Genomic DNA, 57,671 nt, shown 5'->3' with positions numbered 1-57,671 from the left:
ACGACGGACCGCGCCGGGCGAAGCTCTGTGAGGACCTTTCCGCCGTGCGCCGTACGATGGGGGAATCAGGAGCTGTGATGCGTACAGCCCAGGCTGTCTTAACTTTTGCAAGAGAAAGAGGTATTCATGAAGCAGTACAATAGTTGGCAAGGTTATAAACGATTATTAACTTTCATCAAACCCTATAAGACACGGCTCGTTTTCGCCGTCATCTGTATGGCTCTGTCCGGGGCGAGCAACGTCGTCGTTCCCTGGCTGATCAAGGACGTCATCGACAAGGTATTGGCCAATAAAGACATTTATACCTTGAACCTTATCGTCATCGGCATCTTGGTCCTGTTTTTACTGCGCGGCGTCTTTTACTTTGGCGAACGCTATCTCATGAGCTTCGTCGGTCAGAAAATCGTCAATGATATCCGCGAAAAACTGTACCGCCATTTGCAGACCCTGTCTCTGTCTTATTTTGATAAGCATAAGACGGGCAATATCATGAGCAACCTGACCAATGACGTCACGGCCCTTCAGACGGCCATTGCCGGCAACCTCATTTCTTTCGTTCAGGAAGCTGTCATCCTCGTCGGTTCTTTGGCATCGATGATTTTCCTCTATTGGAAGCTGACCCTCCTGACCCTGGTCATCGTGCCTCTCGTCGTCTTTACGATTAACTTCTTCGGCTCCCGCCTGCGCCGTGCCGGCCACGACGTACAGGGCAAGATGGCAGATATTACGTCTCTGCTTGAAGAAGCCATTTCCGGCATTCGCATCATTCGCTCCTTTAACCGCGAAGACTTTGAAATCCGGCGTTTCATGCTGCAAAACGACCGCAACTTCTGGGCCCTTATGAATACGACCCGGCTGACGTCTTTATTGACGCCGTTTATCCAGTTCTTTGCGGCCATTGCCGTAACCGGCATCATTTGGTACGGCGGCATGAGTGTCATCAACGGAGAAATGACGGCCGGTGCCTTGATTGCCTTCCTCATCTATGCCATTAACTTGGCGAATCCCGTTCGCCGCATCAGTGAAATCTACGGTGACATCCAAAAATCCCTGGCCGCTGCCGACCGCGTCTTTGAAACGATCGACACCGTGCCCGACGTCAAGGAAAAAGAAGGCGCTGTAACCCTGCCGCAAGTAAAAGGGGAAGTGACCTTCGATAACGTTTCCTTTGCCTATGATAAAGAACACCCGGCTTTGACTGACTTTAATCTCGAAGTCCGTCCGGGCGAAGTCGTTGCCCTCGTCGGTCCCAGCGGTGCCGGAAAATCGACGGTGGCCAATTTACTGCCTCGCTTTTATGACGTTACGGCAGGCCGCCTCTTGATTGACGGCATCGACGTCCGGGACGTCACCTTTGCCTCCCTGCGCCAGCAAATCGGCCTCGTGCCGCAGGAAACGATGCTTTTTAATGCCAGCGTTCGGGAAAACATCCTGTACGGCCGGCTCGATGCGACGGAAGACGAAATCGTCGCGGCCGCCAAAGCTGCCAATGCTCACGAATTCATTATGAGACTGCCCGGCGGCTATGACGCCCTCGTCGGTGACCGGGGCAACTCCTTGTCCGGCGGTCAGCGCCAGCGCATTGCTATTGCCCGGGCTATTCTCAAAAATCCCCGCATTCTCATCCTCGATGAAGCGACGTCCGCCCTCGATACGGAAAGTGAAAAAATTGTCCAGGCTGCCCTGGATCGACTCATGGAAGGCCGGACTGCCGTCGTCATTGCCCATCGTCTGAGCACGGTCCGCAACGCCGACAACATCGTCGTCATCGACCATGGTCACATCGTGGAAACGGGGACTCACGCCGAATTATTGGCCAAAGACGGCCTTTATGCACACCTCTACGCCGTTCAATTTAACGATAAGAAAGAAGCTTCAGAAGGTTGATAGCGATGAAGAATTTAAAATCCCATCCGATGTACTGGCTGTATAATATTCTCCTCCTCATTTATTGGGCGACCCTCATTCCCATGTTGATTTACCGCTTAATCCATGAAGAAGGTTTTTATCAGCGCATCAAACAGAGCATCGGCTTTTTGCCGGATGAATTAAAAGAAAAAATATCCAATCGCCATGCCATTTGGGTCCATGCTGCCTCGGTCGGTGAAATCGTAGCGGCCAGCCCCATTGTGCGTGAAATGCGAAAAAAACACCCCGATGAAGTCATCATCGTATCGGTCGTAACGGCGACGGGGTTCCGCATGGCCCATCAAATCATAAAAGGGGCCGACGGGATCCTCTACTTCCCTTTGGATTTGCCTTATTTGACCAACCGTATCCTGACCATCGTCAATCCGCAGGCCATCGTCTTAATCGAAACGGAAATCTGGCCTAACTTTTTGCGCATTGCTGCTGACAAAAAGATTCCGGTCATGATGATGAACGGCCGTATCAGTCAGCGCAGTGCCGTTCGCTACCGCCTGATTACCTTTTTTACGCGCCGCGTCTTGTCGACGATTCGCATGTTCTGCATGCAGAGCTATATCGATGCCCAGTACATCATCGATATCGGCGCCGATCCCAATAAGGTCATCGTCACGGGCAACACCAAGTACGACCAGACTTATGGCATCGTAACGGAAGAAGAGAAGAAGCGCTTCCTTCATGAACTCGGCTTTTCTGAAGGCAGTCCCATCATGATTGCCGGCAGTACCCACCGCGGCGAAAACAGTCCGGTATATAAGGCCTTTGTGAAAATTCGCGACCATTTTCCCGATGCCAAATTGATTATTGCACCGCGCTATATTTACCAGGCCGACCTCATCGTCGACGAAGGCATTAAGCACGGCGTGACCATGGTCAAACGCAGTGACATGATGGCCGGAAAGGCCGTTCGCTCGGCCTATGACGGCGTCGTCCTCGATACCATCGGGGAACTGGGGCGGGTCTACAGCCTTGGCGATTTAATCTTCGTCGGCGGCAGTTTGGCCCATATTGGAGGCCATAACATCCTCGAACCGGCGGCGCACGGGAAACCGATTGTCGTCGGACCGAATATGTTTAACTTCGTCGAAATCTTCGAGCTTCTCAGTCGTCACGGCGCCTGTGTCATGGTGAATAACGAAGAGGAATTCGTCGACACTTGCCTCGACATCCTCGTCAATCCCGATCGGGCCGAAGCGATGAAGCGAAATTGTATTGCCGTCGTCCGGGAAAATCAAGGGGCGACTCGTAAGAATTTAGATAAACTGCAAGAAATGTTGGAATCGATTCAGACCGGGAGGTGAGCCTATGTCCTTGAGAACGGCAGGAACTGCTTACTTTCATTATTTGACAGGAAGCAAAGAACATCACTGGTGGGACTGGCCGGCTCTGCTCCTCCTTAGCGGCGCCTCTTGGATTTATCGAAAGGCCGTCATCATGAAGTACCGCTCCTTTGCCGATCACGAGGAGCGGCAGGAACGGCTCCCGGCTGTCGTCATCAGCTTGGGTAATATTACCGTCGGCGGGACGGGGAAGACGCCTATGGCCTGTATGCTGGCTAAAGAACTTTCTGCCCGGGGCTGGCGCGTCGCCCTCCTCAACCGAGGCTATCACTCGAAACGGGAGAAGAGCGGCGCTTCGGTCATGTCCGATGGCCGCATGGTACTCCTTACGGCTGAAGAGGGGGGCGATGAAGCGAGTCTCATGGCCAGAAGCCTCATGGGCATTCCCGTCCTCGTCGGTCGGGACCGGGCTGTAAGCGGCCGCATGGCCGTTGAAAAATTCGATGCTCAGATCCTCATCCTCGACGACGGCTTCCAGCACTGGCAGCTTTATCGCGACGTCGACATCGTCCTCATCGATGGAACCAATCCCTTTGGAAATGGACACGTCCTGCCGCGAGGCATCCTGCGCGAACCGCTGGAGCATCTTTCTCGGGCCGACGTCTTTATCATTACTAAGGTTGACCAGGTATCACCGGAGACTGTGACTCAGATTCAAGAGGACCTTCGGCGATACAATTCGTCGGCTCCCGTGGCCTTATCGGTCCACAAGCCCTCGGCCGTCCTTCCCTTTTTAAATTGGGATCAGGGCCTTCACCCGGAAGAGGCCATGCCGGCTGACCTTATGGCACAACCGGTGCTGGCCGTATCGGCCCTCGGCAATCCGGCCTCTTTTGAAGAGACCCTTCGAGGGGCCGGCTTCACCGTATCCGGCGTCCTTCGCTTTGAAGATCACCATCATTACGGACCTTCGGATATCCGGCGCATGGCCGACATGGCGGCCGAGAAGCAGTGTATTCTGGTGACGACGGAAAAAGATGCCGTGAAGCTGCCCGCCGATCTTGTAAAAGAATACGACCTTCCCTTGTACGTCTTGGCCATTACCCTTGATATCGTAGAAGGGCAAGAAAAAATAGATGCCGTCTTGCAATCTGTATTGGAGGATAAACTATGAATTTTGTATGCATCATTCCCTCGCGCTACGCTTCGACGCGCCTGCCTGGGAAGCCACTCTGTGATATTGCCGGCAAACCGATGGTACAGCGCGTGTATGAACAGGCGTCCAAGGCCTCGAAACTGACGGCTGTCGTCGTCGCTGTCGACAATCCTAAAGTTTATGACACTGTCGTGTCCTTTGGCGGTCATGCCGTCATGACGCGGGAAGACCATACCAATGGGACTGATCGCTTGGCCGAAGCCGTGGCTCACTTTCCCGATGCCGATGTCATCATTAACGTCCAAGGCGATGAACCGCTCATTGCGCCGGACGTCATCGATGATCTGTGCCGGGTTTTTGAAGAGGAGCCCGATCTTTCTATGGCTACCGTTGCAGCACCTCTGACTGAAGAAGAATATCATGAACCGAGTGCCGTAAAGGTCGTCCTCAATCAGCGCGACGAAGCTATGTATTTTTCACGGTCCCTCATTCCGTATCCGCGGCATGCTTTTGAAGAGGGCGGCGTGGTACCATACAAACACATCGGGATTTATGCCTACCGCCGGGACTTTCTCTTGGCCTATGCCGCTATGGAACCGACACCGGCAGAAAAAGTTGAGTCCCTCGAACAGTTGCGAGTTCTCGAAAATGGTTATAAGATAAAAGTGATAAAAACGCATCATCAATTCATTGGCATCGATACGCCGGATGACCTTGAACGCATCCGCCGTTATTTTGCTGAATCTGCTCATAAAGGGGAATAGACTATGGAAACAGTGAAACAAATTCATGTTGGCAATACGATCGTCGGCGGCAACGGCAGCCTCTTTGTCATGGCCGGTCCGTGTGTCATCGAAGATCCGGAACGGACGCTCAACATCGGCCGCAAGATGAAAGAAATTTGCGAACGACTGGGCCTGCCCTATATTTTTAAAGCCTCTTTTGACAAGGCCAATCGTTCGTCATATACGTCGTATCGCGGCCCGGGACTTACAGAAGGCCTGCGTATTTTAGGGGACATCAAAAAGGAACTTCAAGTTCCCGTCGTCAGTGACGTCCACGAAGTCCACCAGGTGGAAGCGGCCGCTGAAGTCCTGGATGTCATCCAGATTCCGGCCTTTCTCTGCCGGCAGACGGATCTGGTCGAAGCCGCTGCTGCAACGGGTAAATGCGTCAACGTAAAAAAAGGCCAGTTTTTGGCACCGGAAGACATGAAGAATGTCGTCGATAAGATTGTCCATTCGGGTAATGAAAATATCATGCTCACCGAACGAGGCGTCAGCCTGGGCTATCATAACCTGGTCGTCGACATGCGTTCCTTCCCGATTATGCGCAGCTTCGGCTATCCTGTCGTCTTTGATGCGACCCACAGCGTTCAGCTGCCGGGCGGTGCCGGTACCAAATCGTCCGGTCAGCGCCAGTTCATTGGTAATCTGTCCCGTGCTGCTGCAGGTTCCGGTATCGACGGCGTTTTCATGGAAGTTCATGACAACCCGGCCGAAGCGCTCAGCGACGGCCCGAATATGCTGTATTTGTCGCAGGTCGAAAAGGTCCTTCGCGATATGGTCGCCATTCGCGACATTGCCAAAAACAGCGTAAGTACGGAAATGTGAGGGGAGCCGATATGATGGATATTTTAGAAGAAGCAAGAGACGTGCTCCATCAGGAAGCACAGGGGATTGAAAAATTAATTCCGACATTGGATCAGAACTTCGTCAATGCCGTGAATCTTATCATGGAATCCCACGGGCGGGTCATTGTCACCGGCATGGGAAAATCAGGGCATATTGCCCGCAAAGTAGCGGCTACCTTGTCGAGTACGGGAACGCCGTCCATTTTTCTCCATCCGGCTGAAGGGATTCACGGTGACTTGGGCATGGTTACGGCCGACGATGTCGTCCTCGCTTTTTCAAACAGCGGGGAAACCATTGAAATCCTCAATACCCTGCCGTCGCTCAAACGCATTGGGGCGAAACTCATCGCCGTCGTCGGCAACCATAATTCGACCTTGGCTAAACATGCTGACATCATCCTCGATGCATCCGTTGAAAAAGAAGCCTGCCCCTTAGGACTGGCTCCGACGACGAGTACGACTGTCTCGCTGGCTCTTGGCGATGCCCTGGCAGTGGTTCTCCTTACACAGCACCACTTTACGAAAGAACAATTCGGTATCTTCCATCCCGGCGGTGCCCTTGGCAAAAAACTGCTGCTCACCGTCGATGATGTCATGCACAAAGGCGAGGACAACCCGGTCGTCAATGAAGACAGCAGCGTTCAGGACGCCCTGTTCCTCATGACCGAAAAAGGCCTCGGCGCCGTTTCCGTCATCGATGAAGGCGGCAAACTGATCGGTCTCGTCACCGACGGCGACGTCCGCCGCGGTCTGGAAACGGGCTCTAATTTCCTGCAGTGGCCGGTAGATGCCATGATGACCAAAAACCCGCGGGTGATCGTCAACCATAAACTGGCGACAGAAGCCCTGCACATCATGGAAAAGAATCAGCCGCGGCCGATTACGGTCCTGCCCGTCGTCGATGAAGATCAGAAGGTCGTCGGCATGGTCCACATTACCGATTTACTGCGGCAGGGAGTGGTCTGATGGGCTTTTTGACACACGTTAAAATGCTGGCCCTCGATGTCGACGGCGTCTTAACGGACGGCATTATTTACTACAGTCCGTCCGGCGATGCCATGAAAGGCTTTTCGGCTCGTGACGGCATGGGGATTTCCCTGGTCCGGGCAGCCGGCCTGAAGACGGCTTTGGTTACGGGTCGCCGTTCACCCATGGTTGAACAGCGTGCTAAGGATTTGCATATCGATTATGTCCTGCAGGATTGTTCGCATAAACTGCGGTCTATGCAGCAATTATGCAGTGAAATCGGTCTTTCTCTCGATGAAGTGGCTTACATGGGAGATGACCTGAATGACGTTGAACTCATTGCCAATGCCGGATTTGGTGCCGCCCCCCTCGATGCCTGTGAAGAAGCACGGAACTCGGCTGCTTTTGTGTCTGCCTATCCCGGCGGCCATGGAGCCCTCAGGGAGTTTGCCGAATATATTTTAAAAAGCCAACACGTTTGGGATGACGTCCTGCGCCGTTATCTGGGGGATTCGGCATTTACGTTGCGCCAATAAGAAAGGAGAGTCTGTACTGTGGGGAAGGAATGGCAGTACCACGTTGCTCGCGGATTTGGGAAATTTCTCTGTTGTCTTCCGTATCCGCTCATCATTTCTTTGGGCCGTACACTCGGTCCTTTCGTAGGAAAACTTATGAAAAAGCAGCGCGAACGCGGTATCTTCCAAATCCAGCGCGGTTTGGAATGCAGTCGGCCCGAAGCGGAAGCCATCATGACCGAAGTCTTTCGCAATCTGGGACAGTCGCTGATGGAAATTCTCTATACGCCGCGGTTGAATTCCGACAATATTCGCCAATACGTCACGCTCGACCATCCGGAACGACTCGATGAAGCGATGAAAGAAGATAAAGGGGTCATCGTTCTCACCGCGCATATGGGGAACTGGGAATGGCTCGGTGCCTTAGCCATGTATGGCTATCCGGCATCGACGATTGTCAAAAACCAGGCTAATAGTGCCGTTACCCGACTGCTCAATGAAAATCGGGAAGGCATGGGACTTGAAGTCTTTGCCCGAGGCGGTAATGAAATGATCATCGCCGCCCGTGCCCTGAAGCGCAAGAAGCTCCTCGGCTTTTTGGCCGACCAAGACGGCGGCTTTTACGGCGTGCCCCAGCCTTTCTTGGGGAAGATGAGCTCGACGCCTAAGGGACCGGCCATGTTTGCCCAAAAATTTCACTCGCCCATCATTCCGGTCTTTACCATCCATGATGAGAACCACCGTACCCACCTGGCTATCGGGGAAATCATGCATTATGAAGACACGGGGGATAAGGAAGCCGATATTGCCCGCATGACCCGTAAGATGGCGGTTATTACGGAAAATTTCATCAAAGAACATCCGACCGAATGGCTGTGGTTCCAGCATCGCTGGAGTACGGAGCCGGAAGAGATCATTGCATTACAACAGAAACCGGAGGCGCATATCGATGATAGCCGAAAAGCTGAAAAAGAATAAGATTTCCCTGATTGCCGTCATCGCAGTCATCGGCTTTGCTGTCATGCTCTACGTCTTCATGAATCCCAACACGTCGGAGGATACGATGGTAAGTCCTGATAAGCTCGTCGAGTTCGATGGGTCGGAACTCGACGAAAAACAGGATGGCAAACTGGTCTGGAGACTGACGGCGGATAAGATTCAAATCGATCCGGATACGCAGATCATGTACTTTACGAATCCGAAAGCACTGGTCGTCGCCGAAGACGGAACGCAGATGACCATTACCTCTGATAAAGGCATTGTCGACCGGGAAAAGCGTACCATTGAAATCAAGCAGCCGGTCAAGGCTGAAACCGATAAGGGCGATACGTTGCAGACTGAAGGCAGTGTGTATTATAATATGGATACGCGTATGATTAAAGGCGGCAAAGTCGTCATGGAGCGCCATGATAATACGACGCTGAAAGCAGATTCTTTTGAAACCGACAGCAGTCTGACCAAGGTCTTGCTGACCGGCCATGCGCAAGTGACAAGGGGAGAATAATTATGATAGAATTCTTGGGAAGAAAATTGGCAGCCGCTGCCCTTATCGGGTCCTTGATCCTTCCGTCTGCCGGGGTCATGGCCGCCGATAACAACGGCAATCCTGCCGTATCGGTTACGGCAGACAAGCTCGAATATAACGGTAAGACGCAGGTGGCAACGGCTACGGGCAACGTCGTCATCGTCCGCGACCAGGCGACCATGACCGGCAATAAAGGTGTCTACAACTTGAAGACGTCCGAAGCCGACATGGAAGGCAATGTTGCCGTACAGCAGCCGAATATGCAGCTCAATTCAGATAAAATGCATTCGACGAACCGAAACTATATCGTAGCCACGGGGAATGTCCACGGTGTCTATGAAGATAAAAAAGTTCGCGGCGATAAGGTAGAATACTACCTCGACAAGGATCACAGCATCGTCACCGGCAACGGCTATCTCGAAGCTCAGGGATCGCAGATGTGGGCCGACCACATCGATGCCTGGTTTAAACAGATAAAGGCCGTCGGTACGGGCAATGTCCATATCGAATCGCCGGCGGACAACCTGGTGGCCTATGCCAATCAGGCCATCTACACCCAGACTCCGGGCCAAAATGACGGCGTCGTCCATCTCCGGGGCAACGTCAATGCGACCCAGAACGGCAATTCCTTAAATGGGGATAATGTCGATATTCAACTTGCCGATAATTCTGTTCAGACTCGCAGCCGTTCGACCATCGTCATCGTGCCGGGCAGTGAGTAAGGGGTATCCATGTTCATTCAGACCAAAGATCTCGTAAAATCGTATAAAGAAAGAAATGCCGTCGACGGTGTCAGCATTCGTGTCGACCAAGGAGAAATCGTAGGTCTCCTCGGGCCTAACGGGGCGGGGAAGACGACGACCTTCTACATGATTGTCGGCATCGAGCGGCCGACATCCGGCGAAATCACGATTGACGGAAACGATATTACTCAGCTTCCCATCCACCAACGGGCGGCCCACGGCATCGGCTATCTGCCTCAGGAAGCATCTATCTTCCGTAAGCTGACCGTAGAGGACAACCTCCTGGCCCTGCTGGAAACGACGAAGCTCAGCAAAAAACAGCAGCATGAAAAGGCTGAAGCCTTGATGGAAGAGTTTTCCATTACCCAGCTGCGGGACCGACTGGGCATCCAGCTCTCCGGCGGCGAACGGCGCCGCGTCGAAATCGCCCGCTGCCTGGTGACCGATCCGGCTTTCATTCTCCTCGACGAACCTTTTGCCGGCATCGACCCCTTAGCGGTCAACGATATCCAAGGCATTATCAGCCATTTGAAACGGCGCGGCATGGGCGTCCTCATTACCGACCATAATGTCCGGGAAACGTTCAGCATCGTCGATAAAGCCTATATTTTGAGTGACGGAAAAATCCTCCTCGAAGGCAGTCCGGACTTCATCGCCAATGACCCGGTCGCCAAGAAATTCTACTTAGGCGAAGAATTCAGGATGTAACAGGGAGTATGGAATGCGTATATTAGACAAGTATATATTAAAAGAATTTATCGGCCCCTTTCTGTTTGGCGTCTGCGCCTTTACGGCCGTTTTCATCGGCACAGGGACGCTGTACCGGATTGCCAACCTCATCAATCAGTACGGCGCTTCTCCTTGGGCGGCTTTTCGCGTCTTCGTGCTGGCCATACCCTCTATCATCGTCATCACCTTTCCCATGTCCGTCCTCTTAGGTTCGCTCATGGCCTTTGGCCGTCTTTCAAGTTCCAGTGAAATGATCGTCATGCGGGCCGGTGGTCAAAACTTCATCCGCCTGGCCATGCCGGTATTCGTCGCCGCTTTGTTTATCTCACTCAGCGCTACGGCCTTTAATGAATACGTCGTGCCCAAGGCCAATAACGCCTATAACCGGATTATTAACGACGAAATAAAGCACAACGTCGCACCGAAGACACAGGATCATATTATCATCAAAAATACAGACGGCTCCGATATATCCAGCCTGATGTATGCCCGGCAGTACGATGCGGAATCAAGGCAATTGAAGGATATTACCGTCCAGGAATTTGAAAACGACCAATTAAAGCGCGTCGAACAGGCTGACAGGGCCGACTGGAACGGACAGAAATGGATCATGCACGAAGGCACGATTTTTGACGTTTCGACGGATGAGCGGACGACGCGGTCCATGAAGTTCCAAAACCAGGCCCTTCCGGTGACGCAGAAGCCGGATAAAATTTCGGCCTCTCAGAAAAAACCGGATGAGTTGACCATTCGTGAACTGCGCGAACAGATAAAACTCCTCGACCAAAACTCTGTCGATACCAATAAGATGAAAGTCGAAATGTACAACCGCTTTGCCCTGCCACTGGCCAGCCTCGTCTGTGCTGTCGTCGGTGCCCCATTGGGAATGCAGAAGCAGCGCGGAAGCTCTTCCATCGGCTTTGGCATCAGTGTCGTCGTCATCTTTATCTATTACTCGATCATGACCCTCGGCAATGCGCTGGGGAACGGCGGTAAGATACCGGCGTATATCGCCGCTTTTTTGCCCGATATCATCTGCGGTATCGCCGGTGTCATCTTAGTTTATAAGAAATCGAAGTAAGCAAAGGAACTGTCCGATAGGCAGTTCCTTTTTTTGAGATTCAATTAAGAAATAGAGCCCGAAAATCAGCGTCTCGATTGTGACTGAAATACGATAGGACTTCGATGGTTTTGGGATAATGGGAGCCTTTCTGCCCCTTCGCGCTTGCAGGAAAGCTCCTTTATAGTCTATAATATAATGAACTTAAATGATGAGAAAAGGTGGTGGCTTATGGAATACGGATGGGTTATGCTGGTCGTTTTAGCCGTTATGGGCGGCATTATTGCCTATCTTGGCGATAAAATCGGCTCTCGTGTAGGCAAACAAAAAATTAAATTATTCGGACTCAGGCCGAAGTACACGTCTATCTTAGTCACCATCCTGACCGGCATCAGTATCGCCGCCATTACCTTAGGCGTCATGTCCATCCTTTCCGAAAACGTCCGCATCGCTTTGTTCGGCATGCATCAGCTTCAGATGCAGAAAGCCCAGCTCGAAGCCCAGCGCAGCCAGCTCATGCAGCAGGCGGTAGAGCTCGGCAAGGAACTCGATGATAAGAACCAACTGATTGCGTCTAATGAAGAACTGTTAAAACAACAACAAGAACAACTCGATGGGAAAAACGAAGAAATCCGTGCCACCCAAATGGACCTTCAGCAGGCCCAACTGGCTCGCGACGACAAGGCTCGTCAGCTGACGGTCATTCAGGTGGCTATGGATGAGGCGAAAAAGCAGCGTGACTCGGCCCTGGCCGACAGTGAAAAAGCACGCCAGGACGTGGCTATGCTGGAAGAAACAAAGAATAAAATGATGGATACCATCGACGGTCTGGACCAACGCATTAAGCTGCTCAACGCGACGATGACCAATATCCGTGAAGGTACGGTCGTATTCCGCGTCGGCGAAGTCCTTTCGAGCAACGTCCTTCGCGGCGGTCTTCCTATTGAACAGACGCGGGAAGAACTGAGTCGGGCTATGAGTCAGACCAACACGATGATTGGCCGCCATCTCGGCGTTTCTGATGAAAATACGATTTTGCTGTATATTTCTCCGGAAGAATTCAATGCCACCGTCGAGGCGCTGCAAAAAGCCGGTAAATCGCAAAAATTGGTGCGGATCATCGCTGCCGGCAACATTATCCTCGGCGAGCCGGCCTTGGTTCATGTCGAAATGTATGATAACCAATTGATTTATCATCGTGGCGACGTCGTCTTTGAAGAAACGTTGACCGGCGATGATTTGTCGGGTAATACAGAACTGCAAGTCATGCGCTTCCTGCACAATGTAAACCAACAGGCTCAGACTAAGGGCCTCTTGCCGGATCCGTTGACGGGCAACGTCGGCGCTTTGACGGCCTCGGAAATGTTCGATACTATCAATCGCATTCGGAGCCATGCCGGGACCGCTGTCGTCCTCAAAGCTGTGGCGGAAACCGACACCTATACGGCGGGACCGCTGCAGATTGACATCCGCGTCGAAGCCGGTAAGTAAGGGAGGAAGACCATGATTTTTGCTATTGACCCGGGCTCAGAAAAGACGGGGACTGCCGTTGTGAATGATGACGGCAGCCTGGTCACCAAGGCCATCGTGCCGACGCCGGACCTTCTTTCTTACATCGAAGAGATCTATGGGACCTATCCCTTTTCCCATATCGTCATGGGGGACGGGACGAACCATAAGCATCTGCAGCCGTTGGTTGAGCAGTGGATTGCCGGCAGCAGCCATGCCGTCACGTTTTCACTTATCGATGAAAAATTTACGACCGTTGAAGGGCGTAATCTCTATTTTAAGTACACACCGCGCAAGGGGTGGCGGCGTTTTGTCCCCTTGTCGCTTCAATATCCGCCGGAACCGGTCGACGATTTTGTCGCCTGGATCATCGGTCGTCGCTATGTAGCTAAAAAACAGGGAGGTAATCTATGAAATATTTCTTACGCGCACTGGGCCTTGCCTTTGGGGCCTTCATCTATACACTCGGTCTCGATGTATTCCTCGTACCGAACCACGTCATTGACGGCGGTGTCGTCGGCATTGCCCTTATGGCAGCTGAGCTTACGGGCGTCAGCTTCAGTATTTTCATCATCGTCTTGAACATTCCTTTTTTCATATTCGGGTATAAAAAAATCGGTGCCTTTTTTACCGTGTCATCGCTCTTTTCGATTCTTTGTTTGTCCGTATGGAGCGATTTCCTCCACTATCCGCCGGTCACGTCAGATCCTTTTCTGTCGACCATTTACGGCGGCATCATCATCGGTCTCGGTGTCGGCCTCATCATTCGCTGGGGCGGGTCCCTTGACGGCACGGAAGTCCTGGCCATCATCGCCGATCGCCAGATGCCTTTTTCCGTCGGCGAAATCATTATGTTCTTCAACCTCTTCATTTTAGGCAGCTCAGGCTTCGTCTTTTCTTGGGACAGTGCCATGTATTCCCTGGTCGCCTACTTCATTGCCTATAAGATGATCGACGTCGTTACGACCGGTCTCGACGAAATGAAGGGTATGCTCATCGTGACGGGAAAACACGACGCCGTCGCCCAGTGCCTTACCCAGGACATGGGCCGCGCCGTAACCCTCATCAACGGCGAAGGGGCTTATAAACGGGAAAAGACGATGATCTTGTACTGCGTCGTATCGCGTCTGGAAATTACTAAGATTCGCGACGCCATTACGACTATCGATCCGGCCGCCTTCGTCTCGGTCTTCGATATCAGTGAGGCTCACGGAGGGCTTTTCAAACGGAGAAAGAGCCACGGTTAAGGGTGAAAAAAAGCTTGACATTATTGGCGAATCTGCTGTATTGACATAATTTGCATATTTGCTATTATATAAAATAATTGGGTTATCGACATAACCTGACATGATGCAAACAATGAACGCTATCGGGAGGTATACAATGGCACAGTTAAATTTTAACATCGAAGATATCTGCGGCACCTTGTCTGAAAATAAGGACGGATGGCGCAAAGAATTGACCTATATCAGCTGGAACAATCGGGCTCCTAAGTTTGACCTGCGCTCGTGGGATCCGGATTACCAGGCCATGACCAAAGGGATTACTATGACCAAAGAAGAGTTAGAAAAACTGCGTGACGTATTGAACGAAATGGATTTCGATAAATACTAAGGAGTGGGGAGTATGCTTTCGGCAATTCAACGAGAATGAATGGGGTGAAAGCATACTTTTTTTATTTTCCTTGCCAAAATCGTCAAAACATTATATAATCTCTAGTTGTATGTGCTAATAGTACTTGGTAATAATTTCAAGGGTGAATGACATGGTCCGTATAGCAAGAGATAAGCGACATGCTTTGTTACAGAAGCGAATTGAAGATAATCCTTTTATAAATGACGAAGAATTAGCTGAAGAACTTTCCGTCAGTGTAGCTACAATCCGCTTGGACCGCATGGCCTTGGGGATCCCTGAAATGCGCATCCGCATCCGCCAAAAGGCGGAGGCCGCGCAGCCCAAACTGCGAAATGCGACCGTCGTCGGCGAACTCGTAGACTGCATCATCGGAAAGAATGCCATTTCGATTATGACGGCTACGGATGATATGGTCGACGAAGCCCATATCGTGCGCTCCCAATGCCTGTATGCCCAGGCCAGCTCCCTGGCACGGACTGTATTAAACCTTCCGGTCTGTATCACGGCAGTGGCCAATGTAAAATATAAACAACCCGTTACCGTAGGCGATAAACTGATTGCCAAAGCTGACGTCATCCGCCAGCGCGACCAGAAATACTACGTATGGGTTACGATTCGGAAGATGAGAAAAGAAGTGTTCCGGGCGAAATTTATTATAGAATCTTTGGAATAATGGAGCGGTTGTATCATGAAAATAGCAGTAGATGCGATGGGCGGCGATTATGCACCGGAAGAAATTGTCCTCGGTGCCATCGAAGCCGTCAAAGCATATGATTACGATGTCGTCCTGGTCGGTGATGAAACGAAGATACGCCAGGTATTGACGACGTATGGGGCAAAAGAAAATGAACGCCTGTCGATCGTCCATGCCAGTGAAGTCATCGAAATGGGCGAGCATCCGGCTCAGGCCATTCGCCGCAAGAAAGACGCATCCATCGTCGTTGCTGCCCGCTTGGTAAAGGACGGCGCATGTGATGCTGTCGTTGCCGCCGGCAGTACCGGGGCTGCGGTAACGGCTGCCCTTTTCGAACTGGGCCGCATAAAGGGAATTGAAAGACCCTGCATCGCTACGCCGATTCCTTCGAAAAAGGGGATTACTGTCCTTCTCGATTCCGGAGCCAATGCCAGCAGCAAGCCGAAGCATTTGGTTGAAGGCGCCATCATGGGCTGCCACTATGCCAAATATATCCTCGGCATCGAAAAGCCGGCTGTAGGTCTCCTGAACATCGGTGAAGAAGCCTCGAAGGGCAATGAGCTGTGTCAAAAGACACATCCCATGTTGGAAAATTTGAAAACTATTACTTTCTATGGTAACGTAGAAGGCAGAGATATACCGAAAGGAACGGTCGACGTCGTCGTCTGCGACGGATTCGTCGGCAATGTCATCCTGAAATTTGGGGAAGGCATGGCCATGTTCATCATCCGTCTCGTCCGCGACACGATCAAACAGAGCGGCTTCATCGCTAAATTAGGGGCCTTGGCCATCTATCCGGCCTTGAAATCGCTCAAGAAGAGACTGGACTTTACCGAATACGGCGGAGCCCCCTTACTGGGTGTCAACGGCAGCTTCATTATCTGCCACGGCAGCTCTAAAGCGAAGGCCATCAAAAATGCCGTCCGCGTGGCCGGCGAAATTGCAGAGCAAGACGTCATCGGCCATATTCGAAAAAGTATAGAGGAAGAAGAGGTAGAACAGTATGATAGTGAAAGCTAACGCAGCCGGCGTGCTGGGGACGGGCCATTATGTACCCGATAGAGTCGTTACCAATACCGAATTGGAAAAGTATGTCGATACATCGGATGAATGGATTCAGAGCCGTACGGGTATCAAAACGAGGCACTTTGCCGAAGACGGAATGAATACGTCGGACATGTGCACCATCGCGGCCAAACAGGCCCTGGAAATGGCCAATCTGTCTGCTGAAGACCTGGATATGATTATCGTCTGCACCTTGACACCGGACATGACGATTCCGTCGACAGCCTGCATTGTACAGGATAATATCGGTGCCAAGAACGCAGCAGTCTTTGACTTGTACGCTGCCTGCTCAGGCTTTGCCTATGGCGCCATTACGGCGTCACAGTACATCGAAACGGGCATGTACCGCCACGTCTTGGTCATCGGGGCTGAAATCCTCAGCCGTTTCCTCGATATGACTGACCGTAACACGTGCGTCCTTTTCGGCGATGGAGCCGGGGCCGCTGTATTCGGTCCCGTCCCGCAGGGCTACGGCATCCTCGGTGCCGACATGGGTGCTGACGGAAGCGGCGGTAAATACCTGAGTATCCCGTCTAGCGGCGTCGCTATTTTGCCGACGGACGAAGCGCGGGCAAAACACTTGACCTACGTTAAGATGGACGGTAAGGAAGTTTATAAATTTGCCGTTAAAGTTATGGGACGGACGGCGGAAAAAGCCTTGGAACGAGCCGGTCTCAGTTATGAAGACATCGACCTCATGGTTCCGCATCAGGCCAATACCCGCATCATCCAATCGGCAGCCAAACGGCTCCACCTTCCCATGGAAAAAGTCTTTGTAAACATTGATAAATACGCCAACACGTCGGGAGCATCCATTCCCATTGCCCTCGATGAAGCCTTGCGTCAAGGCCGTATGAAGCGCGATGATATCGTCGTTTTAGCCGGATTTGGTGCCGGATTGACGTGGGCCGGCTTAGTTATGAAGTGGTATTGATTTTTTGCGAGAGGTGTGATTGATGATGAAGAAAGCCTTTGTTTTTCCCGGCCAGGGCGCCCAAAAAGTGGGGATGGTCAAGGATTTATACGATGCCTACCCGGTCGTAAAACAGCTCTTTGAAGAAGCTGACGATGCCTTGGGGTTTTCTCTGACGAAACTTTGCTTTGAAGGTCCTGACGAAGAACTGATGAAGACCTATAATACACAGCCGGCCATCCTTACGGCCAGCACGGCCTGCTGCCGTGTATTGGCTCAGGAAGGCCTTCTGCCCGACATCGCAGCCGGTCACAGCCTCGGTGAATATTCGGCCCTCGTTGCCGCCGGTTCCCTGACCTTTGCCGACGCCGTGCGGACCGTCCGCCTTCGCGGTCAGTTCATGCAGGAAGCCGTACCCCTTGGCGAAGGTGGGATGGCAGCTATCCTCGGTTTAGCGGAAGATAAAATCAAGGAAATCTGCGCCGACATTTCTAAAGATGGCGGCGTCGTTCAGGCAGTCAACTTCAACTGCCCCGGTCAGATCGTCATTGCCGGCAGCACCAAAGCTGTTGAAGAAGCGGCCAATCGCATGAAGGATGCCGGTGCTAAACGGGCTGTTCTCCTTCACGTCAGCGCTCCCTTCCACAGCACGCTCATGGAACCGGCAGCTAAACGCTTGGCCGAAGTCCTCGACGATATTACGATTTCCGATGCCAAAATCCCCGTCGTTGCCAATGTCAACGGCCAAATTGAAACGGCTGCAGCCGATATTAAAGCGTCGCTCATCAAGCAGGCAGCAAGTCCCGTCCTTTGGATCGACTGCACTAAAACCATGCTCGATTTCGGTGCTGAAAACTTCGTAGAAGTCGGCCCGGGTAAAACACTTTGCGGTTTTAATCGGAAAATTGACCGTAAAATCCACAGCGAAAATGTAGAAGATATTCCTTCCTTACAGAAAACGCTTGAATTTTTCCAGGAGGTTCGATAAAATGCAGTTAACAGGAAAAACAGCCATCGTTACCGGCGGCTCCCGCGGCATCGGTCGTGCGGCAGCTCTGACACTTGCTGAAGCCGGTGCCGACGTCGCTGTCATCTATGCCGGCAATACCGCCGCTGCTGAAGAAACGGTCTGCCTTATCGAAGAAAAAGGGCGTAAGGGCCTTGCCATCCAGTGCGATGTGGCTGATGAAGCCGCCGTTACGGCCATGGTCAAAGACGTCAAGAAGGAATTGGGACGTATCGACATATTAGTGAATAATGCAGGCATCACTCGCGACGGCCTGCTCATGATTATGAAAGAAGCAGACTGGCAGGCTGTGCTTGACACCAATCTTACCGGCGCTTTTCACTGCACCAAAGCCGTTACCCGGCTGATGATGAAGCAGCGCAGCGGTTCGATTATCAACATCACGTCTGTCGTCGGTGAAACGGGCAATGCCGGCCAGGCTAACTATGCTGCGGCGAAAGCAGGCCTCATCGGTTTCACCAAATCGGTTGCCAAAGAACTGGCTTCGCGAAACATCCGCTGCAATGCCATTGCTCCGGGATGCATCGAAACGGATATGACGGCTGTCCTTGGCGAGGACACTGTCGATGCCATGATTAAAACGATTCCCATGGGCCGCGTGGCTCAGCCGGAAGAAGTGGCAAAAGCCGTGTTGTTCCTTGCATCGGATGATGCCAGTTATATTACCGGCCAGACGCTCAATGTAGACGGCGGCATGGTAATGTAAACAATCATACTCCACTGAAAGGGGGTGAATGGACATGAGCGAAGAAAATACTTTTGAAAAAGTAAAGAGCATTGTTGTTGAACAGTTAGGCGTTGACGAAAAAGAAGTCAAAATGGACGCTGCTTACATCGATGATTTAGGCGCTGATTCCTTGGACATCGTAGAACTGATCATGGCTTTCGAAGAAGAATTCAATATCGAAATCCCTGACGATGTTGCTGAAAAAATCAAAACTGTCAAAGATACAGTTGATTACATTGAAAAGGAAAAGAAAGCATAAGTTTGCAATAAGAGCCTGAAGGGGGAGGCATATGTGTCTTCCCCTCCTGGTATCTTGAATGGAGGAAAACAGAGTGAAGCTGCCAGAATTAAGAATAGGTAAGCTTGTAGCAAAGGTGCCAATTATTCAAGGTGGTATGGCAATCCGTTTGTCCACAGCCCGTTTGGCGGCAGCAGTAGCCAATGAAGGCGGTATCGGCCTTATTGCGGCATCTGGCATGCCTTTTGACGAATTGCGACATGAAATTAAGTTAGCCAGAAAGTTATCTCCTCGTGGAATTATAGGTATAAATGTCATGGTGGCAGCCCGCGAATTCAAGGGCTTGGTTACTACGGCAATTGAAGAAGGAATCGATCTGGTTGTGGCAGGCGCAGGTTTTTCCCGAGATATGTTTGCTTGGGGAAAGGATTCGGGCACGCCTATTGTCCCTATTGTGTCTTCTGCCAAACTAGCTAAAATATCCCAATCCCTGGGTGCTTCGGCCGTCGTTGTCGAAGGTGCAGAAGCAGGCGGGCATTTGGGAACGAATCGCTCGAGCCGCGTCATCGTACCGGAAGTACGGGCTGCTGTTGACATTCCTGTCATCGGCGCCGGCGGCGTCCTGCATGGAAGCGATATTGCAGAAATGCTCCGTCTCGGAGCCAACGGCGTCCAAATGGGCAGCCGATTTGCAGCCAGTGTCGAATCAAACGGCGCTGACGCTTTAAAAGAAGTCTACCTCCGGGCCAATAAACCGGAAGATTTTATCCTCGTACACAGCCCTGTCGGCCTTCCCGGTCAAGCTATCCGTACGCCGTTCTCGGAACGAATTCTTTTGGGTACGGCACCGAAGCCGGAAACGTGTGATTTCTGTCTGAAAAAGTGCAGTCATAAATACTGTATTATCCGGGCATTGACGCGGGCCCAGCAAGGGGACGTTGAAACAGGCCTGGTATTTTCCGGCAAACGAATGATGGAAATTCATGACATCCTGCCGGTCAAGGATATATTTGCAAATATCAAGCGGGAAATGGAAGAGATTCCCGAGTGATAAGTGCGTTACATTTTATAATGAGGTGAAAACTTTGGAAAAACGCGTAGTAATTACAGGGTTAGGGGTTATTTCTCCCGTCGGCATCGGCAAAGATGCTTTTTGGAAGGCCCTGCTCAACGGCGAAAGCGGCATCGGCCCCATTACCCACTTTGACGCAGCGGAATATACGACTCGCATTGCCGGCGAAGTCAAGGATTTTGACCCTGCCGATTTCGGTATCGACCGGAAAGAAGCCCGTCACATGGACCCGTCCACGCAGTATTCAGTAGCCGCTGCAAAATTGGCCTTAGATGATTCGAAAATCAACTTAGACGAAGAAGACCGCGACCGTATCGGTACGATTATCGGCACCGGTATCGGCGGCATGGAAACGCTGCATAACTTATATAAAGGCCTCTTTTCGAAGGGCCCGTCCCGGGTCAATCCCTTTGTCGTACCGAAGATGATTGCCAACATGGCCTCCGGCCAGGTATCCATTTTCTTCGGCCTTCAAGGCCACTGCGCCAGTGTCGTTACGGCCTGCGCAACGGGGACCAACTCCATTGGCGATGCCTACCGCATGATTCAGCGGGGCGAACTCGATGCAGCCTTGGCAGGCGGTACGGAAGCTGCCGTTTCTCCGGGAGCAGTTGCCGGCTTTGCGGCGATGAAGGCCCTCAGCACGCGCAACGACGATCCGACTCATGCTTCGCGTCCTTTCGATAAAGACCGTGACGGCTTCGTCATGGGCGAAGGCGCCGGCATCGTCGTTCTCGAAGAACTGGAACATGCTAAAAAACGCGGTGCTCACATCTACTGTGAAATCGGCGGCTACGGCAGCAATGCCGATGCTTACCACATCACGGCACCGGCACCGGAAGGCCTTCAGCAGTCCAAGTGCATGGCCCTGGCTGTCAAAGACGCCGGCCTCAAACCGGAAGACGTCGACTACGTCAATGCCCACGGTACATCCACTCACCTCAATGACTTTAATGAATCCGTCGCCGTTGCCCGTGTCTTTGGCGACCATACCAAAGATATGCTCATGAGCTCGACGAAGTCCATGACCGGCCATCTCCTCGGTGCCGCCGGTGCCGTCGAAGCGATTGCCTGCGCCATGACGATTGAAACCGGCAAGGTCCATCCGACGATCAACCTTGTTGAACCGGAAGAGGAACTGAAAGCTTTTGGTATCAACTATGTTCCGAATAAAGCCGTTGACGCCGACGTCACCGTTGCCATCTCCAACTCCTTTGGTTTTGGCGGTCACAACGCGACGCTGCTGTTCAAAAAATATGCTGAATAAAGAAGAAGACTGACCTGATGGATACGACTCGTAAAGAACAGTTAGAACAGTTCATACAGGTCTTGGGCCTTGGAGAGTTCCATAATTTCCTTATTTTGGACCAGGCCCTGACCCATTCTTCCTATGCCAATGAAAATAAAGCCAATCACGGCTACTACAATGAACGCCTTGAGTTTTTAGGCGATGCCATTTTAGACTTGGTCGTAGGGGAATACTTGTTTCTCCACTATCCGCATATGCCCGAAGGGCAGCTGTCAAAGGCCAGAGCCAGTGTCGTCAGTGAAAGCCCCCTGGCTTCGGTGTGCATGAAGTTCCATATGGGTGACTATCTCCTCCTGGGGAAGGGGGAACTTGCAACCGGCGGCCGCACGCGTCCCAGTATGCTGGCCGATGCCTTTGAAGCCGTTGTCGGTGCCATCTATATCGACAGCTCTTACGAAGAGGCGCGGAAATTCATCCTTCACCAATTAAAGGACTATTTGGACCTCGTCGACAGTGGTCATTATGAAAAAGACTACAAGACGATTTTCCAAGAGTACGTACAGCAAGACGGTCCGCAGCATATCGAGTATCGCCTTTGCCGAACAGAAGGACCGGACCATGATAAAACTTTTTACATGGAAATCCTGGTCAACGGCAAGGTCCTCGGCGAAGGATCGGGAAAATCAAAAAAATATGCCGAACAACACGCGGCGCACGAAGCGCTCATGCGGTTAAAAGGCAAGTAGACGGGGAGCTGCCTGAGCAGCTCCTCTTTCGCAATTTATACACTTTATGACTATGAAAACTTCTATCATCCCTATTTTTATCCCCCATATCGGCTGTCCCCATCGCTGTGTCTTCTGTAATCAGTGGCAGATTACGGGCCACCATGGACTGCCTTCGGCAGGGGCCATACGAGAGCTTATTCAAGGCTATACGGCATCAGCCGGTGAAGGGCGTCACTGGGAAGTAGCCTTTTACGGCGGCAGCTTTACGGCCATTCCCATGGAGTTGCAAAAAAAATTGCTCCGGCCGGCTTATGAAGCTCTCGAAAAAGGACTTATTCAGGGCCTTCGCTGTTCGACGCGGCCGGACTGCATCAGCGAAGATATTTTAACGAATTTAAAAAACTACGGACTGACCTGTGTAGAGCTCGGCGTCCAATCGATGGACGACCGGGTGCTGCAGGAGGCCCAGCGAGGTCATACGGCAGCAGACGTCGTTGCGGCTACGGCCTTGCTGCGGCAATATGGTTTTACCGTCGGTCATCAGCTCATGCCGGGCCTTCCCGGGGAAGATTGGGACAGCCTGTGCCGAACGACGAAGGCGATTTGCCGTCTCCAGCCCGATATAGCCCGCATCTATCCCGTCGCCGTCCTAAAGGGAACGGAACTGGCCTCGATGTATGAAGAAGGGCGATATAAGCCCCTTACCATCGATGAAGGCGTACGGCGGGCGGCTTATATGAAGCAGCATTTTCTGGAACGAGGAATCTCGTGTATACGAACGGGACTTCAGGCCACGGAAGACCTTGATGACGCATCGCAGGTCATGGCCGGGGCTTACACGCCGGCTATGGGGGAACTCGTCGATACCTATCGCTATCGAAAGCAGCTCCTGTCCTTTTTAAGAACCCTGCCAACGGATGAGGCCGTTACTATTTCTTATCATCGCCGCGAAACGTCGCGCGTTCGAGGTTACCGTAGCCTTACCGTCAGGACCGCTCGTTGGAGTCTTCCATTGGCCCTGTCGTGGCGGGAAGGGGACGTCCCCCTCGGTCACGTCTACGTCTTTCAAGGACAGACGGCCTATGACCTAGATATGAATAGCCATGCCGGTCCTACTATGATATAATAAAATAGTACGTATGATTTTAAAATAAACACATTGCAATAGATATACTATGGAGGAAAGAGAATGGCAAGAGTAAAAATAACGGAAACGGTTCTGCGCGACGGCCATCAGTCCATTGCAGCGACTCGCATGCGCCTTCGCCAGATGCTTCCTGTCTTGGAAGCGATAGATGAATTAGGCTACAATGCTCTCGAATGTTGGGGCGGAGCTACTTTTGATACGTGTATGCGCTTTCTCGATGAAGACCCGTGGGAACGCCTGCGGACGATTAAGCAGCACGTCAAAAAGACGCCTCTCCAGATGCTGCTTCGCGGTCAGAATATCTTGGGCTATCGGCACTACGCCGACGACGTCGTCTATGAATTTGTCAACCGTGCCGTCGACAACGGCATCGACATCATCCGCGTCTTTGATGCCTTAAACGATCCGCGCAACATGGAAGCGGCCATCAAAGCGGCGAAAGACACGAAATCAGTCCATGTCCAGGGGGCTCTGGTCTACACCATCAGTCCGATTCACACCATGGAATCCTTCACCAAAGTCGGTCAGGAACTGCAGGATATGGGCGTCGATTCCGTCTGTATCAAGGACATGTCGGGTCTCCTGTCGCCTTATGACGCGTATAACCTCATCCGCATGCTGAAGCGGCATCTGACCGTTCCCATTGAACTGCACACGCACTGCACCTGCGGTCTTGGTGAAATGACCTACATGAAGGCCATTGAAGCCGGCGTCGACATCATCGATACCGCTTTGTCACCCTTTGGTGAAATCACCAGCCAGCCGGCGACGGAATCGATGGTCATGGCTTTAAATGGCAGTATTTACGATACCGGTATCGATGTCGACCGCCTGTGGCCTATTGTCGACCACTTTAAGAATGTCCGCAAGGAACTGGCCGACGAATTTAAATTGACCATGCCCAGTCAGATCAACCCGGCTGTCCGCAAATATCAAATTCCCGGCGGCATGCTGACCAACCTCTATAACCAGCTCAAAGCCCAAGGTGCCGAAGACCGCTTCGACGAAGTCCTGGCTGAAATGCCGAACGTCCGCCGTGACCTCGGTTATCCGCCTCTGGTTACGCCGACCAGTCAGATCACCGGTTCAGCAGCTGCCTTAAACGTCCTCTACGGCCGTTATAAAATCGTAACCAATGAAGTGCGCGATATCGTTCGCGGCAAATATGGCCGTGTACCCGGCAAGATCGATGAAGCATTCCGGAAGATGTGCATTGGCGATGAACCGGTCATTACCCATCGTCCGGCCGATGACTTGGCTCCGGAATTGGAAGCAGCTAAGAAGTCCCTGGCTAACGAAGGCTTCCCCAATGCCAGTATGGAAGACGTCTTAAGTTATACCTTGTTCCCGGAAGTGGCCTTGCCCTTTTTCCTGAAACGGGACGGACGACAGTAAAATAATATACCCATAGAAACTTCCTTATATAGTGGCGATGTCTTTTACAGCAGCTGCCTCGGATGGACGTGAGTACAGTTGCTCACGTCCTTTTTTATCCTTTGAAAGACCTGCGTTATTACAAAAAGTTTTTATGTTTGCCTTGATTTTTCAGGCAATTCATGATATCTTTTATTTATAATGATAGTGGTTTTCATTTAAAAGGAGGTTCATACTTATGTCATTAATCAACAAGGAAGTCAGTGATTTTACGGCCAAGGCCTACCATGATAACGGATTCATCACCGTTACCAAGGAAGACCTCTTGGGAAAATGGAGCGTGTTCTTTTTCTATCCTGCTGATTTCACCTTTGTGTGCCCGACAGAATTAGCCGACCTCGAAAGCTTTTATGAAGAGTTCAAAAAAATAGGCTGCGAAATCTATTCTGTTTCCTGCGATACGGAATTTGTACACAAAGCCTGGCACGATCACTCGCCGCTCATCAAGGATATTACATATCCCATGTTGGCCGATCCGACCCATGCCCTGGCCCGTGATTTTGAAGTCCTCATCGAAGATGCCGGTGTCGCCGAACGGGGAACCTTCATCATCAATCCGGAAGGTCAGATCGTCTCTTATGAAGTCAATGCCGGCAATGTAGGCAGAAATGCTGAAGAACTGCTGCGCAAGGTACAGGCTTGCCAGTTCGTCCGTGAACACGGAGACGAAGTGTGCCCGGCTCGGTGGACACCCGGCGCTAAGACCTTGAAACCGGGCATCGATTTGGTAGGCACCTTATAAGCGGCTTTTCAAGATTTGGACTGTTGTGTATGATTATCCTTATGAAGGACTGTGTTGGTCTCTTCATAAGGATAATTTTTTTACCAAAGATGGAGAAGGGAGGCCCTCTGATGCCGGTCAATTCTTTTGAAACCTATCCCATGTCCTGGAGGCCATCCCGTCGAGAGATAGAATGCAGGGCCCAGCCTTTTTATAAGGCATTGGCGGCGCAACTTATGGCTGATATCGAGAATGGTAAGATTTTGCCGGGAACGAAATTGCCGCCTCAACGGGAACTGGCTGATTTTCTCGATGTCAATGTCAGTACTGTATCTAAGGCTTTCCGATACTGTTCCAATGGAGGTTTTCTTACCAGCGTCGTCGGCAGGGGTACCTTCGTTGCCTATGATGCCGGGATGAACGTATCCGTCGCACCGGACCGGACGTCCCTCATCGAGATGGGATCCATGATGCCCGAGCGTTTGGCAGGAGATGCGGTGGCGGCTTTAGTAGTCGAAATGATGGGAGATCCGAGCCGCGAAGTTTTTTTTCAATACGCTTATGGGACTGACGGATTTTATCAGGAAGCGGCTCGTCGCCTGTTGGAAGATGTCGGTGTCGTACCGGAAGGACCGGTCTTATTTGCCAGCGGCGGTCAGAATGCCTTGGCAGCCGTCCTTTCAACCTTCTTTCGCCCCGGTGACCGCATCGGTGTCGATCCTCTGGTATACCCGGGACTCAAAAGTGCGGCCAAACTTTTCGGCATTCGCCTCGTTCCCGTCGGACAACAGGATGGGGAAATAAGTGAAGACGGCCTTCTGTATGCTCTTAAAAATCACCATATCAAGGGCCTCTATGTGATGCCGGACTTTCAAAACCCGACGACGCATACGATGTCAGTTGCCGGTCGGGAGAGACTCGCTGCTTTGGCCAAAAAACACGACCTCCTCATCATCGAAGATGCCATTGCTGCCTTGTTTACGGAAAAGCCGATGCCTTCGATCAAGACCCTGGCGCCGGAACAGACGGTCTATATTTTTAGCCTGTCCAAGGCGATTCTGCCGGCTTTGCGGTTGGCCTATGTCGTGCCGCCCAGAAGGCTTGAAGAGCAGCTTTCTTCGGCCTTATACACGTTGAATCTTTCTCAGTCGGCCCTCCTCATGGAACTGGCTGCCCGCCTCGTCGTATCGGGAAAGTGTGGCGCCTTGCTGGCTCTTCGACGCCAAAGCCTGCGGGAACGCAATGAGCTCGCTAATCGGATCTTACGCGGCTGGCCCTTAGCCGGTGGGGCCGAGGCCCTCTGCCGCTGGCTGACCCTGCCTGAGGGACTGACCGGTCAAGTCTTTGAAGCACTTTGCCGTGACCAAGGCGTACGCCTTTTAGGGGCGGAACACTTTGCTGTCGGTACCGATGTTCCCGTTAACGGCGCCAGACTTGCTATTGGGGCGCCGTATGATAGGGTATCTTTAGAAAAAGGGCTCCATATCATAAAGAAGGTCTTAGATTCCTATCGAACATAATCGTGGGGCATACAATTATGTTATGGTGTGCCTTTTTTTCCTATGCTATCATGAAGGCAGGAAAAGAGATTTTTGGAGGAGGGATTCTTATGAAATGTTACGTCATCGATGCTTTTACGAAAGAAATTTTTAAAGGCAATCCGGCTGCTGTCTGCGTCTTGGATGCTTGGCTTCCCGATGAATTGATGCAGGCCATTGCTATGGAAAACAATCTGTCGGAAACGGCTTTCACCGTAAAAGAAGGGGACGCCTATCGCCTTCGCTGGTTCACGCCGGGCGGTGAAATAGACCTCTGCGGCCATGCGACCTTGGGAACGAGCTTTGTCCTGGCCAACTTCGTCGAGCCAAAGGCTGACCGCTTCGTCTTCCATACCCTGAGCGGGGATTTGGTCGTTACCCGTAACGGGGACCTGTTTTCCATGGATTTTCCGGCCTACGATATGGTACCGACGCCGGTCACCGATGCCATGACCGACGCTCTTGGCATAAGGCCTTTAGAAGCATATATGGCGCGGGATTTGGTCTGTGTCTTGCCGGACGAAGATGCCGTGAGAAATTATCAGCCGGACTTAGAGAAAATCAAAGGCCTCGACGGCATGCTCTGCCACATTACGGCACCGGGCCGAGAATACGACTGCGTCAGCCGCAGCTTTGCCCCCAAGCTCTCCGTGCCCGAAGATCCGGTCTGCGGCTCCGGCCACTGCCATATTATTCCTATTATGGCGAAAAAGCTTGGAAAACAAGATCTCCTGGCGTATCAGGCATCGAGACGGGGCGGAGAACTCCAATGCCGACTGGAAGGCGATACGGTGTCCCTGGCCGGTTATGCCGCCCTCTATTCCATCGCCGATTTGAAGGTATAACCTGTCGGCGCGTCTTGACAGGCTTAGGTAAACTTGCTACAATATTTATCACAATAAAGGCGATGAGCGGAAGAAGCTTTACTTCTTTTTGTCAGCGAAATGCCGATTCGGTGAGAGGGCATTCAAAGAGAATAAGGCGCGTCACCCGTGAGCTGGCAGGAGGAAAGGCCTGTCCGTCAAGCAGACGTTACCTGTGCCATGAAGCGGTCGCAAAAGCGGCAATTTAGGTGGTACCGCGGAAGATACAGCATTCTTTCGTCCTAAGGAATGAACCCTTAGGCGAGGGAATGCTCTTTTTTGTTTTGGAGGGAATAAGGATGAAATGGAATAAAGAACAACTGGGCACGTATGCACCGAATGAGATGGAAATGACGTGGTACGATTTTTGGGAAAAGAACGGCTACTTCCACCAGGAGCCGGATAAGAGCAAGAAACCCTTCAGCATCGTCATGCCGCCGCCGAACGTTACCGGTCAGCTTCACATGGGCCATGCCCTGGACAACACCTTGCAGGATATCCTGGTCCGCTTCAAGCGCATGGAAGGCTACAACGTCGCCTGGATTCCCGGTACCGACCATGCCGGCATCGCTACTCAGGTCAAGGTCGAACAGCAGTTGGCGGAAGAAGGCAAGAACCGCTATGAAATCGGCCGCGAAGAATTCTTGAAACGGGTCTGGGCTTGGAAGGAACAGTACGGCAGCCGCATCGAAAAACAGATTCGCCGCCTGGGCTCGTCCTGTGACTGGAGCCGCAAGCGCTTCACCATGGACGATACCTGCGCCCGCGCTGTCCGGGAAGTCTTCATTTCCCTGTATGAAAAAGGCCTCATCTATCAGGGCCAGCGCATTACCAACTGGTGCCCTCACTGCCACACGGCCTTGTCGGACATCGAAGTTGACCACTCCGACGTCGCCGGCCATCTGTGGTTCGTCAAATACCCCGTCGTCGGTGAAGATGATTACATCATGATTGCCACGACCCGTCCGGAAACGATCATGGGCGATACGGCCGTTGCCGTCAACCCCAACGACGACCGCATGAAGAAGTATATCGGCAAGAAAATCATCGTGCCCCTCGTCGACCGCGAAGTCGAAGTCATTGCCGACGACTACGTCGATATCGGCTTTGGTACCGGCGCCGTCAAGATCACGCCGGCTCACGACCCGAACGACTTTGAAATGGGTCAGCGCCATAACCTGGAATCGATCATGATCATGAACCTCGATGGCACGATGAATGAAAAAGCCGGTGCCAAATACAATGGCATGACCCGCGAAGACTGCCGCAAAGCCGTCGTCGCTGATCTTGAAGAACTGGGACTCCTCGACCATATCGAAGAATTGACACATGCTGTCGGTCATTGCTCACGCTGCAAGACGACGGTCGAACCCTTCGTTACCAAGCAGTGGTTCGTCAAGATGAAACCCCTTACGGAAGCGGCCCTTAAAGCCGTAGAAGACGGCAAGACCCGCTTCATCCCCGAACGCTTCGTCAAGACCTACAATCATTGGCTGGAAGACGTCCATGACTGGTGCATCAGCCGCCAGCTCTGGTGGGGCCATCAGATCCCGGTCTGGTACTGCGACGACTGCGGCAAGGCTTCGGCCAGCCGTGAAGACATTACGGAATGCCCGCACTGCCACAGCACGCACATCCACCGCGATCCCGACGTCCTCGATACCTGGTTCAGCTCGGCCCTTTGGCCTTTCTCGACTATGGGCTGGCCTGATAAGACGGCTGATCTCAATCAGTTCTTCCCGACCAGCGTATTGGTTACGGGTTACGACATCATCTTCTTCTGGGTCGCCCGCATGATGTTCATGACCTGCGAATTCATGAAGGATATTCCCTTTGAAAACGTATTCATCCACGGCCTCGTCCGAGACAGCCAGGGACGCAAGATGAGTAAGTCCCTGGGCAACGGCATCGATCCCCTCGGCGTCTGCGAAGAATACGGCGCCGATGCCCTGCGCTTCACCTTGGTTACGGGCAATACGCCGGGCAACGACATGCGTTTTTACATGGAACGAGTCGAAGCTAACCGTAACTTTGCCAATAAGATTTGGAATGCCTCGAAGTTCGTCATCATGAACCTTACCGATTTTGACGAAGCCTTCGTTCCCGAAGAAAGCGATTTGACCTTGGCCGACCGCTGGATTTTGACGTCCTTTAATGAAACGGCGGCCAGAGTGACGGAAGACCTCGATAAATTTGAACTGGGCGACGCCGCCGATGCTGTCTACAACTTCATTTGGAGCTCCTACTGCGACTGGTACATCGAACTTGCTAAAAAGCGCCTCTACCAGGCTGCCAGCGACCGCGACAAGCATACTGTCCAGTACGTTTTGGTCTACGTCCTGACCCATACCCTGGAAATGCTCCATCCCTTCATGCCCTTCGTTACGGAACACCTCTGGCAGCACCTGCCTCATGAAGGGGAAAGCATCATCGTCGCCCCCTGGCCGAAGGCACAGGATAAATGGAATTTTGCCGATGACGCGGCTACGATGAACACCCTCATGGAAGCTATCAAGGGCATCCGTAACCTCCGAGCAGAATCGAACGTCCCCATGGGCAAGAAGGCACCGGTCATCTTAGCACCGGCAACGGAAGACTTGGCCAAGACCTTGAAAGATTATGAAGATTACTTCCATACCCTGGCTTTTGCCGATAAAGTTACCCTCCTTTCGGCTGGTGACGCCAAACCTGAAAACGCCGTCGTCGCCGTCGTGCCCGGCATCGAAGTTTATTTACAGCTCAAAGACCTGATCGACGTCGAAAAAGAAACGGCCCGCGTCCAGAAAGAACAGGAAAAGCTCCAGAAGGAAATCGACCGCCTCGACAAGAAGCTGGCTAATCAGGGCTTCCTGGCCAAAGCTCCGGCAGCCGTCGTCGAAAAGGAAAAGGGGAAACTGGCCGATTATCAGGAAAAAATGGCCGCTCTTACGAAACGCATGGAAGATTTGGCAAAACTCTAAGAGGCTCTCATGACATACGAAGAAGCAATACACTATTTAGAAGCTGCCAATGTCTTTGGCATCCAGTTGGGACTCGGGCGCATCCAAAATCTCTTGGAACGCCTGGGGAATCCCCAAAACAAATATAAGACCATCCACGTTACCGGTACCAACGGCAAGGGATCGGTGACGGCCATGATCGCATCGGCCCTCACGGAAGCGGGTTTTAAGACCGGTCGCTACACGTCGCCTCACTTGGAGTCCTATACGGAACGGATACACATCGACCATCACGACATTTCTGAGGATGACTTTGCTGCTGCCGTAGCCGTCGTCAAAGACGCCGTGACGGCCATGGTAGCCGACGGCGGGGAAGGGCCGACAGAATTCGAACTCATTACGGCGGCCGCCTTCTGGTATTTTGCCAGCATCGGCGTCGACTATGCCGTCATCGAAGTCGGACTGGGGGGACTCCTCGATTCGACGAACGTCATCGTTCCGGCCGTGTCGGTCATCACCAACGTGGCTATGGACCACATGAAATACTGCGGCAATACGATTGAAGCCATTGCCGAGCAGAAGGCGGGCATCATTAAAGAAGGGGTGCCCGTCGTCACGACGGCCGAAGAGCCGGCACTATCGGTCATCGCCCGCAAGGCCTATGCCATGCATAGCCGGCTTTATGCCCTTGATCACAGCTTCGACGTCGTCGGCAATGCCGGTCCCGAAGACCCGGCGACAGGCCAGATGGTGACCGTCCGGGAAAAATTCGGCTTTGCCATTACGACGGTCCTGCCCTTATTGGGGAAACACCAGCGGATCAACTGTGCCGCCGCCGTCATGACCTTGCTCCTCTTGGCCCGCCATGAGAAAAAGCTGACTCGGACGGCCCTTGAAAATGGTATCCGCCATGTCGAGTGGCCCGGTCGATTCCAAGTCTTTAAGGCCGGCAACACGGATGTCGTCCTCGACGGCGCCCATAATCCGGCCGGCATTACGACCTTCTGCAAGACCTATGAAGACGTCTTTGGAGACCGCAAGCGGGTCTTCCTGTTTTCGGTCTTAGCCGACAAGGATTACAGCCAAATGGTACGGGAACTCTTTCACGAAGATGACTACGTCGTCTGTGCACCGGCACCGACGCCGCGGACATCGGATCCGAAGGAGATGGCAGAACTTGTGCCTTGCAAGGCCGACTGGGCCGAAAGTCTTGCCGAAGGGCTCGATAAGGCCTTTGCTGCCGTAAAGCAGGGGCAAGTCCTGTGCATCGTCGGATCCCTCTATATCCAGGGAGAGGTACGGGCGTACCTTCGGGAACGGTATCAGCTGTTCTAAGCCATCTCGTCTGCTTTAAAAAAGGCGCTGCCGATCGTTTTTCAGACCGGTCGGCCGAATATAGAAAGGGAGTGTCTCCGTGGGGGGCACTCCTTTTTCGTTGCGTCGGAGTGGACCTTATGATAAAATAAAACATATATTTACGGAGGAGCGAACCTATATGAAGTGGATGATACGAACCGGCAGTACGCCTGCTGAGCGGGCACGGCTGCGCGTCGTCTATGCCCTGGCCGGGACTGTTTTTTTTATGCCCTTAAATCTTTTTGTGATGGAGGGCTTTTTCGTCGTGGCCTTGCTTCTCGGTCTTTATTATATGATGCGGTACCCGCGCCTGCCTCTTCGAAAGGGGCCTCTTTCCATGCCTGCCGTCGGGTTTGCCGTCGCCGCTTTTTTGTCGCTCATCGGCTCGCCCCATTTTTTCATGGGAACGGCATTCTACATCTTTACGGTTCTGCAGTATATCCTACTTTATTACGGCATCTTGGTCTTTGTGCACCGTTCGTGGGAACGGAGGATGCTCTTTTCGGCCCTCTTGTTCAGTGCCTTTGCCGTCGCCTTGTACGGCCTGTATCAGTATGCTCACATGCTGGTCCTGAATAACGCCGAATGGGTCGACGAGGCGGCTTTTCCGCTCCTGCGCCGCCGCATGTATTCGACGCTGTACAACCCCAACTTGCTGTCGGCCTTCCTGTTGATCGTCATGAGCGCTTCAGCATCGATGATGATCTGCACCCGCCATTACTGGCACCGGGTCATGTACTTGGTGCTCCTGGCCATCCTGACCCTTTGCCTGGTTTTGACCTACTCCCGCGGGGCCTGGCTCAGTGTCGGCGCCTTGGTCTTTTTCTTTGGCCTTTTTTGGGACAAGAGGGTATGGTTCCTCTTTTTGGCAGCGCCTTTGATCGGTGCCTTTTATCATGGCGGTGTCGCCGACCGGCTCTTATCGATTTTTAGCCACAGTGAAGCCGATACGTCTGTTGCCATGCGTATGGATATGTGGGAAGCGGCCATTGCTATGTTTCTCGACCATCCGCTGTTCGGCATCGGTTGGGGGGCTTTTAAACACGTTTATCCCGTGTACAATGAACTGATACAGGAAGCGGGCATCGTCATCTTCCACGCCCATAATATGTATCTCAATTTCTTGGCGGAAACGGGGCTGGTCGGTACCTTTTTCGGCCTGTGGTTTTTCTTCGGAAATGCTTGGTACGCTATTCGTTACGTAAAAGATCATCACGTTCGGACTTTTGACCGGTCCCTTTCCATGACCTTGGCGGCGTCCGTCCTGTCGCTTTCCATCAGCGGTATCAGTGATTACGATTTGTTCAGCACGCAAATATCGCTGACTTTTTGGCTGATGAGTGCCCTCTTCGCCAATATGTTCGGGGAACTATGTGAAAAAAGTAATAAAAACAGTTTGCGAAATAATTCACAATGATATATAATAGGCATGTGACTATTATCACTAGACAAGATTGCTTATAGCTATAGGGAATAGCTGGGGACATAGTTGGAGGGTTACTATCCATGAGACAGAAAAAGGCAATATCGGATGCTGTCATCGAACGGTTGCCGCTGTACTACAGGGACTTGCTATTACTGCAAGATGCGGGAATCGATATCATCTCATCCGAAAAATTAGGGGAACGCTTAGGCATCACACCGGAACAGATTCGCAAGGACCTTACCTGCTTTGGTGCTTTTGGAAAAAAAGGCGTCGGTTATTATGTCAGTGAATTGTGTCAACAGATCGTGGAAATCATCGGTTTGCAGCAGCATTGGAAAGTCGGCATCGCCGGCATCGGCCATCTGGGCTGGGCCTTGGCGAACTATAAGACCTTCGGTCGTCTGGGTTTCCGGACGACGGGCCTCTTCGATGTGGACCATCGCATTATCGGCCAAAACGTCGGCGGTGTCGAAGTCACGCCGATTTCTGAAATGGGGGACGTCATCCGCCGCGAAGGCATCCAGATCGGCATCATTACGACGCCGGCAGCTGTTGCTCAGCAGGTGGCAGATCAAATGGTCGATGCCGGTATCCGCGGTATTTTGTCTTTCGCACCGCTCAGATTGACCGTTCCTGACGGGATTTTCGTCTTTCGAGAAGATTTGTCCATCGGCCTGAGCCGTATTTCATACTATCTGACCAATAAGACAGAATGAAGATCGTTGCGAAACGATTGTATAAACTTTCATAAAAGAATTTAAACAGTATCTAAAAAGGATGGTGCCCGTGTGCGGCACCGTCCTTTTTTATGGTATAATACTCGTACTAGTTAGTGAATGAGGTGATTTTATGGACAGCACATCCATTTATGGTGCATATGAACCGGCTCTCGAGTCCGTAATGCAGGACCTTATCGGCCGTATCCGGGCCTATAGCAGCGATACCAAGAAAAAGACCGGTGAAGCCGCTTACGAGCATTTGATCTACCGCCTGAAGGGCGAGGCCAGCATGCGGGAAAAGTGCGACCGCAAAGGGCTGCCCCAGACAGCACAGTCGGCGCTCCACCATATATACGATGCCATCGGCATCCGCATCGTCTGTTGTTTTCTCGACGATATTTATCGAGCCATTGATTTTTTGAAGAGTCAGCCCGACATTCGCGTCGTCGAAGAAAAAGATTATATCCGCAACGTCAAGCCCAACGGTTATCGCAGTTATCATCTGATTTTAGAACTGCAGGCGCCCTATGAAGATGTAACCGGCGCTAATCCGGGCCGCTTTTACGCCGAAGTCCAGCTTAGGACCATTGCCATGGATTCTTGGGCCAGCCTGGAACACCAGATGAAGTACAAGCAGGATATCAAAAATCCTCAGCTCATCGTCCGGGAATTGAAGCGTTGTGCCGATGAACTGGCGTCGTGTGACGTGTCCATGCAGACCATCCGCAATTTGATCCATGCACAAGAATAAGGGGGAATGAAGATGCGCCTTCTCTTAGCGGAAGATGAAAAAGAAATGTCCGCGGCCCTGGCCGCGATTTTGACTCATTCGGGCTATGAAGTCGATGCCGTCTATGACGGCCAGGCAGCCGTCGATAAGGCCTTGGTCCAGTCCTATGACTGTATGATTCTCGACATCATGATGCCGAAAAAAGACGGCGTTCAGGCCCTGCAGGAAATCCGGGAAAAAGGGGACATGACGCCGGTCCTCATGTTGACGGCTAAGGCCGAAGTCGATGACCGTATTACCGGCCTCGACGCCGGCGCCGACGACTACCTGACCAAACCTTTTGCTATGGGAGAACTCCTGGCCCGCCTGCGCTCGTTGACGCGGCGATCCCAGTCCTTTACGCCGGCGAAGCTCCACGTCGGAGCCGTTAAGCTCGACGTGGATGAACAGGAAATGGTCTGCTGCAGCTCCATTCGCTTGGCTAATCGAGAAACGAAGTTAATGAAGTTTTTCATGGCCAACGTCGGCAAACCCTTATCGACGGAGCAAATTTTCGACAACGTCTGGGGCGATGAAGGTGACGTCGACGACGGCATCGTCTTTATGTACGTCTCCTATTTACGGGAAAAACTGGAAGCCATCCAGGCCGACATCGAAATCGTCGGCGAAAGAGGCCAGACCTACTTGCTCTCGGTAAAAGAAAGGAAATAGGCTTATGAACATGATCAAGCGCTTGCGCCGCAAATTTCTCATCATGGCCGTCATCGGCGTCCTGGTCGTCGTCGGCGGGGCCTTAGGACTCATCAACGCCATTGCCTATATGCGCATGAACGCCCAGGTCATGTCCGTTTTGACCTATATCATCCATAATGACGGCGCTGTGCCTCAGAAAATCGGCGGTGACGACAGCAGTTTCTTCAGCGATCCGTCGTGGACCGAAGAGACGCCGGAATTTGCCTATCAAATCCGTTTCTTCAGCGTCCTCGTCAACGGCAACGGTTATGCCGAACACATCGACATCCAGCACATTGCAGCTTTTTCTCAGCCGGAAGCCATCGAATACGCTCGAACGACCGTCGAAGAGTCGCGCGAGACCGGGCAGAAACAGGGATTTTTCAAAAAGGGACGGGCGACCTACGCCTATATGATAAAACCCAATGACGACGGCAGTTTCCTCATCGTCATCATGGACGCCACCCGCGATGCGGCGGCCGTTACGTCCTTTATGCGCTACTCGGCCTGGTTCGGCTTCGGCTGCGTCGTCGTCTACATCCTCATTTTGGCCGCCCTCTGCAACATAGCCATACGGCCCTTTGTCCAGAATATGGAGAATCAGAAGCGGTTCATTACCAATGCCGGCCATGAGCTGAAGACGCCCATTGCCATCATTTCCGCCAATGCTGAAGCCATTGAGATGCTGAACGGCCAAAGTCAGTGGACGGACAGTATCTTAAAGCAGGTCCGCCGTCTGTCGAATCTCATTCAAGATTTGATCCTGTTGTCCAAAATGGGCGAACGGTCGCAAGTGGATCTAGTCATTACCGACGTCAACTTCTCGGATACGGTCAAAACCGTGTCGGACTCCTTCCAGCAGCTGGCTATTGACGCTGAAAAGACGCTGACTACGGCTATTACCGACAATGTCAGACTCAAAGGCGACAGTAAATGCCTGTATGAATTGGTCAATATCCTCGTCGACAACGCCGTCAAATACTGTGACGACGGCGGCAGTATCGAAGTGGCCCTGCGCCGGTCACGGCTGGGAAATGGCGTCGTCCTCGACGTGTCCAATACCTATGTCGACGGGGCCAATGTCGACTATTCTCGCTTCTTCGAGCGGTTCTACCGCGGCGACGTGTCCCACAACAGCCAAAAGGCCGGCTACGGTATCGGCTTGTCCATGGCTGAGGAATTGACCAAATTGATGGGCGGAAAGATATTTGCGACCTATAAGGGAGATCGGATTACCTTTACGGTCCGTCTGGGATAATCTTTTGTCCGACAACGGCAGTATCTGTGCTATAATGAGGACGTGACGAATTTTACTCAGGGGGGAAGACTATGGAAATGCAAATGGAATATATTCGGAAACTGCCGGAACCGCAGGAATTGATGGAACAATTCCCTATGGATGACGGCTCAAAGGCTGTTAAAAGGCGGCGTGATGAGGTCATCCGAAATATCCTTGCCGGGAAGGATGATCGATTCCTGCTCATCATCGGTCCTTGTTCTGCCGATAATGAAAAGGCTGTTCTCGATTACATCCATCGCCTGGTCAAGGTACAGGACCAGGTGAAAGACAAAATCTTCATCATTCCCCGCGTTTATACCAGCAAGCCGCGGACCATCGGCGTCGGCTACAAGGGGATGCTCCACCAGCCTGATCCGGAAGGGAAGGAAGACATGCTGGGCGGCATCATGGCTATCCGCGAACTCAACGTACGGGTCGTCCGGGAAACGGGCTTTACCTGTGCCGAAGAAATCCTCTATCCGGAAATTTTCCGCTACTTATCGGACCTTTTGTCCTATGCTGCCGTTGGCGCCCGCTCCGTGGAAGACCAAGTTCACCGCATGATTGCCAGCGGTGTCGGCATTCCTGTCGGCATGAAAAATCCCACGTCCGGCGACATTTCAGTCATGCTCAACTCGATTGAAGCTGCTCAGCATTCCCAAAATTTTCTTTTCCGCGGCTGGGAAGTCCGGACGACCGGAAACCCCATGGCTCACGCCATTCTTCGGGGCTACGTCGACAGCTTTGGCAATAGTCTTCCAAACTATCATTACGAAAACCTTCAGCGCCTATATGAAGCCTACGGAAAACGGGACCTCTCCCATCCGGCCGTCATCGTCGATGCCAACCATGCCAATTCGGGAAAACGGTATCTCGAACAGATACGCATTGCCAAAGACGTCCTTCAGAGTCGTCGCCATGCTGCCGATATCAAAGACCTCGTAAAAGGCCTTATGATCGAAAGCTATCTCGAAGACGGCTGCCAGAAAATCAGTGACGGCGTATACGGCAAGTCGATTACTGACCCTTGTCTCGGTTGGGAAAAGACGGAACGCCTCATTTACGACATGGCCGACGTATTATAGAATCTGTATTCCCAACAAAAAAAGTCATCCTCATGGATGACTTTTTTTTAGAATGTATCGAGGAGACGATAGCCTTTGCCTCGCAGGAAGGTTTCCGTTTCCATTTCCCGGGTCTTGAAGATGGCTACCGGCGTTGCCGTCTGGCGGTTGTAAGAAATGTACAAGTAGTCGATGGCGATGTTGGCCTGGCAGAGATGGTCGAGAATTTTATCCAGGCAGCCCGGCGTATCGCCCATTTCGACGGCGACGACGCGGTCCATATGGCACTGGTAACCGGCTTTTTTCAGCTCTTGGACGGCCAGTTCCGGATCGGTAACGATGAGGCGGATGATGCCGAATTCGGCGCTGTCATTGGCCAGCATGGTGTAGATGTTGATATTGGCATCGGCCAAAATGGAGGTCATCTTGCGCAGGGTGCCCTTGTTGTTTTCAGCGAAGACAGAAACTTGATGGAGCATGAAATAAGAATCCCCTTTCACGATAAATTATATAGATGTGTTCTTATTTTATCATAAAAATATAAGTTTGTACCAGAAAAAGGGAAGTTCCCCTCGAAATCAGGTAAGAAATCTGCCGGTCCATATCGAATCGTGTTATAATAGAAAAAAGAGTGCGAATCGGATGGGAGATGGGATTATGCCCTTTTCTGTATTTATTACGCTGTTCGTCATCATGCTGGGGTTGACGAAACTGTATATCTGGATCTTCAATATTACGGAACCGATGTATGCCATCGGTGCGGCGGCCCTGACCCTGGTCGCCCTGTATTTGGCTCTCTTGCCGGGGATGAAGAAAAAGGCCGAAGCCGAACAAAAGGCTGAAGCTGAAAAAAAGAACAAGGCTTTAAAGGCCCTTCATGAACGGCCGTCAGTGCCGAAAGACGACCATCCGGATACGGGGACCGATGAAGCCTTCATGGCAGCCTTTACGGCGTCGATGATCTACCATGAAATCCATGGCCATCACCGGAGCCGGGAAGAACGGGACTATGACGGCAACTGGGATGCACCGGACGATGACAGCTACTATGCCGATCCTTATGAGGAACGGCATGACGATGACTTTTTCTGAGGTTTGTATGAAGGAGACCGTTTGCCGACGGTCTCTTTTTTGGCGTCCGTCTGTATATCAAGGCCGGAATATGATATAATGATAAATCACTAGCAACAGGCTATTTTGACCGAGTAGGATAAGGGAGGATTTTGGGGATGCGGCCTTTTGTTCATTTACACGTTCATACGCAGTACAGTTTATTCGACGGGTTGTGCAAGATTCCCGACATGGTATCGCGAGCGAAAGAACTCGATATGCCCGCTGTGGCCATTACCGATCACGGCAATATGTACGGCGTCATCTATCTGTACCGGGAGGCGAAAGCCCAGGGCATCAAGCCCATCATCGGCTGTGAAGTCTATATGACCCGCGGCAGCCGTTTCGAGAAAAAGACCAAGGAACGGCTCTGCCACCTGGTGTTGCTGGCCAAAAACAATCAGGGGTATCACAACCTTATCAAGATTGTGTCCAAAGGTTTTGTCGACGGGGAAAACAACTATCACAAGCCGCGAGTCGACTTCGATTTGCTCGAGCAGTACCACGAAGGCCTCATTGCGACGACGGCCTGCATCGAAGGTCAGGTCCCGCAGGATATCCTCAACCATAACGAGCAAGGGGCTCGGCGCTCTTTGGAACGACTGGTATCGATTTTTGGCAAAGAAGATTTTTATTTAGAAGTCCAGAATCACGGCATTCCTGAAGAAAAGACGGTTCGTACCGTCTTTAAGCGCTGGTCACAGGAATTTGGCCTGAAATTGGTGGCGACCAACGACTACCATTATATCGATCAGGCCGATGCGCCGGCTCAGGAAATCAAGCTCTGCATCTCGACGGGCAGCACCCTCGATGACCCGTCTCATTTCCGATTTTATAATAATGAATTTTATATGAAGAGCGGCGATGAAATGGCCGACCTCTTTTCGGATATGCCCGAAGCCCTGGATACGACTTTGGAAATTGCCGATAAATGCAACGTCGATATCTCCTTTGACGACCGCCACCTGCCGCAGTTCCCCGTACCGGAAGGCGAGACGGACTCGTCCTATCTGCGAAAGCTCTGCGAACAGGCCCTTTCTGAAAAGTACGATCCCATTACGCCGGAAGTAAAGGAACGCCTCGATTACGAACTGGGCGTCATCGATACCATGGGCTTTCCGTCGTACTTCCTCATCGTCTGGGACTACGTCAAGTACGCCCGCGACCATGAGATTCCCGTCGGCCCCGGCCGCGGTTCGGCAGCCGGATCGGTCGTCGCCTACCTGTTGGGGATTACCGGCCTCGACCCTTTGAAGTACAATCTCCTCTTTGAACGATTCTTAAATCCTGAACGAGTGACCATGCCGGATATCGATATGGACTTCTGTTATGAAAACAGAGGTCGAGTCATTCAGTACGTTACGAAAAAATACGGCATCGACCACGTCTCGCAGATCATCACCTTCGGGACCTTGGCGGCCAAAGCCGTTTTGCGTGACGTCGGCCGCGTCCTCGACATTCCCTTAAGTGAAGTGAACCGCATCGTAAAACTGGTGCCTAATGAATTGGGCATGACCCTTGACAAGGCCCTGCAGATGAGCAAAGAGTTCCGCAGTGAATACGAGTCTAACGATACGGTCCACCGTTTGGTCGACTTCGGAAAATCTCTCGAAGGCTTGGTGCGCCACTCGTCGACCCATGCTGCCGGCGTCGTCATTTCGGCGGCGCCCGTCGACGATTACGTGCCGGTCCAGCACTCCAAGGAAGGCGACCTTACGACGCAGTATGAAAAGGATCTCGTCGAAGACCTGGGACTGCTCAAGATGGACTTTCTCGGCCTTAGAACCTTGACTGTCATCGGTGATACGGTCAAGATGATCAATAAGAACTACGGCATCGATTTCGACATCGATGCTATTCCTCTCGACGATCCGAAAACGTGTAAGCTTTTGACCGAAGGCGATACGGCCGGTGTCTTTCAGATGGAATCGTCTGGGATTACCAACCTGGTCAAGGAACTGGCGCCGAAGCATTTTGAAGACATGATTCCGCTCGTGGCCCTGTATCGCCCGGGCCCCTTGGGCAGCGGCATGGTCGATGACTTCATCAAGGGTAGTCACGGTCAGAAGAAGGTTACCTACCTGCACCCGAAGCTGGAACCGATCTTAAAGGATACGTACGGCGTCATCCTCTATCAGGAACAGGTCATGCAGATCGCCTCGGCCTTAGGCGGCTTCTCTCTCGGTCAGGCTGACTTGCTGCGTCGGGCCATGGGCAAGAAGAAAGAGTCCATTCTGGTCGCCCAGCGGGCTAACTTCCTCGAAGGGACGCGGAAGAATAACATTTCTGATGAAGTCGCCAACAAAATTTTCGACCTCATGGTCTATTTTGCCGGCTACGGCTTCAATAAATCCCACTCGGCAGCCTACGCTTACGTTGCCTGGCAGACAGCCTACCTCAAGGCCCATTACCGGGCTGAGTTTATGGCAGCGACCATGACCAGTATGATCAACGATAGCAGCAAAATCAGCTACTACGTCGCCGAGTGCCGCCGCCACGGCGTCAAGGTTTTATCGCCGGATGTCAATGACAGTGTCTCCATGTTTTCCGTTCAGGACGGAGCCATCCGCTTCGGTCTGTCCGGCGTCAAGAGCGTCGGCGGCAACGCCATCGATGCCATCGTGAAAGCCCGGGAAGAAGGCGGCCCGTTTTCGTCCCTCGGCGACTTCTGCAGCCGCGTCGACTATCACTTAGTCAATAAGAGGGCCCTGGAAAGCCTGATTAAATGCGGCGCCATGGATTCCTTCGGCAAGAAAAGGTCCCAGCTCATGGCCGTCATCGATCAGGCTGTGGCCATGGGGTCCCTCAGTCAAAAAGACTATGCGTCGGGCCAAATCGGTCTCTTTGACGATACGGAAGAGGTCATGACCGACCTCGAATACCCCGATATCGAGGAATATCCCATTGAAATGCGGCTGGCCATGGAAAAAGAGTATGACGGTTTCTATTTCAGCGGCCACCCTTTGAGCAAGTATCAAGAAATCATGGATAAGCTCAGCCCCTTGTCGCTGCTCTATGGAGAAGACGGGCGCCAGTATGATGGGAAGATGCTTCGCGTCGGCGGTCTGATTACGGCGAAAAAGCAGGTCATGACCAAGCGTAATGAGCAGATGGCCATCATCACCCTCGAAGACTTTACCCACGCCGTGTCGGTCGTCGTCTTTCCCAAGACCTACGGCCGCTATCAGCAGTCCGTCGCCGTCGATATGGCCGTGTCTATTCGCGGCCGGGCCGATATCAACGACGACAGCATCCAGATTTTAGCTGAAGAAGTACAGCCTCTCGGTCAGGAAACGGCAGCGCCGGCAGCACAGCCGGCACCGGTCGCATCGGCGGCTTCTGCCAGAGCTGCCGGAGACTACTGGCAGCCCGGTATGGGAACGAAACTCTTCATCAAGATTCCGGCCCATCTTGAACGGACTGACCTTGCCGGCCGTATCGGCAAGGTTCTGAAACAACATCCGGGCCAGGTCAAAGTTTATTTCCACCTCATGGGCAGCCGCAAGACGATTCTGACCGACGAACAGTATTGGGTCGAAACGACGGAAGAATTGCGTCAGCCCTTGCAGTCCATGCTCGAACCACGGTCTTTAGTCGTTAAATAAATAAAAGGTGAAGAAGGAATTCCTTCTTCACCTTTTTTATTGCGGGTCGGCGATGATCTGGGCCAAGACGACGCGGTACTTGTCGTTGTACTTTCTCATGCAGGCGTTGATTTCCCGGCGGATACGGGCGATGTTTTCTTTATTGTATTCGTCAGGCGGGACGTGGATGTCGCAGATGATGTTCAAGCGGGCGTTACCGGAGGTCATGCGCAGGTGGTCCGTATGGTAGCGCGGGTATTTTTCGTGGACGATGTGGTCCAACACGTGGCGGATGGCGTCGATTTTATCGGGATCGGTACACAAGGGATCCATGTGGATGTTGAGGTCCATTTGGTAGCGGTCCTTTAATTCGTCTTCCAATACGTCGAGGGCAGCGTGGACGTCGGCCAGGTTGGCCGTGTCCGGGACTTCGGCGTGAATCGTGCCGAACATCCGACCCGGGCCGTAGTCGTGGATGCGGATGTTGTGGACGCCGACGACGTATTGGTACTTTAAGGCGCTTTCTACGATGCCGTTGATGAGCTCCGGATCCGGCGCCTTGCCGAGGAGAATATTGATGACGTCCTTGGCAATGCCGTAGCCGGCGTACATGATCATGAGACCGATGGCTGTACCGGCCGCTGCATCGACGGGGAGGGTCGTAAACTGCTGGGCGATGGTCGTGACTAAGACGCCGGTCGTTGCGATGGCATCGGTGATGCTGTCGGCGGCGGTTGCTTCATTGACGCTGGAATTTATCTTCTTTCCGATATAACGGTTGTAGACGCACATCCAGACCTTGACGGCAATGGAGATGACGAGAATCCCTAAGCTCCAGTAGGAGAATTCCATGGCTTCCGGCTCGAAGAACTTTCCAATCGACGTTTCGCAGAGCTTATAGCCGACGACGAGGATGATGATGGCAATGGTAAGGGAGGCCAGGTATTCAAAGCGGCCGTGGCCGAAGGGATGTTCTTTATCGGGCGGACGGTTACTCAGTTTGGCACTGATGATGGAAATGAAAGAGGAACCCATGTCGGTCAGGTTATTGAAGGCATCGGACAAAATCCCGATACTGTTGCTGGCCATGCCGACGAGAAATTTGCTGACGAAGAGAAATAGATTACAAATGATGCCTAAGACGCCGCCGAGGATGCTGTACTGTTCACGGACTCCTTTATTGTCTGTGTCTTCATAGTTTTTAATGAAGCGGCGGATGATAAATTCAGTCATATCGATTCACCTGACTTTCTGATTTCCTCTATTATAGCAGAGTTGACGCAAGATACAAGAGATAATGAAAATGCAAATGAGAATAATATAAATGCGAAAAAATCATAATATTATCGAAAATGGGAATAATTATTACCTCTATAGAAGGGGAAATTGCAATTCCCTTTAATTTCGATATAATAAAGGGGAAGTTCAGAATTATGGTTGCAAATGAGGACCATTATACACAGGGAGGAAGTATGGACAGAAGAAAAGCTTTAATTTTTGATATGGATGGGACGATGTTTGATACGGAGCCCATTTTCTACCGTTTTTGGCGAGAGATATCGGCCCGGTACGGCTATGATTTGGATCGAACGGTCTATGATAAGATCGCAGGTCGCGACAATGTGAGGACCCGCTTTGTTTGTGAAGAGGCTTTCGGGCCGGACTATCCTTATGACAAGGTGTGCCAAGAAGAAGTGGCCCTGCAGATGGACTATTATCGACATCACGACATCCCTTTTAAACCCGGTCTCTGTCAGGTTTTAGACTATGCCCGAAGAGAAGGCCTCCTTTGCGCCGTTGCCTCTTCGTCGCCGCCGTCGATGATTGAATACTTATTGGAGCGAAAGGGAATTGCGTCTTTTTTCGATGTCGTCCAGAGTGGGGAAGAAGTGCCGCACGGAAAGCCTGATCCGGATATCTTCCTCATTGCTTGTGAGAAGCTTGGTGTCTTGCCGGAGACGGCCTTGGTCATGGAAGATTCAGAAAACGGCATCTTGGCAGCCCATCGGGCCGGAATTCCGTCCATTTGGATTCCGGATATGGTTGAAATTGATAAAGAGGTGCAGGCCATGGCCTGGCATATTTGTCAAAGCCTTGCCGAAGTACCGGATCTCCTTGAAAAAAATACGGCCCGGGACTGATTGTTTTCAGTCTCGGACCGTGTCGGTCAAATGTTGCGGGCGACGAGTTTTTCAAGGGGCTCGTCTGGTCGTTTGAAGGGAATGTCCGGCTTTTCTTTTAAATAATCGAGGGCAAAACCGAGGCAGGTTGCTGCTCCGTAGGGCAGGCCGTCTTCATCGAGGTCGAATTCCGGCGTATGATGATTGGCGCCGCAGCCTTTTTCTTTATTTTCGATGCCCGTAAAGATCAGGACGCCGGGGTAGAGGCGAGCCGTGAGGGCAAAGGTTTCCGACGCCATCCAGGGCTGGCAGTCCGTTAAGACGTCGGGGCCCAGATACTTTTTGACGGCCTCGCGGGCGATACCGACGCAGGTAGGATCATTTTGGACTTCGAATAAGGGGTCGGGCATGTGCAGAATCTCATAGCTGCACCCATAGGTTTGGCAGGAATTTTTTAGGATGTCCTGAAAGGCTTCGTAAAAAGCTTTTCCGGCATTGTCGTAACTGAAGAAACGCGACGTTCCCGAAAAGGTCAGGGAATTGGGGATGACGTTGAGCGTATCGCCGCTGTGCAGGCTGCCGACGGAGAAGGTCAGGCATTCCTTGGGCGGGACGATGCGCATGCGAAGGGCCTGGAGATTGCCGTAGATATCGTGGAAGCAGTCAATCGGGCTCTGGGCCAAGTCCGGTCGGGAGCCGTGGCCGCCGTGGCCGTCGATGCGGATTTCAAAGCCAAAACCGCCGGCCATGGGTGCTTCGTCGCAGATGGCGATTTTCCCTGCCGGAATGTCCCAGCGGACATGGGTGGCATAGCAGGCGTCCACTTGCCACGGGCTCTCTGTTTCGAGGTAGCGCAGTAGGTATTCAAGGGGGCCGGAGGCTTCTTCGCCTCGTTCAAACATGAAGAGGATCGTGCCATCCCACTGATCCTTCCAGCGGTGTAAGAGCTTAGCGGCGACGAGCTGCATGGCCATGTGGCCGTCGTGGCCGCAGGCGTGCATGACGCCGTCGTGGTGAGAGCGGCAGACACGAGGGACGGAGAGATTCTTTTCGCCCTCCGTAATGGGCAGGGCATCGACGTCGGCCCGAAGGAGCAGGGTCTTTCCCGGGGCCTTGCCGTCAATCCAGGCGATGAGGCCGCCCTTGTCGACGATGTGGTAGGAGATACCGTATTCATCGAGTTTTTGGGCAATATAAGCAATGGTCTGGTCTTCTTGTTTTGATAATTCCGGATATTCGTGGAAATGGCGGCGCAGGGCGATGAGTTCTCCCTGTTCTTCTTTTACGGCTTCAAAGATATTGATCACGTGAGATTCCCCCTTTTGGTTATTCTTCGATTCCCTCACGGGCCGGGATGCCCCGGTCGAAGGGATGCTTTATCTTTTTGATTTCGGATACGTAGTCAGCGAGATCCACGAGGGCCGGACTGGGATTTCGTCCGGTCAGGACGACTTCGGTTTTTTCGGGCTTTTCTTGTAAAAAGCGGAGGACTTCCGCCTCCGGTACCAAGCCCAGGGCTGAGGCGCCGATGAGTTCGTCACAGACGACCAGCTCGGGTTTTTGATCTCGGCAAAAGGCACAGACCTTATGGAATAAAGCCGTTTGTGCTTCTTTCGTCTCTCGTTTCTCGTCATCGGTCATTTGAAAGGTGAATTTAAGGATGGCCTTGCCCCGAAGGACGGTGATGGCCGGAATTTTCTGTAGGGACGTGAGTTCGCCTGTGGGCCGCCCTTTTAAAAACTGGGAAAAGAGGACGCGTCCCCCGCGGCCGGCACAGCGCAGGGCCAGCCCTAATGAGGCCGTCGTCTTGCCCTTGCCGTCGCCGCAGTATAGATGTATTAAACCAGTGTCCAAGAGATTACCTCCTTTTTGTGTTCCCTGGCGGACTGTTATGTTCACCTTATGAGTGAATTATATCATAACGATAGGCTATCAGATAGTGGTCAGTACCGTCTATTCGTGTTATAATATAACATCATTAATTTCTAAAGGAAAGGAGGGCCGGGATGATGGAAGAACGAGCGCATCAACTGCTTATGGCACTGGAAGATGCCGGGTTTGAAGCGTATGTCGTCGGTGGAGCTGTCCGTGATCTGCTCATGGGACGGACGCCTCATGATTACGACATTGCAACGTCGGCCCGGCCTGACGATATCCGCCGCGTCGCTGAAGAAAAGGGCTGGCATACGGCGGAAATCAACGCCGAAGCCTTTGGCATCGTCGTCGTCGTCCTTGAGGGACAACCCTTTGAAGTCGCTACTTTTCGCGGTGAATCTTACGGTGCTGACAGCCATCGGCCGGAATCGGTTTGGTATGCCGATTCCCTTCGCGAAGACGTACTGCGCCGCGATTTTACCGTCAACGCCTTGGCCATGGACAGAAGCGGTGAGATTTACGACTATGTCGGCGGCCGAAAGGATTTGAAGAAGAAACGGCTGGTTACTGTCGGCGATCCCGTGCGTCGTTTTCAGGAAGATGCCCTGCGCCTCTTTCGCCTGTGCCGTTTTGCCGGTCAGCTCGATTTTATGGCCTCCAAGGAAACCGTAGCTGCCATGCCGTCGGCCTTTGACCGCGTTTCCGGATTGTCCCTTGAGCGAGTCGTCAGTGAACTTGACCGACTGATGGTGACACCGGCTTCTTTTCGCGGCTTGGATATTCTTGTACGCAGCGGCCTTGCGGCCTGTTCGTGCCGTCAAAAAGAAAATGGGGTTTATACGGCGATTCCTATCCTGCCGGAATTAGGCCACTTGCCCGATACGCCCCAGTCGAAGCCTTTCCATCTTTTTGACGCCTGGGCGCATACCTTGGCGACAGTGGCTCATACGCCACCCAATCTGACTGTTCGCTATGCCGCCTTATTTCATGACATCGCCAAGGGCCTGCCCGGCATCCGCGGTGAAAAGAAAGGCCGTTATACCGATTACTGCCACGATTCGCTGGGGGCCGATATGGCCAAAGAGATTTTGCTGCGCTGGCGTAAGAAACCGGCCTTTGCCGACCGCGTGGCCTGGCTGGTCAAGACCCATATGAAATTTCACTTTTTTGCCAATACGGCTGAAGGGGATGTCGACAAGTGGCTTCGCCGCGAAGCCCTGCAAGGGCCTTTTCACCGGACGGAAGAATTGGCTGAAGCCATCCGCCAGGCGACGGCGCTGTCCGTCGGCGATATCATCGGCTGCGGCCGGCCTGACTCTAATACGGAAGGGACGGAATCCTTTGGCGAGTATATGACCATGCTGGCAGAGGCCATGCCGGTCAGTACGAAGGATCTCGTCTATGACCGCCGCATTCCTGACCTGTGTCGGAACCGGACCGGTCAGTGCCTGCGCATCCTGTTGAAACGGGTTCAAAATAAGGATCTCGTCAACGATGCCGATGCCTTGGCGGCGGCAGCCCGGCGCTGGATGGAACGCCATGAAGGGGATGCAAATCATGGATAATACCGAAAAAAGAGAGAATCGCTATATCCGTTTCCATATCGCCGTCTGCGTTTTCTTGATGATGCTCCTTTCTGCAGCTGTCCTGGGCGCCCTTTTTTATCATCAAGTCCTTCATCATGATGATATGATGGCCATGGCGGAGATGCAAAGTGAGACCGAACGGAATCTTCAATCGCCGCGAGGCATGATCCTCGATCGCAACGGCAAGGTTCTGGCTATCAGCGAAATGTCGAAATCGCTCTACGCCGATCCGACGATGCTCAATGAGCCGCCGGAAAAGGTGGCGAAGCTTTTGGCACCGTACCTTCGCATTTCTCAGGATGAAATACTGCGGCGCCTTAAAGAAGATACGGCCTTTGTCTGGCTCGACCGCCAGATGGACCACGATAAATACGAAGCTGTCGAAAACATCATCAAGACTGAAAAACTGCACGGCCTCGTCTTTCGCGATGAAAACCGTCGTTTTTATCCTAACGGCTCCATGGCGGCTCAGGTCATCGGCTTCGTCGGCGATAATGACCGCGGCCTCGATGGTATCGAAATGATTCTCGACGATGAAATCCGTGGCAATAAGCAGACCTTCCGCCTTCAGACCGACAGCAATAACATTCCGGTCTTTGACTCGGCCTTGAAGAAATTCCTGCCCGATAAAGAACGGTCGGTCAGCCTTACCCTTGACAGTACCATTCAGTATCTGGCTGAAAAAGAATTGGACGGCATTATGAATCGAAACAAGCCGGAAGGGGCTGCCATCATCGTCATGAATCCCAAGACCGGTGAAATTTTGGCCATGGCCAGCCGGCCGACCTATGATTTGAATCATTATGGCAAGGGCGATAAAGAATCGTATCGGAACCGGGCCGTCGTCAACGTTTATGAACCGGGCTCGACCTTTAAGCCCCTCATGGCCGCGTCGGCCCTCGATTCGGGGAAATGGAGCGTCAGTGACGTCTACCACGATACGGGTTCCATTCAGGTAGCCGATCGGACGATGCATAACTGGGATGAGAAGGGCCTTGGAAATGTCACCCTTCGAGAAATCATTATGTACTCTATTAATACCGGTATGGTCCACATTGCTGTAAAAGCCGGCGGAAAATTGTTGACCGAATACGCTCACCGTTTCGGCTTCGGTTCGATTACGGGCATTGAACTTCCGGGCGAACAGGAGGGTATCCTGTTTTCGCCGAGTACCATGTCCATCGTCGATACGGCCTCCATGGGGATTGGCCAGGGGATCGCCGTCACGCCGCTGCAAATGGTCCAGGCCTTCAGTGCGATTGCCAATGATGGCCACATGATGAAGCCTTTTATTGTAAAAGAAATCGACAATCCCGACGGATCGGTTTACGAAAAGAAAGAACCCGTTGAAGTCGGTCAGCCCATTAAGGCGGAAACGGCGGAAACCATCAGTAAATTTATGGGAGAAGAAATTTCTTCCGGCGGCGGCCAAAATGCAAAAATAGAAGGATATACCTTTGCCGGTAAGACCGGGACAGCCCAGAAGAAGACGGCTGACAGCACGGGCTATGCCGAAGGGCAGTATGTCGGTTCCTTCATCGGCTTTGGTCCTGTAGAAGATCCGCAGTTCCTGGTTTTAATCGTCGTCGATGCACCGAGCGGTGTCTATTACGGGGCTCAGGTTGCAGCCCCGGTCTTTAAGGATTTGATGACGGAAATCGTTCGCATGAAAGGCCTGCGGCCGACTTCCGATACAGGACTTAAGCCTTTGGCTCCGTTGGTTACGGCGCCGCCGCGAGTCATCCCGCCTGTCCATCAGACAGAAGACGGGGTCCTCATCCCGTCGTTTATCGGTTGGAGTACGCGGGAAGTCAACGACTGGCTCAATGAAGCCGGGTTGGGATTTGTTCCTAAAGGCATGGGAAGTGCCGTTCAGCAGGATCCGAGGCCGGGAAGCTATGCGCCATCCGGAAGTGATGTGACGGTCACCTTCAAACGCTGACCGGATACATCATCATATTCTAATAGGGGGAATATCATGCAATTACTTAAGGGGAAAGACGTAGCTGCCTTTCATAGCCATCGTATGGCCCAACAGATACAGGCCGTTCGGGAGAAAATGGGGATTGATCCCGAACTTGCTATCGTCGTCGTCGGTGATGATGCGCCGTCGGCCATGTACGCGGCGTCGATGCAAAGGACAGCCCGTTCTGTTGGTTTGAAAGCCTCTATCTATCGAGAAGCGGCCGATATTAGTGAAGCGGATCTCCTAGCCCTTATCGATAGGCTCAATGAGGACCCGATGGTCTTTGGCATCCTGTTGATGATGCCACTTCCAAAATCAATTGACAGTCAGTGCATCATCAATCGCATCGATCCGTCAAAGGACGTCGACGGCCTGACTGATGCCAACATTGCCAATCTGTATACGGGAAGGGCAGGATTTGTACCCTGCACGCCTCAGGCTGTCATGGCTATCCTCGATTATTATCATATTTCGCTGAGCGGAAAAGAAGTGGTTATCGTCGGCCGCAGTAATGTCGTCGGAAAACCCTTGTCCCAGCTTTGCTTGCAGCAAAATGCGACGGTGACCGTCTGTCATAGTCGGACGAATGATCTCAAGGCCGTCTGCCAAAGGGCCGATGTTGTCATAGCAGCGGCCGGTAAGGCCGGTCTTGTCACCGGCGATATGATAAAACCCGGTGCTGTCGTCATCGACGTCGGCATCAACCGCGTCGACGGTAAGACCGTAGGCGACGTCGCCTTTGATGACGCCGCTCTTCGTGCCGGAGCCATCACGCCCGTTCCGGGCGGTGTCGGCGCCGTGACGACGATGATGATTCTTGAAAACGTCGTCTGCGGCATCGCCCGGATAGCAACTATTTTATAACAGAGAGGGGAGTATCTATGAATATTTTAGATAATTTTCTAGTTCATTATTTACGTCGCTTCGATAGAGATTGTTTTACCGTACGACTTCACGATAAGACTTATACCATTGGTGAAGGAACGCCCTTGTTCAATATTGTCATCAATAAAGACATCCCGAAGAAAGAGCTCTTGGCCTCGACGTCACTGGCCCTCGGTGAAGCCTATATGCGCAAAGACGTAGAAATCGAAGGCGATTTATTTACGGCCCTGCGCTGCCTCTTGTCGCAAAACAGCCAGTTCTCGCTGGACAAATCCTTCTTTAAACGCCTGCTCTATCCGTCGGAATCGAAGGCGGCTCAGAAACAGCAGGTTTCGTCGCACTATGACTTAGGCAACGACTTCTATGCCAAATGGCTCGATCCGTCCATGAGCTACTCTTGCGCCTACTTTAAAAAGGACGACGACACACTGGAACAGGCTCAGCACAATAAAGTCCACTATATTTTGGAAAAACTGGCCCTTGAAGAAGGGATGACCCTCCTCGATATCGGCTGCGGCTGGGGCTACCTCCTCATCGAAGCCGCTAAGAAATACGGTATCAAAGGCTATGGCTGCACGTTGAGTAAGGAACAATGGAAGAAAGGCCAGGAACGGATTGAAGCCATGGGCCTTCAGGATAAGGTTCAGATCGACCTCGTCGATTACCGCGACCTCGTTGCCGAAGGCCGCCAGTATGACCGCATCGTCAGCGTCGGCATGCTGGAACACGTCGGTCGTTCCAATTATCCTTTATATATGGAAACGGCCAGCCACCTCTTAAAAGACGGCGGCATGTTCCTGCTCCACTACATCAGCGGCCACGACGAAAGCATCGGCAACCCGTGGATGAGAAAATACATCTTCCCGGGCGGAACCTTGCCGTCGCTCCGTGAAATCGTAAGCCTTGCTTATGACAATGACTTCCAGGTCATCGACGTCGAAAGCCTGCGCCGTCATTACTACAAGACGCTGATGTGCTGGTTCGACAACTTCCAGAAGGTTCGCGACGAAGTCATCGCTGCCAGAGGCGAAGAATTTGCCCGCATGTGGGACCTCTATCTCTGCGGCTGCGCCGTCTCCTTCTACATCGGCAACATCGATCTCCATCAGATCTTGATGACCAAGGGCAGTAAGAACGACCTGCCTATGACTCGTTGGTACTAATGGACTTCAATAGTACTTCTTTGTAAAGCGAGAAAAATCGAATATCCACTGAGAGAGGACCTTTTGTGACACAACTATCACAAAAGGTCCTCTCTTTTGGCATAAATATGCCTGCTGCGGCAGACTTCCGGAGTGGACGTACCATTTCAACTATTTACGTAGTGTTTACGTAAAACGTATAACTATACACATATCGATGATAAAATGGCATTAACACTATGCTTGACTTTTATAGCTCCAACGACTATACTAAAAGCATAGAAACGTTAAACGTTATACGAGTCCGGATTAAATTTATGTTCATTTTAAGAAAAGGAAGTGTACTTTATGATTAAGCAAATCGTAAAAACTTTGGATGGTAACGAAGCTGCGGCACACGTGGCCTATAACTTTACCGAAGTCGCAACTATTTACCCGATCACTCCGTCGTCTCCGATGGCTGAACACGTTGACGTATGGGCAGCCAACGGCCGTAAGAACTTATTCGGCCAGACCGTTAAGTTGGTTGAAATGCAGTCCGAAGCCGGTGCTATCGGTGCCGCTCACGGCGCTTCCGAAACGGGCAGCCTCTGTACCTCCTTTACGGCATCTCAGGGCCTCATGCTGATGATCCCGGTCATGCACCGTCTGGCCGGTGAATTGAAACCGATCGTCCTGCACATCGCCGCTCGTACGGTAGGGACCCACACCATGTCTATCTTCGGTGACCATTCTGACGTTATGGGCTGTCGCAACACCGGTTGGGCCATGCTCTGCAGTGCCAGCGTTCAGGAATGTGCTGACCTCGCAGCTGTCGCTCACTTGGCAACGATCAAAGGCCGCGTACCGTTCATGCACTTCTTTGACGGTTTCCGGACGTCTCACGAAATTCAAAAGATTCAGATGCTGCCGGCCGAAGAATTGGGAAAATTGATCGACCGTAAAGCACTTTATGATTTCAAACACACGGGCCTCAACCCGGAACATCCGGTCATGCGCAGTACCGTTACCAATCCGGATATGTTCTTCCAGTCCCGCGAAGCTAACAACCTCTGGTACCAGCGTCTGCCTTACATTGTTCAGGACTACATGGATCAGATCGGTGAACTGACGGGCCGTCCGTACCATCTCTTCGATTACTACGGGGCTCCCGATGCTGAACACGTCGTCGTCGCTATGGGTTCCGTTACCGGCGCCATTCAGGAAACGATCGATAAACTCAGCAAAGACGGCAAGAAAGTCGGCTTCCTCCAAGTACGTCTCTATCGTCCGTTCTCCCTCGAACACTTCATGAAAGCTATGCCGGATACGGTCCGCACGATTACCGTTATGGACCGCACGAAAGAACCGGGTGCCTTGGGCGAACCGCTTTATGAAGATGTTTGCGCTGCTGTATCTCACATTAAACAGGACGTTACCGTTTTAGCCTGTCGCTATGGCTTGTCGTCGAAAGACGTTCCGCCAGCAGCCATCAACGCCGTATTCAACAACATGGAAGCCCTCCAGCCGAAGAACCACTTCACCTTGGGCATCATCGATGACGTAACCCATCTCTCCATGCCGGATATCCCCATTGCCGTCGATACGGAAGGGACAATCAGCTGCAAGTTCTGGGGCTTCGGTTCTGACGGTACTGTCGGTGCCAACAAGAACTCCATCAAGATCATCGGCGATAATACCGATATGTACGTCCAGGCTTACTTCGAATACGATACCAAGAAATCCGGCGGCGTTACCAAGTCGCACCTGCGCTTTGGCACTAAACCGATCCGGGCTACGTACTACGTAAAAGCGGCTGACTTCCTGGCATGTCATAAACAGGCTTACATGGACACCTATGACATCGTCAGCGAAATCAAAGAAGGCGGCATCTTCCTGCTCAACTGTAACTGGGATAAAGCGGACGTCGCCAACCACCTGAGCAACAAGGTTAAACGCCAGCTGGCTGCAAACCACGTAAAATTCTACATCATCAATGCGACTAAGATCGCCGAAGAAATCGGCCTCGGCAGCAACCGTACCAATACGGTCCTCCAGGCAGCCTTCTTCAAACTGGCTAACATCATGCCTATCGATGATGCCGTTAAACATATGAAAGACGCTATCGCTAAGACCTATCTTGCCAAAGGCGAACAGGTCATCTCCATGAACCAGGCAGCTGTCGACCGTGGCATCTCTGACCTCGTCGAAGTCGAAGTCCCGGCAGAATGGAAAGACCTCCCGTCCGATCCGGTCGTCGAAGATACGCGCAACATTCCTGACTTCATTAAGAACGTCGTCGAACCGTCGAACCTTCAGATTGGCGATTCGATCCCGGTCAGCGAATTCGTTCCTTACGCTGACGGTTCCTATCCGCTGGGCACGACGCAGTACGAAAAACGCGGTGTCGCTTCCAAGGTTCCTGAATGGGATGTCGACAAGTGCGTTCAGTGTAACCGCTGCGCCCTGGTCTGCCCGCATGCTGTCATCCGTCCGTACCTCTTGACGGCTGAAGAAAAAGCCAACAGCCCGGAAAGCTTCAAGACCAAAAAAGCCATCGGCAAAGGCCTCGAAGATTATGAATTCCGCATTCAGGTTTCACCTCTCGACTGCTATAGCTGCAGCGCCTGTGCAAACGCTTGTCCGGCTAAGGCTCTGACCATGAAACCCCTCGATACCCAGCGTCATGAAAGTGAAAACTTTGACTATGCCCTTACCTTGTCGGTAAAAGAAACGGGTCTCGATAAATTCTCCGTTAAAGGCAGCCAGTTCAACCAGCCGCTCCTCGAGTTCAATGGTGCCTGCGCCGGCTGTACCGAAACGTCTTACATGAAGCTTTTAACGCAGCTCTTCGGATCGCGCATGATCGTTGCCAATGCAACGGGTTGTACCCAGGCTTGGGGCTCTGCTATGCCGAGCATTCCGTACACGACGAACCACGAAGGCTTCGGTCCGGCTTGGTCGAACTCGGTCTTTGAAGATAACGCCGAATTTGCCCTCGGTATGTCCCTCTCTATGGATCAGCAGCGCGAAGCGATCATCCTGAAATCGGAAGAACTCCTGCCCTTGACGGAAGGCGCTCTCCACGATGCCATCCAGGCTTGGCTCGATTCCATCGGCGTTGCCAACGAAGGTGAAGTTACAGAAGGCATCAGCCGGACGTACCTCAAAGAATTGATGGCAGCTAAATTGACCGGCAAAGCCGCCGATCTTCAGAAAGACATCTTGGCTCATAAAGAACACGTCATCAAGAAGACGATTTGGATGTACGGCGGCGACGGCTGGGCTTATGACATCGGTTACGGCGGTTTGGACCACGTCATGGCTACCAATGCCAACGTCAACATCATGCTCGTCGATACGGAAGTTTACTCCAATACGGGCGGTCAGTCGTCCAAGGCTACGCCGATCGGTGCTGTCGCTCAGTTCGCAGCTTCGGGCCGTAAGTTCAACAAGAAAGATTTGGGCCGTCTGCTCATGACCTATGGCCATATCTATATCGCTCAGGTCGCTCTCGGCGCTGATGCCAACCAGCTCATCAAAGCTGTGAAAGAAGCTGAAGCTTACAACGGTCCGTCCATCGTCATCGCTTACGCACCTTGCATCAACCACGGCATCAAGGGCGGCATGGGTAACGCACAGAACGAAATGAAACGCGCCGTAGAAGCCGGTTACTGGCACCTCTACCGCTACAACCCGCTCCTCAAGGAAGAAGGAAAGAATCCGTTCATCCTCGATTCCAAGGAACCGACCCAGTCCTTCCGCGATTACCTCCTCGGCGAAACGAGATACGCAGCCCTTACGCGTACCTTCCCGGAAATTGCCGAAGAACTCTTTGCCAAGGCCGAAGAATTTGCTGCTAAGAAATACGAAGTATACAAAGAATTGGCCGATAAATAATGTTTGCACGACTATAGATTTGCTCAGTCTATAGATTCACGCTCAAAACCATATACATACCCCAAGGCGAAGGCTGCTCCGGCAGCCTTCGTTTTGTATGGGGCTCCTTTTTCCTTCCAAAGAACGCACAGTTTGTGATACAATGAAACAGAAAGCAGGTGGTTACTATGAAGAGGATATGGCTCATCCGCCATGGCGAGAGCATTGCCAATGCCGGTGAAGCGACGGACGATCACAAAAGTATTCCTCTGTCCGAATTGGGACTGAAACAGGCTCAGGCCCTGGCCCTGCAAATACCGAAACAGCCGGATCTCATCGTGACCTCACCGTATCTTCGGGCACAGCAGACGGCCATGTATACCATAGGCCGATTTCCCGATGTGGCCACGGGGATTTGGGATGTCGTTCATGAATTTGTCTATTTGGCGCCGGCCACTTGTGTCGGGACGACATCGGCCCAGCGGCGGCCCAGAGTCATCGACTATTGGCGTAATCTCGATCCCGATTACGTCGATGGGGAAGGGGCCGAAAGCTATCGGAATCTCATCGAGCGCATTCAGCGGACACTGGCCCTTTTGAAGCGGCGCCCGGAAGAATTTATTGTAGTCTTTACCCATGCCCAGTTCATACGGAATTTTCTCTTAGTCTATGAAAATCCGAACCTTCCCGTCGAGGAGTATATGGCAGCCTTCCGGCGCAGCCGTTCGGTCCGCAACGGGCAGATCATCGAGGTTACCATGAACTGGTAGGTTGGTTTTTCATCATCCCTTGCGAAAGGAGTGTTTTAACATGGAATTACAATACAGTGACCATAAGATTTGGATCGAAAATGAACAGGGAAAGGTCGTCGGTGAAGTCGATTTTGTCCAGCGTGACGACGGCAACTATGACATCGTCCATACTTTCGTCGATGACAGCCTGCGCGGCCAAGGGGCTGCCGGAAAATTGGTCAAAGCCGCTGCCGATGAAATCCGTAAGCGCAATAAAAAGACGGCGACCAGCTGCACCTATGCCCAAGCTTGGTTTAAGCGCCATACAGAGGAACAGGATCTCTTAGGATAGTAAACGACGATAGTCGCCTCCACCCGTAAAACGGGTGGCTCGACGGACGGCTATAAGCCTTTGTTGCTGAAAGCCAGCGTCTCAAGGCGCTGGCTTTCACTTTGTTGGCGCCGAATAGGCATGA

53 protein-coding genes (1 of these 53 running past the window's edge) are annotated in these 57,671 nt (G+C 52.2%); 49 read left to right on the top strand and 4 right to left on the bottom strand.

All coding sequences use genetic code 11. The features are described from left to right. The 39 genes from lpxB to A0U42_RS00075 all read left to right on the top strand — a co-directional run. Positions 1–143 carry the 3' portion of a lipid-A-disaccharide synthase gene (lpxB, locus tag A0U42_RS00265; protein WP_065359431.1) on the top strand. 1,012 nt of this gene lie to the left of the window's left edge, so the window shows 143 of its 1,155 coding nt (coding positions 1,013–1,155); its start codon lies off the left edge, out of view; its stop codon occupies positions 141–143. Further along, positions 127–1,887 carry a lipid A export permease/ATP-binding protein MsbA gene (gene msbA, locus A0U42_RS00260; protein WP_044504522.1) on the top strand — a complete coding sequence of 587 codons (1,761 nt, stop codon included), beginning with the start codon at positions 127–129 and terminating at the stop codon, positions 1,885–1,887. The genes lpxB and msbA overlap by 17 nt, the downstream gene beginning before the upstream one ends. A 5-nt stretch (positions 1,888–1,892) precedes the next feature. Further along, positions 1,893–3,227, top strand: a complete 1,335-nt coding sequence (locus tag A0U42_RS00255; RefSeq protein ID WP_065359430.1) for a 3-deoxy-D-manno-octulosonic acid transferase — start codon at positions 1,893–1,895, stop codon at positions 3,225–3,227. A 4-nt stretch (positions 3,228–3,231) separates the two neighbouring features. Next, positions 3,232–4,380, top strand: a complete 1,149-nt coding sequence (gene lpxK, locus A0U42_RS00250) for a tetraacyldisaccharide 4'-kinase (protein ID WP_065359429.1) — start codon at positions 3,232–3,234, stop codon at positions 4,378–4,380. Continuing rightward, a complete protein-coding gene (gene kdsB / locus A0U42_RS00245; protein ID WP_065359428.1) occupies positions 4,377–5,126 on the top strand; it encodes a 3-deoxy-manno-octulosonate cytidylyltransferase in 750 nt (249 codons plus the stop codon). The genes lpxK and kdsB overlap by 4 nt, the downstream gene beginning before the upstream one ends. Before the next feature lie 3 nt (positions 5,127–5,129). Continuing rightward, positions 5,130–5,975: a 3-deoxy-8-phosphooctulonate synthase gene (gene kdsA, locus A0U42_RS00240; protein WP_044504518.1), complete on the top strand. Its 846-nt coding sequence runs from the start codon at positions 5,130–5,132 to the stop codon at positions 5,973–5,975. A 14-nt stretch (positions 5,976–5,989) separates the two neighbouring features. Further along, a complete protein-coding gene (locus A0U42_RS00235) occupies positions 5,990–6,961 on the top strand; it encodes an SIS domain-containing protein (RefSeq protein WP_044504903.1) in 972 nt (323 codons plus the stop codon). Further along, positions 6,961–7,497 (top strand): HAD family hydrolase, encoded by a 537-nt coding sequence (locus A0U42_RS00230; RefSeq protein WP_044504517.1) that lies wholly within the window; start codon positions 6,961–6,963, stop codon positions 7,495–7,497. Before A0U42_RS00235 ends, A0U42_RS00230 begins: the two co-directional genes overlap by 1 nt. 18 nt (positions 7,498–7,515) lie before the next feature. Next, entirely contained in the window at positions 7,516–8,454 is a 939-nt protein-coding gene (locus tag A0U42_RS00225) for a lysophospholipid acyltransferase family protein (protein ID WP_065359427.1), read from the top strand. Beyond that, a complete protein-coding gene (gene lptC, locus A0U42_RS00220) occupies positions 8,426–8,980 on the top strand; it encodes an LPS export ABC transporter periplasmic protein LptC (protein ID WP_065359426.1) in 555 nt (184 codons plus the stop codon). The genes A0U42_RS00225 and lptC overlap by 29 nt, the downstream gene beginning before the upstream one ends. A gap of 2 nt (positions 8,981–8,982) precedes the next feature. Beyond that, complete coding sequence (locus A0U42_RS00215) at positions 8,983–9,723, top strand: LptA/OstA family protein (protein ID WP_065359425.1); 741 nt, start codon at positions 8,983–8,985, stop codon at positions 9,721–9,723. Between the two features lie 9 nt (positions 9,724–9,732). Then, positions 9,733–10,452: an LPS export ABC transporter ATP-binding protein gene (lptB, locus tag A0U42_RS00210; protein WP_065359424.1), complete on the top strand. Its 720-nt coding sequence runs from the start codon at positions 9,733–9,735 to the stop codon at positions 10,450–10,452. Positions 10,453–10,465: 13 nt separating this feature from the next. Further along, positions 10,466–11,554: an LPS export ABC transporter permease LptG gene (gene lptG, locus A0U42_RS00205; protein ID WP_044504513.1), complete on the top strand. Its 1,089-nt coding sequence runs from the start codon at positions 10,466–10,468 to the stop codon at positions 11,552–11,554. 210 nt (positions 11,555–11,764) lie between these two features. Then, on the top strand, positions 11,765–13,024 hold the full coding sequence (locus A0U42_RS00200) for a DUF3084 domain-containing protein (RefSeq protein WP_065359423.1): 1,260 nt from the start codon (positions 11,765–11,767) through the stop codon (positions 13,022–13,024). Between the two features lie 12 nt (positions 13,025–13,036). Beyond that, positions 13,037–13,456: a hypothetical protein gene (locus A0U42_RS00195; RefSeq protein WP_065359422.1), complete on the top strand. Its 420-nt coding sequence runs from the start codon at positions 13,037–13,039 to the stop codon at positions 13,454–13,456. Further along, on the top strand, positions 13,453–14,289 hold the full coding sequence (locus A0U42_RS00190) for a YitT family protein (protein ID WP_044504510.1): 837 nt from the start codon (positions 13,453–13,455) through the stop codon (positions 14,287–14,289). Before A0U42_RS00195 ends, A0U42_RS00190 begins: the two co-directional genes overlap by 4 nt. A gap of 136 nt (positions 14,290–14,425) precedes the next feature. Beyond that, positions 14,426–14,656: a YdbC family protein gene (locus tag A0U42_RS00185; RefSeq protein WP_014015045.1), complete on the top strand. Its 231-nt coding sequence runs from the start codon at positions 14,426–14,428 to the stop codon at positions 14,654–14,656. A gap of 151 nt (positions 14,657–14,807) precedes the next feature. Further along, positions 14,808–15,350 (top strand): transcription factor FapR, encoded by a 543-nt coding sequence (gene fapR / locus A0U42_RS00180; protein WP_044504508.1) that lies wholly within the window; start codon positions 14,808–14,810, stop codon positions 15,348–15,350. Between the two features lie 15 nt (positions 15,351–15,365). Further along, positions 15,366–16,391, top strand: a complete 1,026-nt coding sequence (plsX, locus tag A0U42_RS00175) for a phosphate acyltransferase PlsX (protein WP_065359421.1) — start codon at positions 15,366–15,368, stop codon at positions 16,389–16,391. Then, positions 16,375–17,370 (top strand): beta-ketoacyl-ACP synthase III, encoded by a 996-nt coding sequence (locus A0U42_RS00170; protein WP_044504504.1) that lies wholly within the window; start codon positions 16,375–16,377, stop codon positions 17,368–17,370. Before plsX ends, A0U42_RS00170 begins: the two co-directional genes overlap by 17 nt. Positions 17,371–17,395: 25 nt before the next feature. After that, entirely contained in the window at positions 17,396–18,337 is a 942-nt protein-coding gene (gene fabD, locus A0U42_RS00165; protein ID WP_176698825.1) for an ACP S-malonyltransferase, read from the top strand. A 1-nt stretch (position 18,338) separates the two neighbouring features. Further along, the gene (fabG, locus tag A0U42_RS00160) at positions 18,339–19,082 is read left to right on the top strand and encodes a 3-oxoacyl-[acyl-carrier-protein] reductase (RefSeq protein ID WP_065359419.1); all 744 of its coding nucleotides are present in this window, start codon (positions 18,339–18,341) and stop codon (positions 19,080–19,082) included. Positions 19,083–19,116: 34 nt separating this feature from the next. After that, a complete protein-coding gene (locus A0U42_RS00155; RefSeq protein WP_044504498.1) occupies positions 19,117–19,362 on the top strand; it encodes an acyl carrier protein in 246 nt (81 codons plus the stop codon). 73 nt (positions 19,363–19,435) lie between these two features. Next, positions 19,436–20,392 (top strand): nitronate monooxygenase family protein, encoded by a 957-nt coding sequence (locus A0U42_RS00150; protein ID WP_176698822.1) that lies wholly within the window; start codon positions 19,436–19,438, stop codon positions 20,390–20,392. A gap of 34 nt (positions 20,393–20,426) precedes the next feature. Next, positions 20,427–21,680, top strand: coding sequence for a beta-ketoacyl-ACP synthase II (fabF, locus tag A0U42_RS00145; RefSeq protein ID WP_044504494.1), 1,254 nt, complete (start codon positions 20,427–20,429; stop codon positions 21,678–21,680). A gap of 17 nt (positions 21,681–21,697) precedes the next feature. Beyond that, a complete protein-coding gene (gene rnc / locus A0U42_RS00140; RefSeq protein ID WP_065359418.1) occupies positions 21,698–22,408 on the top strand; it encodes a ribonuclease III in 711 nt (236 codons plus the stop codon). A 46-nt stretch (positions 22,409–22,454) separates the two neighbouring features. Beyond that, the gene (locus A0U42_RS00135; protein ID WP_255304063.1) at positions 22,455–23,516 is read left to right on the top strand and encodes an elongator complex protein 3; all 1,062 of its coding nucleotides are present in this window, start codon (positions 22,455–22,457) and stop codon (positions 23,514–23,516) included. Between the two features lie 63 nt (positions 23,517–23,579). Then, the gene (locus A0U42_RS00130; RefSeq protein ID WP_044504490.1) at positions 23,580–24,932 is read left to right on the top strand and encodes a pyruvate carboxylase subunit B; all 1,353 of its coding nucleotides are present in this window, start codon (positions 23,580–23,582) and stop codon (positions 24,930–24,932) included. A gap of 217 nt (positions 24,933–25,149) precedes the next feature. Continuing rightward, entirely contained in the window at positions 25,150–25,713 is a 564-nt protein-coding gene (gene ahpC / locus A0U42_RS00125; protein ID WP_044504489.1) for an alkyl hydroperoxide reductase subunit C, read from the top strand. A gap of 29 nt (positions 25,714–25,742) precedes the next feature. After that, complete coding sequence (locus tag A0U42_RS00120) at positions 25,743–27,212, top strand: PLP-dependent aminotransferase family protein (protein WP_369690860.1); 1,470 nt, start codon at positions 25,743–25,745, stop codon at positions 27,210–27,212. Positions 27,213–27,301: 89 nt separating this feature from the next. Next, the gene (locus A0U42_RS00115; RefSeq protein ID WP_065359415.1) at positions 27,302–28,075 is read left to right on the top strand and encodes a PhzF family phenazine biosynthesis protein; all 774 of its coding nucleotides are present in this window, start codon (positions 27,302–27,304) and stop codon (positions 28,073–28,075) included. 317 nt (positions 28,076–28,392) lie between these two features. Beyond that, complete coding sequence (locus A0U42_RS00110; RefSeq protein ID WP_065359414.1) at positions 28,393–31,053, top strand: valine--tRNA ligase; 2,661 nt, start codon at positions 28,393–28,395, stop codon at positions 31,051–31,053. A gap of 9 nt (positions 31,054–31,062) precedes the next feature. Further along, complete coding sequence (locus A0U42_RS00105) at positions 31,063–32,367, top strand: folylpolyglutamate synthase/dihydrofolate synthase family protein (RefSeq protein ID WP_065359413.1); 1,305 nt, start codon at positions 31,063–31,065, stop codon at positions 32,365–32,367. 160 nt (positions 32,368–32,527) lie between these two features. Further along, positions 32,528–33,805: an O-antigen ligase gene (locus tag A0U42_RS00100; RefSeq protein ID WP_065359412.1), complete on the top strand. Its 1,278-nt coding sequence runs from the start codon at positions 32,528–32,530 to the stop codon at positions 33,803–33,805. Positions 33,806–33,894: 89 nt separating this feature from the next. Next, positions 33,895–34,530, top strand: a complete 636-nt coding sequence (locus A0U42_RS00095; RefSeq protein ID WP_044504479.1) for a redox-sensing transcriptional repressor Rex — start codon at positions 33,895–33,897, stop codon at positions 34,528–34,530. A gap of 133 nt (positions 34,531–34,663) precedes the next feature. Continuing rightward, a complete protein-coding gene (locus tag A0U42_RS00090; RefSeq protein WP_065359411.1) occupies positions 34,664–35,284 on the top strand; it encodes a GTP pyrophosphokinase family protein in 621 nt (206 codons plus the stop codon). A gap of 12 nt (positions 35,285–35,296) precedes the next feature. Continuing rightward, entirely contained in the window at positions 35,297–35,974 is a 678-nt protein-coding gene (locus A0U42_RS00085) for a response regulator transcription factor (protein ID WP_065359410.1), read from the top strand. 4 nt (positions 35,975–35,978) lie between these two features. Beyond that, positions 35,979–37,253 (top strand): HAMP domain-containing sensor histidine kinase, encoded by a 1,275-nt coding sequence (locus A0U42_RS00080; RefSeq protein ID WP_065359409.1) that lies wholly within the window; start codon positions 35,979–35,981, stop codon positions 37,251–37,253. A gap of 77 nt (positions 37,254–37,330) precedes the next feature. Beyond that, positions 37,331–38,359, top strand: a complete 1,029-nt coding sequence (locus A0U42_RS00075) for a 3-deoxy-7-phosphoheptulonate synthase (RefSeq protein WP_369690861.1) — start codon at positions 37,331–37,333, stop codon at positions 38,357–38,359. Between the two features lie 47 nt (positions 38,360–38,406). On the opposite strand, the gene A0U42_RS00070 is transcribed toward A0U42_RS00075, so the two are convergent. Next, positions 38,407–38,817 (bottom strand): amino acid-binding protein, encoded by a 411-nt coding sequence (locus A0U42_RS00070; RefSeq protein WP_065359407.1) that lies wholly within the window; start codon positions 38,815–38,817, stop codon positions 38,407–38,409. Between the two features lie 178 nt (positions 38,818–38,995). Here A0U42_RS00070 and A0U42_RS00065 point away from each other — a divergent pair, with 178 nt between their 5' ends. Together A0U42_RS00065 and A0U42_RS00060 are read left to right on the top strand one after the other, a co-directional pair. Further along, positions 38,996–39,430, top strand: coding sequence for a hypothetical protein (locus tag A0U42_RS00065; RefSeq protein WP_065359406.1), 435 nt, complete (start codon positions 38,996–38,998; stop codon positions 39,428–39,430). A gap of 137 nt (positions 39,431–39,567) precedes the next feature. Further along, positions 39,568–43,053, top strand: coding sequence for a DNA polymerase III subunit alpha (locus tag A0U42_RS00060; protein ID WP_065359405.1), 3,486 nt, complete (start codon positions 39,568–39,570; stop codon positions 43,051–43,053). Positions 43,054–43,089: 36 nt separating this feature from the next. Here the strand turns inward: A0U42_RS00060 and A0U42_RS00055 are convergent, their stop codons facing one another. Further along, entirely contained in the window at positions 43,090–44,265 is a 1,176-nt protein-coding gene (locus A0U42_RS00055; RefSeq protein WP_065359404.1) for a cation diffusion facilitator family transporter, read from the bottom strand. A 239-nt stretch (positions 44,266–44,504) separates the two neighbouring features. Here A0U42_RS00055 and A0U42_RS00050 point away from each other — a divergent pair, with 239 nt between their 5' ends. Next, positions 44,505–45,173: an HAD family phosphatase gene (locus tag A0U42_RS00050; protein WP_065359403.1), complete on the top strand. Its 669-nt coding sequence runs from the start codon at positions 44,505–44,507 to the stop codon at positions 45,171–45,173. Positions 45,174–45,199: 26 nt separating this feature from the next. On the opposite strand, the gene A0U42_RS00045 is transcribed toward A0U42_RS00050, so the two are convergent. Together A0U42_RS00045 and A0U42_RS00040 are read right to left on the bottom strand one after the other, a co-directional pair. Further along, positions 45,200–46,459, bottom strand: coding sequence for a M20 family metallopeptidase (locus A0U42_RS00045; protein WP_065359402.1), 1,260 nt, complete (start codon positions 46,457–46,459; stop codon positions 45,200–45,202). 19 nt (positions 46,460–46,478) lie between these two features. Beyond that, entirely contained in the window at positions 46,479–47,006 is a 528-nt protein-coding gene (locus A0U42_RS00040) for a cob(I)yrinic acid a,c-diamide adenosyltransferase (protein ID WP_065359401.1), read from the bottom strand. Positions 47,007–47,161: 155 nt separating this feature from the next. On the opposite strand from A0U42_RS00040, the gene A0U42_RS00035 reads away from it, so the two are divergent. The 7 genes from A0U42_RS00035 (at position 47,162) to A0U42_RS00005 (ending at position 57,547) form a co-directional block, all read left to right on the top strand. After that, complete coding sequence (locus tag A0U42_RS00035) at positions 47,162–48,592, top strand: CCA tRNA nucleotidyltransferase (protein WP_065359467.1); 1,431 nt, start codon at positions 47,162–47,164, stop codon at positions 48,590–48,592. Beyond that, the gene (locus A0U42_RS00030; RefSeq protein ID WP_255304062.1) at positions 48,585–50,555 is read left to right on the top strand and encodes a penicillin-binding protein; all 1,971 of its coding nucleotides are present in this window, start codon (positions 48,585–48,587) and stop codon (positions 50,553–50,555) included. The genes A0U42_RS00035 and A0U42_RS00030 overlap by 8 nt, the downstream gene beginning before the upstream one ends. Positions 50,556–50,591: 36 nt before the next feature. Then, positions 50,592–51,443: a bifunctional 5,10-methylenetetrahydrofolate dehydrogenase/5,10-methenyltetrahydrofolate cyclohydrolase gene (locus A0U42_RS00025; protein WP_065359400.1), complete on the top strand. Its 852-nt coding sequence runs from the start codon at positions 50,592–50,594 to the stop codon at positions 51,441–51,443. Between the two features lie 17 nt (positions 51,444–51,460). Next, on the top strand, positions 51,461–52,627 hold the full coding sequence (locus A0U42_RS00020; protein WP_065359399.1) for a class I SAM-dependent methyltransferase: 1,167 nt from the start codon (positions 51,461–51,463) through the stop codon (positions 52,625–52,627). A 327-nt stretch (positions 52,628–52,954) separates the two neighbouring features. Further along, the gene (gene nifJ, locus A0U42_RS00015) at positions 52,955–56,485 is read left to right on the top strand and encodes a pyruvate:ferredoxin (flavodoxin) oxidoreductase (RefSeq protein WP_065359398.1); all 3,531 of its coding nucleotides are present in this window, start codon (positions 52,955–52,957) and stop codon (positions 56,483–56,485) included. Positions 56,486–56,652: 167 nt separating this feature from the next. Next, positions 56,653–57,234 carry a histidine phosphatase family protein gene (locus tag A0U42_RS00010; protein WP_065359397.1) on the top strand — a complete coding sequence of 194 codons (582 nt, stop codon included), beginning with the start codon at positions 56,653–56,655 and terminating at the stop codon, positions 57,232–57,234. A gap of 1 nt (position 57,235) precedes the next feature. Continuing rightward, positions 57,236–57,547, top strand: a complete 312-nt coding sequence (locus A0U42_RS00005) for a GNAT family N-acetyltransferase (protein WP_255304061.1) — start codon at positions 57,236–57,238, stop codon at positions 57,545–57,547. The last annotated feature ends 124 nt before the right edge of the window (positions 57,548–57,671 follow it).

Origin of the sequence: Megasphaera sp. DISK 18, from assembly GCF_001682955.1 — a bacterium.
Lineage (GTDB): Bacteria > Bacillota > Negativicutes > Veillonellales > Megasphaeraceae > Megasphaera > Megasphaera massiliensis.
This window is presented reverse-complemented; position numbering and strand designations above follow the sequence as displayed.

Coding starts and splice junctions, on each gene's coding strand:
- msbA (WP_044504522.1), top strand. CDS start 127: ATGAAGCAGTACAATAGTTGGCAAGGTTATAAACGATTATTAACTTTC.
- A0U42_RS00255 (WP_065359430.1), top strand. CDS start 1,893: ATGAAGAATTTAAAATCCCATCCGATGTACTGGCTGTATAATATTCTC.
- lpxK (WP_065359429.1), top strand. CDS start 3,232: ATGTCCTTGAGAACGGCAGGAACTGCTTACTTTCATTATTTGACAGGA.
- kdsB (WP_065359428.1), top strand. CDS start 4,377: ATGAATTTTGTATGCATCATTCCCTCGCGCTACGCTTCGACGCGCCTG.
- kdsA (WP_044504518.1), top strand. CDS start 5,130: ATGGAAACAGTGAAACAAATTCATGTTGGCAATACGATCGTCGGCGGC.
- A0U42_RS00235 (WP_044504903.1), top strand. CDS start 5,990: ATGGATATTTTAGAAGAAGCAAGAGACGTGCTCCATCAGGAAGCACAG.
- A0U42_RS00230 (WP_044504517.1), top strand. CDS start 6,961: ATGGGCTTTTTGACACACGTTAAAATGCTGGCCCTCGATGTCGACGGC.
- lptC (WP_065359426.1), top strand. CDS start 8,426: ATGATAGCCGAAAAGCTGAAAAAGAATAAGATTTCCCTGATTGCCGTC.
- A0U42_RS00215 (WP_065359425.1), top strand. CDS start 8,983: ATGATAGAATTCTTGGGAAGAAAATTGGCAGCCGCTGCCCTTATCGGG.
- lptB (WP_065359424.1), top strand. CDS start 9,733: ATGTTCATTCAGACCAAAGATCTCGTAAAATCGTATAAAGAAAGAAAT.
- lptG (WP_044504513.1), top strand. CDS start 10,466: ATGCGTATATTAGACAAGTATATATTAAAAGAATTTATCGGCCCCTTT.
- A0U42_RS00200 (WP_065359423.1), top strand. CDS start 11,765: ATGGAATACGGATGGGTTATGCTGGTCGTTTTAGCCGTTATGGGCGGC.
- A0U42_RS00195 (WP_065359422.1), top strand. CDS start 13,037: ATGATTTTTGCTATTGACCCGGGCTCAGAAAAGACGGGGACTGCCGTT.
- A0U42_RS00190 (WP_044504510.1), top strand. CDS start 13,453: ATGAAATATTTCTTACGCGCACTGGGCCTTGCCTTTGGGGCCTTCATC.
- A0U42_RS00185 (WP_014015045.1), top strand. CDS start 14,426: ATGGCACAGTTAAATTTTAACATCGAAGATATCTGCGGCACCTTGTCT.
- fapR (WP_044504508.1), top strand. CDS start 14,808: ATGGTCCGTATAGCAAGAGATAAGCGACATGCTTTGTTACAGAAGCGA.
- plsX (WP_065359421.1), top strand. CDS start 15,366: ATGAAAATAGCAGTAGATGCGATGGGCGGCGATTATGCACCGGAAGAA.
- A0U42_RS00170 (WP_044504504.1), top strand. CDS start 16,375: ATGATAGTGAAAGCTAACGCAGCCGGCGTGCTGGGGACGGGCCATTAT.
- fabD (WP_176698825.1), top strand. CDS start 17,396: ATGAAGAAAGCCTTTGTTTTTCCCGGCCAGGGCGCCCAAAAAGTGGGG.
- fabG (WP_065359419.1), top strand. CDS start 18,339: ATGCAGTTAACAGGAAAAACAGCCATCGTTACCGGCGGCTCCCGCGGC.
- A0U42_RS00155 (WP_044504498.1), top strand. CDS start 19,117: ATGAGCGAAGAAAATACTTTTGAAAAAGTAAAGAGCATTGTTGTTGAA.
- rnc (WP_065359418.1), top strand. CDS start 21,698: ATGGATACGACTCGTAAAGAACAGTTAGAACAGTTCATACAGGTCTTG.
- A0U42_RS00135 (WP_255304063.1), top strand. CDS start 22,455: ATGACTATGAAAACTTCTATCATCCCTATTTTTATCCCCCATATCGGC.
- A0U42_RS00130 (WP_044504490.1), top strand. CDS start 23,580: ATGGCAAGAGTAAAAATAACGGAAACGGTTCTGCGCGACGGCCATCAG.
- ahpC (WP_044504489.1), top strand. CDS start 25,150: ATGTCATTAATCAACAAGGAAGTCAGTGATTTTACGGCCAAGGCCTAC.
- A0U42_RS00120 (WP_369690860.1), top strand. CDS start 25,743: ATGATTATCCTTATGAAGGACTGTGTTGGTCTCTTCATAAGGATAATT.
- A0U42_RS00115 (WP_065359415.1), top strand. CDS start 27,302: ATGAAATGTTACGTCATCGATGCTTTTACGAAAGAAATTTTTAAAGGC.
- A0U42_RS00110 (WP_065359414.1), top strand. CDS start 28,393: ATGAAATGGAATAAAGAACAACTGGGCACGTATGCACCGAATGAGATG.
- A0U42_RS00105 (WP_065359413.1), top strand. CDS start 31,063: ATGACATACGAAGAAGCAATACACTATTTAGAAGCTGCCAATGTCTTT.
- A0U42_RS00100 (WP_065359412.1), top strand. CDS start 32,528: ATGAAGTGGATGATACGAACCGGCAGTACGCCTGCTGAGCGGGCACGG.
- A0U42_RS00095 (WP_044504479.1), top strand. CDS start 33,895: ATGAGACAGAAAAAGGCAATATCGGATGCTGTCATCGAACGGTTGCCG.
- A0U42_RS00090 (WP_065359411.1), top strand. CDS start 34,664: ATGGACAGCACATCCATTTATGGTGCATATGAACCGGCTCTCGAGTCC.
- A0U42_RS00085 (WP_065359410.1), top strand. CDS start 35,297: ATGCGCCTTCTCTTAGCGGAAGATGAAAAAGAAATGTCCGCGGCCCTG.
- A0U42_RS00080 (WP_065359409.1), top strand. CDS start 35,979: ATGAACATGATCAAGCGCTTGCGCCGCAAATTTCTCATCATGGCCGTC.
- A0U42_RS00075 (WP_369690861.1), top strand. CDS start 37,331: ATGCAAATGGAATATATTCGGAAACTGCCGGAACCGCAGGAATTGATG.
- A0U42_RS00070 (WP_065359407.1), bottom strand. CDS start 38,817: ATGCTCCATCAAGTTTCTGTCTTCGCTGAAAACAACAAGGGCACCCTG.
- A0U42_RS00065 (WP_065359406.1), top strand. CDS start 38,996: ATGCCCTTTTCTGTATTTATTACGCTGTTCGTCATCATGCTGGGGTTG.
- A0U42_RS00060 (WP_065359405.1), top strand. CDS start 39,568: ATGCGGCCTTTTGTTCATTTACACGTTCATACGCAGTACAGTTTATTC.
- A0U42_RS00055 (WP_065359404.1), bottom strand. CDS start 44,265: ATGACTGAATTTATCATCCGCCGCTTCATTAAAAACTATGAAGACACA.
- A0U42_RS00050 (WP_065359403.1), top strand. CDS start 44,505: ATGGACAGAAGAAAAGCTTTAATTTTTGATATGGATGGGACGATGTTT.
- A0U42_RS00035 (WP_065359467.1), top strand. CDS start 47,162: ATGGAAGAACGAGCGCATCAACTGCTTATGGCACTGGAAGATGCCGGG.
- A0U42_RS00030 (WP_255304062.1), top strand. CDS start 48,585: ATGGATAATACCGAAAAAAGAGAGAATCGCTATATCCGTTTCCATATC.
- A0U42_RS00025 (WP_065359400.1), top strand. CDS start 50,592: ATGCAATTACTTAAGGGGAAAGACGTAGCTGCCTTTCATAGCCATCGT.
- A0U42_RS00020 (WP_065359399.1), top strand. CDS start 51,461: ATGAATATTTTAGATAATTTTCTAGTTCATTATTTACGTCGCTTCGAT.
- nifJ (WP_065359398.1), top strand. CDS start 52,955: ATGATTAAGCAAATCGTAAAAACTTTGGATGGTAACGAAGCTGCGGCA.
- A0U42_RS00010 (WP_065359397.1), top strand. CDS start 56,653: ATGAAGAGGATATGGCTCATCCGCCATGGCGAGAGCATTGCCAATGCC.